We start from the raw sequence: 57,671 nt of genomic DNA, 5'->3' as shown, positions 1-57,671 counted from the left end.
CCACGTATGAATACAACGTTGATGTAACACGTCGTACAGTACAAATGGCGCATGCGTGCGGTGTTTCTGTAGAAGGTGAAATCGGTTGTTTAGGTAGCCTTGAAACTGGTATGGCGGGTGAAGAAGATGGTGTGGGCGCTGAAGGTGTTCTCGATCATTCTCAACTTTTAACTTCAGTTGAAGAAGCACGTCAGTTTGTTGCAGATACCAATGTCGATGCACTTGCTATTGCAGTTGGTACTTCACATGGTGCGTACAAATTTACGCGTCCACCTACAGGCGATATTTTGGCAATTGACCGTATTAAAGAAATTCATGCGGCTCTTCCAAATACGCATCTTGTAATGCACGGTTCAAGCTCTGTACCACAAGAATGGTTAGCGATCATCAACCAGTATGGCGGCGACATCAAAGAAACTTACGGTGTTCCTGTTGAGCAATTGGTTGAAGCAATCAAACATGGTGTGCGTAAAATCAATATCGATACAGACTTACGTTTAGCATCGACAGGTGCAATGCGCCGTATGATGGCAGAACAACCAAGCGAATTCGATCCTCGTAAATTCTTCGCAAAAACTGTTGATGCAATGAAACAAATTTGTATCGATCGTTATGAAGCATTTGGTACTGCGGGCAATGCTGACAAGATTCGTCCAATTTCTTTAGAGAACATGGTTGAACGTTATAAATAATCGCTCCACAAATTATTTATAAATAAAAGCCCACATAATTTATGTGGGCTTTTTATATGACTGACGAATATATGGGGTAGATGTCTAATGGAGCTGATCCTTGCGGCAGCACTTTGCAGCGTTTTGGTATCAATACTACTGAAAGTTTCTAAGGCTAAAGGCTTGAATCCTATGCAGATGATTTGCTGGAATTATGCGATTGCGAGTCTTTTGTGTTTCTATTGGTTTAAACCAGATTTAAGCCATGTTTCTCTAAGTAATACACCATGGTGGCTTATTCTCAGCCTAGGCTTGTTATTACCGAGTGTGTTTTTATGTTTATCTAAGTCATTACAAACTGCGGGTATTGTCAAAACTGAAGTCGCACAACGTTTATCAGTCATCTTATCTTTAGGTGCTGCTTATTTCATTTTTAATGAGCAGTTTGGCATACTCAAACTTATCGGGATTGGTTTAGGTATTACAGCAGTCTTATGTATTATTTATTCACATCGTAGCAGCCATACTCAAGCTAGTGCTAGTTCATCAGGTATGTTCTATTTAGCAAGTGTATGGGTGGGTTATGCCTTGGTGGATATCTTGCTGAAATACACGACGGGTTTAGGAGTACAATTCTCGGTCGCTTTAACCTTAATGTTTATATGTGCCTTTATCTTTTCACTTTTATATGTCGTATTAACTACAAAGCAGATTGGTTCATCTACAAACATTTTTTGGGGATTATGTTTGGGCGTGCTTAATTTTTCCAATATCGCGCTATACGTTAAAGCACACATGTTACTTAAAGATAGCCCCGCAATTGTATTTGCAGGGATGAATATTTTGGTGGTGTTATTGGGTGTCTTGAGTGGGCTTATTTTCTTTAAGGAAAAACTTAAAACCAGTACCAGTCTAGGGTTGGGCTTGGGAATTATGAGTGTACTTTGTTTAGCCTATGCCATGATTGTTTGATAAATTTAACAGCCGACGTGATTGAGTAGAGAAGTAAGTCTTTTTCCTCCGCAACACCCATGAGTAAACCAGTATGATGACACTGTGGGCAGTGTGGTTTATGTAATGCAGATGGTGCATAAGCATGAAAATAGGTGAGTTGACAGTGTTTACATTCAAATTTAATTGGAAGCTGAATAAATAAAGACATCACTAACCTCGGCTTAGGTTGAACTCGTATCTTAATTAAGCAAGATTTATTCCTTTATAGAAAAGGGACAAATCAATTGTCCCTGATTATTACAAGCAAATTTTACAGCTTGGTGAAAACGTCTTCTTTCTTTAGGCGAGATTTTGGTAGCTTGGCGTTAAAGTCAGTTTCACTGCGATAACCTAGTGTTAATAGCACAGAGGGGATTAAGCCTTTTTCAGTAAGTTGTAATTCTTCAGTTAATAAATCCTCATCAAAACCCCCAATAGGGGTAGCATCAATATGCTCAATTCCTGCTGCGAGTAAAATTTGACCGAGCGCGATAAAAGTTTGATTTTCAGCCCAACGTTGAATATCACCTTTTTCATTACGGTAATAATCGACATAACCTGTACGACTATCCTTTTGACCTTGTTTTGCAGTAGCGTCTTTGAAGCGACCACTGACATCATCTTGCGCCAATAAATTTTCTAAATGTTCTTCAGTAATATCAGCTTTTGTGCAAAATAAAATGGTATGTGATGAATCTAATACTTTTGGTGCGTTGTAGGCATATTTACCCACTAAAGCTTTGGCGATGCGTTCTTTGGCTGCTTGGTTATCTGCAATAAAGAAATGCCAAGGTTGAATATTAATTGAAGAAGGTGTTAAACGTAAAATTTCGAGTAAGTGTTCAAATTGTTCTTGTGGAATTTTCTTGGAAGGGTCGTAAGCCTTAGTGGTATAACGAGTTTTTGAAATATTCAAAAGATCCATGAAAATCACTCCGAGGTCAAATCGATGCTGTTATTAGCGGAATATTCACATTAATCGTTTCATGTATCAGATTCAAGCATCGTTCATATATGTTCTATTAACGCTTGTTCAATTATGAGATAAGCGCAGAATTATGCATGATTAAGTGTTGAATACGATGATAAGATCGAAAATCAATATTGGTATTTTGCGCTGTAAATCGATTTACTTATCACCATCATGCCATTTAAACCTAGCTCATCATGATGCCTGACACCATTAACCATTTTAAGCAAAGATTAAAAAGCCAACAGCAAATCGGACTTTGGGTCGGTTTAGCCGATGCCTATGCAACCGAGATTGTTGCAAACTCAGGTTACGACTGGTTGCTGATAGATGGTGAACATGCTCCAAGTGATTTAAGAACCACATTATTACAACTGCAAAGTATGGCTGCCTATTCTTCACAAGCAGTGGTACGTCCACCCGTTGGCAGTGTGCAACTAATTAAGCAATTATTAGATATTGGGGCACAAACCTTATTAATTCCGATGGTGGAAACCGTTGAGCAGGCAGAGCTTATGGTAAAAGCCGTACGTTATCCACCAGAAGGAATTCGCGGCGTAGGGGCAGCATTGGCTCGAGCAACGCGTTGGAATAGTATTCCTGATTATTATGCACACGCACATGAACAAATTTGTTTGTTGATTCAAATTGAGTCAGTACAAGGCTTAAGTCATTTAGATGAAATTCTTAAAGTTGAAGGGATTGATGGTGTCTTTATTGGAGCAGTCGACTTATCTGCAACGATGGGTTATCAAGGTGATCCAAACCATCCAGAGGTGCAAAAAGCAGTCATTTCAGCAATACAGAAAATACGTGCAGCAGGAAAAGCCGCAGGGATTTTATCTACCACAGATGAAGTCACGCAGAAATACATCGAATTAGGAACAGAGTTTGTCGCGGTGGGCGTAGATACCAGTGTCTTGATGAATGGCTTAAGGGCATTGTTGGCGAAGTATAAAAAGGGCAGTGAGGAAAAGCGAGTAGACGGTGGCTATTAACCTTGAAGATGTATCGTAAAAATAGTGTTCAAGTAAGGCAGCGAAAAATAAGAGTTTTAAATACTTAGTAGTTAAACGTACTTAATTTTAATATTAAGTCCTGTTGTTGGGGATCAATAACCAGAATTTGTGCTGAATCTTCTTTCCAATCTCCTAGCACGATGCGCTTTTTACCCTCTTGCTCATGAATGGCAGCACGATGAGTATGACCATGAATTAAGATATCTACATTTGCCAAAGCCTGAGCAACCGCTTGCGGATTGACATCCATCACTTCATAGCTTTTAAACTGCTGAGCAGCATGACTTTTCTTTCGGAAGCCATTGGCTAGTTTGGTACGGAAACTGAGAGGGGTTTTTCGCAGGAAGCTAAGAACTAGAGGATTGCGAATGACCTTTTTAAAGCGTTGATAGCCGATGTCATCAGTACATAAGGCATCGCCATGTTCAAGGCGGAACTTCAGTTGGTTAATCTCTAAGACATGGCTGTCTGGTAACAAAATACCCTGAAACTGATCGAGAAATTTTTGACCTAAGGCGAAATCACGATTACCCACTTGGAAATAGACTTGATTACCTGCGGCATGAAAATGTTGTAAAGCCGTAACGATTTCATCTAACCATGGGGCGGTATAGTCATCACCAATCCAAGCATTGAACCAATCCCCTAAAATATAGAGCTGGGTTTGCTGGTGTTGATATTCTTTGAGCAAGGCGAAAAACCCTCGAACAAGTCGAGGGTAATCGGGTGACAAATGTAAATCTGATATAAACAGATAGGTCACACTTTTATCCTTTAAATAATCCCTCCTAACCTCCCTTTACTAAGGGAGGAAGTCCCTCTTTTTTAAAGAGGGATTTAGGGAGATTAATTACTCAGAAATGATTTTTGCAGATTCAATTACAACGTTTTCTAAAGGAACGTCAGCGTGGTAACCACGGTTACCTGTACGTACGCTTTTGATTGCGTCTACAATATCTAACCCTTCAGTAACTTTACCAAATACTGCATAGCCCCAACCTTGTGCTGTTTTACCAGTGTGGTTAAGGAAAGAGTTGTTTTTCACGTTAATGAAGAACTGAGCAGATGCAGAGTGAGGTGCTTGAGTACGTGCCATTGCAATCGTACCAGCATCATTGCTCAAACCATTGTCAGCTTCGTTCTCAATTGAGTCACGCGTTGCTTTTTCTTTGAAGTTTTCGTCCATGCCGCCACCTTGGATCATGAAACCATCAATCACACGGTGGAAAATTACGCCGTCATAGAAACCGTCACGAACATATTCTAAAAAGTTAGCAACTGTTTTAGGTGCTTTTTCAGCGTTAAGCTCTAGAACAATACGACCTTTATTGGTGTTTAATTCGACTTGAGGAAAACTCATTGTGTAATCTCCTTAACATGGACATAAAAGCCATGGGTTTTTGGTTGAGAGAAGCATAAGCAAACTGTAAACTACAAGGCAAGTAAAAACGTACATTTCTTTGTTAAAAATACTGAAATTGCGTTTAAAATATCCTGTTTTTTATTTTTAGAAGTGATCTATCTACTATGAAGCCAAATGATGTTGTTGCATCTCTGCCAAATAACCCGACACCAAGTAATCATGCCTCTGTCGATGCTGCGCAGCAAGAACAACAGCCTGGCTTGGATTTTGTACGTCAGGTCATTACTGACGATTTATCATCTGGGCGTACACAAACCGTTGTAACGCGTTTCCCGCCAGAGCCGAATGGTTATTTACATATTGGTCATGTAAAAGCGATTTGCCTAAACTTTGGTATCGCACAAGAATTTGATGGTTATTGTAATCTTCGTTTTGATGATACGAACCCTGATGCCGAAGAACAAGAATATGTTGATGGTATTGCCAACGATGTAAAATGGTTAGGTTTTGAATGGAAAGATGAACCACGTTATGCGTCGGGTTATTTTGATCAGTTATATGCATGGGCGGTGCAATTGATTGAACAAGGTGATGCTTATGTGGATTTGCAATCGCCAGAAGAAATTAAATTAAATCGTGGTAGCTTTGTTGAACCGGGTAAAAACTCGCCTTACCGTGATGCTACTGTTGCAGAGAACCTTGAGCGTTTTGAAAAAATGCGTAATGGTGAAACGAAAGAAGGTGAAGCGGTTTTACGTGCCAAAATTGACATGACATCTCCAAATGTTCATATGCGTGATCCAATTCTTTACCGTGTTTTGCATTCTGAGCACCATCAAACGGGTGACAAATGGAAAATGTATCCAATGTATGACTATGCTCATCCATTGTCTGATGCAATTGAAGGCATTACGCACTCTTTATGTACATTGGAATTCCAAGATCACCGTCCATTCTATGATTGGGTGATTGAGAAAGTTCATTCAGCAGCAGTTCCACGTCAGTACGAATCTAGCCGTTTAAACATTGATTACACCATTACTTCAAAACGTAAATTACGTAAATTGGTTGAAGGCGGTTATGTCAATGGATGGGACGATCCACGTATGCCAACAGTTGTCGGTATGCGCCGTCGTGGTTTCACAGCTGAAGGCTTGCGTGATTTCTGTAAGCGTGTAGGTGTGACTAAGACCGACGGTATTGTAGATGTTGCAATGCTTGAGTTCTGTATCCGTCAATCGCTTGAAAATGCGGCTGGTCGTGGTATGGCGGTGCTGAATCCACTAAAAGTCACTTTAACGAATTTACCTGAAGCTTTGGACTTGGTGCATGCACGTCATCCAAATGTAGATATGGGTGAGCGTGTTATCCCACTTACTTCAGAAATTTACATTGACCGTAAAGATTTTGAAGAAATTCCACCGAAAGGCTTTAAGCGTTTAGTGCCTGAGGGTGAAGTACGTTTACGTCATGCTTATGTGATCAAGTGTGACGAAGTGGTTAAGGATGAAAATGGTGAAGTAGTTGAACTGAAATGTTCAATTGATCCTGAAACTTTAGGGAAAAATCCTGAAGGTCGTAAAGTGAAAGGTGTGATTCACTGGGTATCTGCAAACAAAGGTGTTCCTGCTGAAGTGCGTATTTATGACCGTTTATTCACTGAATCTGCACCTGACGCAACCGATGATTTCTTGGCGAATCTAAACCCAGAATCATTACAAGTTGTACAAGCAGTCATTGAGCCTGCATTGGCACAAGCAGAGCCTGAACAACGTTTCCAATTTGAACGTGAAGGTTATTTTGTGGCAGATCGTTATGACCATACAGTTGAAAAGCCAGTGTTTAACCGTATCTTAGATTTAAAAGACAGTTTTAAACCAGGCAAATAAAACCTGATTTGAAATATAAAAGCCCCTGAACTGCGAGTTGAGGGGCTTTTTTAATGTCTATTGCTTTTTGAAATAGAGATTGAGAGTGGATTAAATTATGATGAATAGCTTGAAACTAGAAAATGGTACTTTTAAACATCAACTTAACGATTTTTATGTTCCTGATCTTTGAAGAATAAATAAGTTTGTCTCTGCATTTTTGCTTTATCACGCAGCTTCTTTTTAATGTAAAGCGCAAGTGCAAAACAAGTTGTAGTCAGGGTTAGCAGCATACTGTTCATATAACTCATAATTGAGCTGACATAACCAATCGTGGTTAATCTGTTCATCATTCGAACCACTTGAGGGCTGCTTTCTACCCCAGTAATTGCCCAAGTACAAAGATGTTCACAATTGTTCATAATCAGGTGATAGTGGTTTTCTTTCATACGTGAGCGCATACGGCGCACGACGTTGCGACCTGAATATTTAGGTTGTTGATATTGGACGACATCAATTTTTTTACCATGACAGAATTCTGCTAGAGTGGTAATTTCAATCGGTCTCTTTTTATAGAAGTGGGCAAAACCTGAATAATGGATAACACGTCCACGCCCAATATAAATCCCATGATGGGAGTAGGCGAAGTGTTTTACCACCAAATGTGCCCCAATAGGAAACGGTTTTTTCTGTTGATGCATTGCTACACTAAACGAATAAACTACGGCTGTATATTAGCATGTAGTTTACTTGGAATGATGGAGATAGGTGAATAGTTGAATATGAATGCTACAAAAAGCAATAAAATAAAAATAAGCGGCTAAAGAGTGTTTGATGGTATGTATACAAAATTCAGGCAAAGGATTCAGCTTGTGTTCATACTCCTATTCAGTTTGTTATCGGTACAATCTGAGGCACAAGTTAAAAGTTATACGCGTGAATATAATGATCTCAATTTTACAGTGGTCGAAGTGCATGATCTGGCAAAGCTACGTTTATTTTTAAATCAACAGGAGCGTAAAACTCCCATTAATTATTTCACCAATATACCAATGCAACTAGCACCATGTGAGGGCATGCTATTTGCAATGAATGCAGGTATGTTTCATTACACGTTCCATCCTGTAGGTTTATATATTGAAAATAAGAAAAAGCCATTTCCACTGAATCAGCATCGAGGTTGGGGAAATTTTTATTTAAAGCCGAACGGTGTTCTGGCATGGAACAGTAAACAGGCGATCATTTTAAGTAGTTCGCAATATACCAAGAAGAAATTCAACGCTGATTATGCGACGCAGTCTGGACCGATGTTGGTGCTAAATCGGCAAATTAACCCCATTTTTTTGCCGCAAGGCACATCTTTAAAACAACGCAATGCAGTAGGGCTAAAAAATCAACGCTTGTATTTTGTAATCACTCAGCAGCCTGTAAATTTTTATACTTTGGCCAGTTTTATGCAAAACGAGCTCAAGTTAGAACAGGCTTTATATTTAGATGGTTCAATTTCAGCGATTTATCTGGCTAAGAAGGATATCAATACTCAGAGTAGTCCGTTTGGGCCGATGCTGGCCTATATTGAAGATCAGGATTGTGATTAAAAAGATTAAGCAATAAAAAAGCATTGGTTAAACCAATGCTTTTTAATGACGAAATCGGCATCACTGTAATGGTGAACGGGTGATTTCGTTTAGCTCTTTGCGGCTATAACCTCGAGAGGCTAAAACGCGTTTAATGCCAATGATGACATCGTCATCTGTGGCTTGAGCAAGAGCCTTTAACAGTTGTTCATCTGTTTTGCATGAGCAATCATTTTCGACACACGCGATTTGATTTTTATGCTCATTCAACTGCTGCGGTGCAGCAAACAATTTTTGCCAAAAACTCATAGAGCCTTCATTCATGAATAACATAGAACGAAATATAGCCAATTTTATAAATAATGCAAGATGGTCTAAGTGATAAAAGCAGCAGTTGAACACGCAAAATTTCAATCATAATGGCAAGATTTAACGGTTTTATGACAGGTCTAAATATATGGTGAAATTAACTACTTTATTTCAAATAAAAATCCTCAAGTTATTGTTTTAAATGACTTGAGGATTTGATGTTTTAGTAAAATTAATTTTTACAATTTTTCTAGTAACACACCTGATTCTACATGATGTGTATAAGGGAATTGGTCAAACAAGGCAAATTGAGTCACTTTGTGGGTTTGAGTCAGTTGCTTCAAATTGTCATGTAAAGTGTCTGGGTTGCATGAAATATAGATAATTCGCTCAAAGCGCTGTAATAATTTGAGCGTTTCATCATCAATACCCGCACGTGGTGGATCCACAAACACCGTATCAAAATCATAACTGCTAATATCAATTTGTGCTTCTTGTAAGCGTCTAAATTCACGTTCGCCATTGTAGGCTTGGGTAAACTCTTCAGCAGAAAGTCGCGCTACTTGGATGTTATCAATGTTATTTTGTTCAATATTCCATTGGGCTGCATATACCGATGATTTTGCCAATTCAGTTGCTAAAACACGGTTAAAATGCGTTGAAAGCGGTAGGGTGAAGTTCCCATTACCACAATACAGTTCTAATAAGTCTTTTGTAGATTCTTTTGCTGCATTACACGCCCATTCTAACATCTTTTGGCAGACTTGAGCATTGGGTTGGGTAAAGCTGCTTTCGATTTGTTTGTACTGATATTTACGCTCGGAAACTTGTAGTTCCTCGACCACAAATTCATCAGAAAGCACAACCTTTTGACCACGACTACGACCAATAATTTTAATCTTAAGTTTTTCCGCAAGCTGTTTGGCTAGAGTTTGCCATTGTTCGTCAAGTGGGCAGCGATAAATCAGTGAAACAAGCATTTCACCTTTTAAAGTCGCTAAAAAATGAACTTCAAATAAACGTTTTGAAAGGGTATCGTGACTTTTTAGTTCTGCCAAAAGCACAGGCATCAGTTGATTAATGCTGGCATCAGCAATTGGGAATTCATCAATACGAATGACTTGTTTTTGTTGTTGTTCGTCGCGCTCAAACATCGCATAGAACATATCTTCATCTGTATGCCAAATACGAAATTCTGCACGCATACGAAAATGTTGTTCTGGAGATGCAAATACAGCAAGTGAAGGAGGATTGAATTCGGCAAATTGTGCAGAAATACGTTCAACTTTGGCATCAAGTTGTTGCTGATAAGATGAAGTCATATGCAGTCAAAAATTATAAAACGTAGAAAACAGGGATGGTAACAAAGTTTGCAGAAGAAGACTAAGCGAATTCGGCAACTTCGAATGAAAATCTAAAGAACTGGGGAACAGTTGGATGAATATAGAGAAAATATGCTTTTCTCAAATAAAAGAAACCAAGCCATTAGACCAGTAATGGCTTGGTAAGGGAAAGATACCCCTTTAACAGGATGCTTTAAACCTTAATTCAAGGTCATTAAGCTTGCATTACCACCCGCAGCAGCAGTGTTAATACTAATCGCACGTTCAATCACAAGACGTTCAACTGGAATGTTTTGTTCCGCAGGCTGTAAATGGTTAATCCCCACAATAGCACCTGAACGTTGAGCGATGGTTGCTTGTAACTCAAGTACTTGAGTTGTTGTGCCATGGTGTAGAACTGCATCAAAATCACCCGTTGCAATGCTTTGGATCACTTTGAATTGTTGTGCTACCGCTTTAGGCATAGAAGACAGATGTTTCAATGCAAATACATTGTCTGCAAGTACAGCAGCTTGGCTACCGACTGCAAAAATTGCATTTAATTGAACCAATTGGTCTTGTTCTTGTTCGGCAAGAGACAATACACAGTGACGTGCAACAATTGTATATTGGTTGCTTTCACCTGTAGGACCGTTTAGTTCATAGACTTGACCAGATGCAAGCGCAGGTACTTGAGGCAATTTCACTTGTGGGAATTGCTGTTTCACCCAAGCGCTAAACTGTTCATACACTTCATTTTTTGGAGCAGGCTGTAATACTTTGCCTACTGCAAAAGGTGTACTTAACTGTTTTGCACTGCATTCTTGCATTAAACGGTACAAGTAAAGTGGACCACCCGCTTTAGGACCAGTACCAGACAGGCCTTCACCACCGAAAGGTTGTACGCCAACAACAGCACCAACGATGTTGCGGTTGATATACAAGTTACCCACTTCAGAGTGACTAATGACAGTGTTGATGGTTTCATCAATACGTGTATGTAGACCCATGGTTAAGCCGTAGCCTTTCGCATTGATTTGATCCACTACAGACTTCACATTACCTTGTGGGTAACGGATCACGTGCAATACAGGACCAAACACTTCACGCTCAAGGTCATTTAAGTTTGGTAATTCAATCAACGTCGGTGGAATGAATGTACCTTGAGTCAAGCTTGTATCAGCAGCGTCGTTATGCATGAACTGGTGCACTGCATAGCCTTTACCACGCATTTTTTGAATGTGGTTTTGGATATTGGTTTGTGCTTCAGCGTCAATAACTGGACCGATGTCAGTTTTTAACAATGCAGGGTTACCTACATTGAGTTGTTGCATTGCACCTTTCAACATGCGAATCACGCTTTCAGCATTGTCTTCTTGTACGCAAAGGATACGTAATGCAGAACAACGTTGACCAGCACTGTCATAAGCCGAGTTCACAACATCGAGAATCACTTGTTCAGTTAAAGCAGATGAATCAACGATCATGGCATTTTGACCACCTGTTTCCGCAATTAACGGAATCGGTTGACCATTTGTACCTAAACGCTTCGCAACTGTTTTCTGAAGAATTTTCGCAACTTCAGTAGAACCTGTGAACATAATGCCTTGAATACGTGGGTCAGCACTGAGTTGTGCACCAACAGTTTCACCGCGACCAGGAATTAACTGTACAACCGCTTCTGGTACACCTGCTTCCCAAAGCATTTGAATGGCTAAAGCAGCAATAAGCGGCGTTTGTTCAGCTGGTTTTGCAATAACAGTGTTACCAGCAACAAGCGCAGCAGAAATTTGACCACTGAAGATTGCCAATGGGAAGTTCCATGGGCTAATACACAATACTGTGCCTAATGACTCAATTTGCGCATTTGTAGCCAAGTTTGTGCATTGTGCAGCGTAGTAACGTAAGAAATCTACCGCTTCACGTACTTCAGCAATCGCATTGGCATAAGTCTTACCACTTTCACGGCATAACAATACCATCAGCTCTTGGATACGGCTTTCCATAATGTCGGCAGCACGGTTTAAACATGCAGCACGTTCATTTTTTGGCGTATTGACCCAAGCAGCTTGTGCATTTGTAGCATTTGTCAGCGCAAGATTCACATGTTCAACAGAAGCTTCTTTTACGCTACCAACTTTGTCTGTATGGACAGCAGGGTTGATTACAGCAACTTCAGCAGACGCAGCAATTTCAGCTAAACTAGGACCCATTGATTGAGCAGCCCATTGCTGAGACATTAAGTTTTGAACTGTCGTGTCTAAACTCAATAATTCGCTGTCGTTGGCTAAGTCGACGCCTGAAGAGTTGTGACGCAATGCACCATATAAATTCTTTGGTAATGGAATAGCAGGATGTTTTAAGCCAACCGCTTGTTCTTGTTTCGCAGCAGTTAAGATTGCTTCGCGTGGATTTTCGATCAAGTCTTGAATCTTCAAGCTCTTATCGGCAATACGGTTTACGAAAGATGTGTTAGCACCATTTTCAAGTAAACGACGTACTAAGTAAGCCAATAACGTTTCATGCGTACCCACTGGTGCGTAAATACGGCAAGGAACGTCTAATTTCTTTTCAGATTTTGGACCAACGACTTGCTCGTATAAAGGTTCACCCATGCCGTGTAAGCATTGGAATTCGTATTGACCGACATAATATTGTTCAGGTTTTGCCAATTCATAAATAGTGGCAACAGTTTGAGCATTATGCGTCGCAAATTGTGGGTAAATTTGATCTGGTGCAGCCAATAATTTTCTCGCACATGCGATATACGACAAGTCTGTATGTACTTTACGCGTAAATACAGGGTAATCCGTCATACCTTCAATTTGCGCTTTCTTGATTTCGCTGTCCCAATAAGCACCTTTCACCAAACGGATCATCAGACGCTTGTTGCTACGCTTAGCAAGATCAACCACATAGTCTACAACGTAGAAGCAACGTTTTTGGTACGCTTGAATAACAAAGCCGATACCTTTCCAATCCGCCAGTTCTGGTTCGAAGCAAAGACGCTCTAATAGTTCAAGAGAAAGCTCTAAACGCTCAGACTCTTCAGCATCAATGTTTAAACCAATATTGTAGTTTTTCGCTAAACGAGCCAATTCCAAAACTTTGCTATAAAGTTCGTTATGTACACGTTCAGTCTGTGAACGTTGGTAACGCGGGTGTAAAGCAGAAAGCTTAATAGAAATACCCGGGCCGCTATAAACGTCTTTATCTGTTGATGCTTGACCAATTGCATGAATTGCGTTGGTGTAGTCATCGAAATAACGTTCTGCATCGTGATCTGTTAATGCAGCTTCACCTAGCATATCGTATGAATAACGGAAACCTTTATCTTCCAGACGTTCAGCGTTGCTTAATGCTTCTTTGATGGTTTCGCCAGTAACGAACTGTTCACCCATCATACGCATAGCAACGTCTACTGCTTTACGGATTACGCCACGACCACTACGTGCAATTAAGCCAGTCAGCATACTCGAAAGACTGGCTTGCTTCGGTGTTTCCATCAGCATACCTGTTAACATTAAGCCCCACGCAGCGGCATTAACGAACATTAGGTTGCTTTGACCAATGTGATCTTTCCAGTTACCTTGGTTAATTTTGTCACGGATGAGTAAATCACGTGTTGCAGTATCAGGAATACGTAATAACGCTTCAGCAAGACACATAAGCGCAATACCTTCTTGAGAAGATAAAGAAAACTCTTGTAATAATCCTTGTACGATACCTGCTTTACCCGCAGAGCTTTTACGCTCACGTAACGTGTGTGCAAGGTTAAAAGCTAAGTCCTGAATACGTGTATTCAATTCATCTGAAATTTTGCTATGCTCAAGTAGATTTTCAACACATTCAGATTCGGCACGGCGCCAAGCAGTGTTAATCTCTGTTTCATAAGCCGTCTTTTCTTTGAAAAGCGTAATATAGTCTTGACGAGATGTCGTTTCATCGTTTGGGGAGATGATCGTATTCATGCCAACTTCCTGTGATTGAAAAGATTGAGTTAAGCGAATTGCCGTATATAATTAATGATCACAGAAATAAACCCGAATAACTCACTATACTTTCCTTTATTTTTAGAGATTAATTCAGATGTCTAGCCAAATTTTATCGCTTGATCGAACGGATATTAAAATTTTAGATATTCTGCAAAATGATGGACGTATATCGAATATTAAATTGGCAGAAGAAGTGAACTTATCACCAACGGCAGTATTGGCGCGGGTGCAAAAGTTAACCAAAGATGGTTTTATCCTCGGATACGAAGCCAAGTTAAATGCAACGATGCTGAACTCAAATTTTGTGGTCTTTGTGGAAATTTTACTCGATAAAACTACACCAAATGTATTGGATGAGTTCTGCGAGGCTGTGATGCAGTATCCAGAAATTGTCGAATGTCACATGACCAGTGGTGGATTTGATTTTGTTGTAAAGATTCGCTGCGCCAGTATGGAAGAGTTCCGTAAAATTTCAGGGCAGGTGCTTTGGCAACTGCCAGGAATTAAAGAAACCAGAAGCTATCCTGTTATGGAAGTTATTAAAGAAAGCGCCAAGCTTAACCTGAAAATTAAAAAGAGTAGATAAAAATAAAGGGGCATTAAGCCCCTTTATTTTTAACTTGGTAAAGAATTATTTATTCTTCAACTCTGCCATTTCACTTTTGTAAAAGGCATCTGCTTTTTCAAAACGTTCAATAACTTCTTGCTCAGGTGCTTTGCCAAGAAGGCTAACAACGATAATGCTGATGAAAGATAGAATGAAGCCTGGAATAATTTCATACAAGCCAGTGTCACCCATTGTATTCTTCCATACGATTACGGTAATTGCACCGACAAGAATACCCACGATTGCACTGTTTAGCGTCATACGCTTCCAGAACAAAGATAAGATAATCAATGGACCAAATGCAGCACCAAAACCCGCCCAAGCATAAGCCACTAAACCTAAAACTTTACTGTCTGGGTTTTGAGCAAGAATAATTGCAAGGATGGAAATACCGACAACCATCAAACGACCAACCCAAACCAATTCATTTTGCGTTGCATTTTTACGGATGAATACTTTGTACAAATCTTCAGTTAACGTACTAGAGCAAACTAAAAGCTGACAGCTTAAAGTACTCATAACAGCAGAAAGAATTGCGGCAAGAATAATACCCGCCACCCATGGATTAAATAAAATTTTATTTAACTCCATGAAGATTGTTTCTGGGTTCTGAGAAACAACGGCTGCAAGTTCTGGATGTTGCTGGAAGTAAGCGATACCGATAAAGCCAGTACCTACTGCACCACCAAGACATAAAATCATCCAAGCCATACCAATACGACGTGCCGCTGGAATGGTTTTTACAGAATCGGCTGCCATAAAGCGTACCAGAATATGCGGTTGCCCAAAATAGCCTAAACCCCATGCCATTGAAGATAGAATGGCAACGGTACTCAAACCTTCAAGCATATTCCACGCTTGCGGGCGAGCAGCTTCAAGCAATACACCAAACTGTTGACTATGGTCGTCAATAGCAAGGTAAGCAATCATTGGCATTAACAATAATGCAAAAATCATTAAGCCTGCTTGGAAGGTATCCGTCCAACTTACTGCAAGGAACCCACCAATACATACATATGAAATTGTTGCGAGTGCACCAATCCAAAGGGCAGTAGAGTAGTCCCATCCAAATAAACTTTCGAATAAGCGTGCGCCAGCAACCATACCTGAAGCACAGTAAATAGCAAAGAAGATTAGAATTACCAATGCGGAAATAATACGTAATACACGTTTTTTGTCGCCGAAACGACCAGTGAAATAATCTGGTAAAGTGAGTGCATTATTTTGAAATTCAGTGTGAACACGTAAACGTCCTGCCACTAAAAGCCAGTTTAGCCATGCACCGATAATTAGACCAATAGCAATCCATGCTTCAGAAAGACCAGAGAGATAAATTGCTCCTGGCAAACCCATGAGTAACCAACCACTCATGTCCGATGCACCTGCAGAAAGTGCAGTTACAACGCTTCCAAGACTACGTCCACCCAAAATGTAGTCAGAGAAATCTGAAGTTGCCTTATAAGCATATAGGCCAATACCGACCATTGCGATAATGTAAAAAATAAAGGTGATTAATGTAGGGTTCACTTGACTCATATGCCCATCCTTTGTCTTCAAACCATCAATCCAAGATGATTTTTTGAGCTGCAATAGCGAGGAGGTGATTCAATCATAAAAGCAAAATTACTTACTGTTACATTTCTAGGGTGTTTATAGTCATTTTATGTAGCGAAATGTAATTTTAGTTACAAAACTAAAAATGACAAAAAATTATACTGAGCATATGTAAAATGGGCTTTTTAAAAGAATGAATGCTTTAAAAAGATGATTATTCACCATATTTGATGGTAATTTAATCTATAGAGATGCAATTTCCGCAAAAAAATGATTTTGTTTACATAAGATAACAATAAGCTTTAGCTCTATTTATAAGAAATATTAGTTAGATAGCTTTAATTGACTCTTGCTTTTGCAGCAAAGAAGTCATGAAATTTAAAAATTAAGATTTTTAGAGCAATTTAGATATTGCTATATTTTTCAAATAAATTTAGCAAGGTTAGATTTTATTCTTCTATATTCTACATTTGTATAATTATTCTATTAAATTTTTGTGATCACTTGGCTTCAATGTCACAAAGAAACAGGATGAAGAAAATTATTCATCTGGTTTTCGTTTATAGAAGTAAAAACCTAGTTTTAACACAATATTTGTATGGCACTTTTTTCGAGTTGCTGATGTAAATTTATAAAAGTGAATATCAAATGTCCTGTTGGACAAGAGACTCAGGTATTTGCACTATATAATAGTCATTCAAAATGTTGTCGGGGTGTGCTGAGATGCTAAATAAGCTGAAAGATGTATTTAAAAGTTCTAAAGTAAAAGAGGAAGAGGCTTATCTGCAAGAACATGCGATTCAGTTCAATCCACAACAGGGCTATATTGTAGACGAAATTGTTCTAAATCAGGAATTGTCTGAACGGCTAGAATACTTTTCTAACCGTCGTTTAAATAAGTTTGATGATTTACAAGCTCTTTATTACGCAGCTATGTTAATTAATGAAAAAATTGATTTGGAAATTACACAGCAGAAATTTGTCGCACGTTTAGGCAATACGGAAGAAAACCTGCTCCAATTTAAAAGCATTGTAAAAAAACTGAACGATTACTATCGTAATTTTATTCGAGATAAATAGTCATCGAATATGAGTGAGGATAATTTTCTACCTCAAGCATGCTTTTTCAATGTAATCATCACGCATGTTGTCATCGCTATGTTGGATTCAGTGACTATATAACTGCATAAAAATTTTATGTACTTTTAGCTGCATGATAAGATTGTAATTAAGTGACTTATCTCTAAAAAGCGATCTACATGTTCGAACAAGAAATTGCTCAACTCAATCTGTCTAAGTTGAAAGCAGGTGACAAACGCTGGATTGGACAATTACAAGGTTCAGCCGCTGCACTATTATTTAAAGAAATCTCAAAACAACATCAGCAACTTTTTATTCTTGTTGCACGGAATAGTCAGCACTTAGCACAGTTGGAAAGTGAGCTTGAATTTTATGGGCTAAAGCCAACTATTTTTCCAGATTGGGAAATCTTACCTTACGACCGTTTATCTCCTCATCAGGATATTGTTTCGGAACGTTTGGCCATTTTATCTAATATGCCACAACAAGGGGTATTATTGGTTTCCGCCTCGACCTTGGCACAGCGTGTTGCACCAACGTCTTGGGTGTTGGGGGAACATTTTGATATTCAGATTGGACAAAAATTTGATATTGAAAAGCAAAAACTGCGCTTGATTCAAGCAGGCTATAATCTGGTCGATACCGTATATGATCATGGTGAATTTGCTGTGCGCGGTAGTATTATGGATATTTTTGCATCTGGGCAAAATTCACCAATACGAATCGACCTTTTTGATGATGAAATCGAAAGTTTAAAATTTTTTGATCCTGAAACCCAACGTACCACGCAAAACTTAGAAAAATTTAGTGTACTCCCTGCAAAAGAATTTCCATTAAAAGAAGCGCGTTCTTTATTTAGAGACCGTTATGCTGAAAGTTTTCCAACAGCAAATCCGAAAAAGAATCCAATTTATCAAGATGTACTGGAAGGAATTGCTTCGCCAGGCATAGAGTTTTATTTACCGCTTTTTTTCGATAAGTCTTTGATGCAAAGTCAAAGTACGCTTATGGCGTATTTACCACGGAATGGCATTGTCATTACAGATAATGGCTTAGATGAGGGGATATCGAGCTTCTGGAAAGAAGTTTTACGCCGTTATGAGGACCGTCGTCATAATGTTGATCATCCGATCTTGCCACCAGAAGAGCTATTCCTTTCACCCAACGTTGTTTTAGAGCAATTAAATAAATTTGCTCGTGTTATTGCATCAACTGAAGCTATAGAAGAACGTGCAGGTGCAATCAATTTAGATACTGAAACTCCACCACGTTTAGCGGTTGACCCTAAGCAAGAAAAGCCTTTTGCTGCTGTAAAGCAATATTTAGATGCAGTTATTCATCCAGTATTACTCGTCGCAGAAAGCGCAGGTCGGCGCGAAACTTTAAAAGATGCCTTGCGACCTTTTTTAGGGGATATTCCAAGTGTCGAGAGTTTTGCTGATTTTCAGCAATCTTTACAAGCAATTGCAATTACCAACGCGCCACTTGATCGTGGTCTGGTTGTTCGAGGGCAGTTGAGTGTAATTTCAGAAAATCAACTCTATGAGCATCGTGTAGTACAGCGCCGACGTAAACGTCAGCAAGAAGTTTCAGAAGAGTTTTTAATTAAAAGTCTGACTGAACTGAGTATTGGTGCACCTGTAGTGCATATTGATTATGGGGTTGGGCGTTATGCAGGTTTAATCACACTAAGTATTGATGAGCAAGAGCATGAGTTTTTGCAACTTGATTATGCCGATGCAGCCAAAGTTTATGTTCCTGTAACGAATCTACATTTAATCAGTAGATATAGTGGTGGTGATCCTGATTTAGCCCCATTACATAAATTGGGTACAGATGCTTGGAATAAGGCAAAACGTAAAGCTTTAGAGCAAATTCATGATGTGGCAGCAGAACTGCTACATATACAGGCACGTCGTCAATCTAAACCAGGCATCAGTTTTGAATTAGATCAAAGCTTATATATGCAATTTGCGAGTGGATTCGCATACGAAGAAACTTTAGATCAAGCCAATGCCATTGAAGCAACGCTGCATGATATGCAATTGGCCAAACCCATGGATCGTTTGGTCTGTGGTGATGTTGGCTTTGGTAAAACTGAAGTTGCTATGCGTGCAGCATTTTTAGCAGTCCAAAATAATAAGCAAGTCGCTGTGTTGGTTCCAACCACCTTATTGGCTCAGCAGCACTTTGAGTCATTCAAAGACCGTTTTGCAGATTGGCCAATTCGTATAGAAGTATTATCCCGCTTTGGTTCCAGTAAAACTCATCTCAAAATTATTGAAGATTTGGCTGAGGGTAAAGTCGATATTGTGGTGGGTACCCACAAGATTCTGCAAGAGAATGTGCAATTTAAGAATCTCGGTCTAATGATTGTAGATGAAGAACATCGTTTTGGTGTACGTGATAAAGAAAGAATTAAAGCAATGCGCGCCGATGTGGATATGCTGACGCTTACAGCAACGCCAATTCCGCGGACTTTGAATATGGCATTTAGTGGTATGCGTGATTTATCAATTATTGCGACCCCACCTGCACGCCGCTTAGCTGTAAAAACTTTTGTACAGGAGCACACGTCAGAATCAGTGAAAGAAGCCATTCTGCGTGAACTGCTGCGCGGTGGACAAGTTTACTTTTTGCATAATGAAGTTGAAACCATCGAAAGAGCGGCGGAAAGTCTTCGTGAACTTGTGCCCGAAGCACGCGTTGCGGTAGCGCACGGGCAAATGCGAGAGCGTGAACTTGAACAAGTTATGCAGCAGTTTTACCATAAAGAATATAATGTCTTGGTCTGTTCAACCATTATTGAAACAGGGATTGATGTCCCAAATGCCAACACAATTTTAATTGAACGCGCCGATAAGTTGGGATTAGCACAGTTACATCAATTACGTGGACGTGTTGGACGTTCGCATCACCAAGCTTATGCCTATTTGTTGGTGCCTTCCATTAAAGGACTAAAAGGTGATGCAGAAAAAAGACTCGATGCCATTCAACGTGCTGCAACCTTGGGTGCGGGTTTCATGTTGGCGACGGAAGATCTTGAAATTCGTGGTGCGGGTGAATTGCTGGGAGAGCAGCAAAGTGGTTCTATGCAAGCAATTGGTTATAGCTTGTATATGGAAATGCTTGAAAAAGCGACCAAAGCCATTCAGAAGGGTAAAACACCAAACTTTGATGCACCGTTGTCATTAACGGCTGAGATCAATTTACATATGCCTGCATTAATTCCAGATGATTATTTGGGGGATGTGCATCAACGACTTCTCTTCTATAAGCGTATTAGTAATACAGATCATCAAGAAAAACTCGATAATATTCGTATGGAATTGATTGATCGTTTTGGTATTCCACCACAACCTGTCAAGCAATTGTTTGCTGTACATCAGTTGCGTCTGAAAGCCGAACACCTAGGTATTACTAAAATTGATATTAATACCAATGGTGGCTATATTGAGTTTTCACAAGATACACCAGTGCAGGCGATGAGTATCATCAGTATGATGCAAAAACATCCGACCTTCTTCAGAATGGAAGGTGGTCAGCGCCTAAAAATCATGGTGATGTTGGAAGATTTTCAAAAAAGAATCCAATTTATTAATGAGTTACTTGATAGTTTGATTAAAGAGTTAAATTAGTCTCTAGAGCGTGCTTCTTTGGCTTGACTTTCTAAAAGTAAGATTGGAGTGATAGCCAAAGAAGCAATTGATTTATTTGGAAAAATTATTAAAGTGTTAAATGTGATCAATATCATATAAAATAGTGATTTATTTGTAATGAAACACCTTTTATAGAATACTCAGCTCTAGTTTGATGTGATAGTATTAACCATCATTCTAATTTTCCATCATTTATAAAGATATGTTTAGTTTGCATCCACAACTTGCTCAAGATACGTTTTTTGTAGGCGATTTTCCGCTTTCTACATGTCGTTTAATGAATGATATGCAGTTTCCTTGGCTTATTCTTATTCCACGTGTACCTGGAGTAACTGAGCTGTATGAATTGAGTCAGTCAGATCAAGAGCAGTTCTTGCGTGAGTCAAGTTGGTTATCTAGTCAGCTTGCACGTGTATTCCGTGCTGATAAAATGAATGTTGCAGCATTAGGTAACATGGTTCCTCAGTTGCATTTCCATCATGTTGTTCGTTATCAAAATGACGTGGCTTGGCCTAAACCAGTTTGGGGCACACCAGCAGTTCCATATACCAATGAAGTTCTTGCGCACATGCGTCAAACATTAATGCTTGCTCTACGTGGTCAAGGCGATATGCCATTTGACTGGCGCATGGATTGATCCCAGAAAATCTTTGTTTATGGATGAATTGTGATTAGATTCGGGTTCTGGAGTAGGTAGTGCTATCATTAAGCAATTGGATAGATAGAGACCCTAAGCATTTTGAATATCTTCATCGTGTGATGGGATATGCAATGCTATCTCTACTTTTAGTTGTTTATCACTACACATCCCCAGAAACCAAATATCAAATTTATGTACCAATTCTGCTTGGAATTGTGGCATTAATTCTTCCTAAACTTTCGAATTGGTTAGACTTCAAGTTTGGTTATCATACCAAGCGCAATACACTATTTGCGATTGATGTGGTTGTCATTGCGATTATGTTGTCGGCAGTACATTTAAGTTTGGTGCTGACTTTTACAGCAATTTTTGCAATTTTATTTTCATCTATAAATACAAAAGTTTCTTTTTTCTCAGCCATGCTCACTTGTGTGTTTGGTGTAGCTGTTTTTTATTTTGGTAATATTTTTATTTTTGGGTTTGGTGAGTATTTCGAACATACATCGGCAGAACTGACGGTTCTTTCATTTTTATGTTTAATCACCTATTTTGGTGTCGGAATTATTTATCAAAGCCGTCGCATTCGCTATATCCATACCAAGCGTGAATATTATTATAATCAGATGAATCGCTACATGGAGTTCGCAAATCAACTCAGTCGTTATGCGCCGTTACAGCTTTGGCAATCGATCATGAAAGGAGAGTCGGAGGCCAAAATTGAATATAAGCGTAAAAAAATGACAGTTTTTTTTTCCGATATTCAGGGTTTTACTGAGCTATCCGAAACGCTAATTCCAGATGATCTTGCATATTTACTTAATGATTACTTAAGTCATATGACTGAAATTGCCAAGCAATATGAAGGCACTGTCGATAAATTCATGGGCGATGCCATTTTAATTTTCTTTGGTGATCCAAATACACAAGGTGTAGAACAAGATGCAAAAACCTGTGTAGAAATGGCAATGGTTATGCGTCAGCAAATGAAGTTGCTTCGTGAGCGTTGGATTAAAATGGGTTATCCGCCGTTGCATATTCGCATGGGAATCAGTACTGGTTATTGTCACGTAGGGAATTATGGTGCTGCACATCGTATGGCTTATACGATTGTGGGTCGGGATGCGAATTTGGCAGCTCGCTTACAGAGTGCCGCAGCAGTTGACGAAATTTTAATTTCTGATGATACCTATAACCTGATTAAAAATGATTATTTGTGTGCGCCTAAATCACCAATTTATTTGAAAGGGATTCAGGGTCCTGTGAGAACTTGGCAGGTGATGGAGAAGTATACTTCTCAAAAAACAGATTACCAGCGTTGGTTTGATTATGAATACAAAGGTTTTCATTTATTGTTAAACTTGGATGAAGTGCAAAACTTTGAGTATCCTGAATTGATCACTGTTTTGGATAAAATGATTAAGCGTATTCAAACTCAACAAAAATTAACCAATTCCAAAGGTATTGTGAAGCTAAAGCTTGAAGATGAAGTGATTCAACCTATTGAAAATACACATACTCATTAAATTGAGATGCTGTTGAATGAATATCATTTTTGTATAAAAAGTTGAATAATAAAAAACCACGCGAATGCGTGGTTTTTTACATAAGAAATGGATTAGTGATTTTCTGAAGCATGGTTGATGGTGTATTTAGGAATCTCAATTTCTAAATCTTCATCTACAATTTCAACTTGACATGACAGGCGCGAGTCAGGTTCTAAGCCCCAAGCACGGTCTAATAAGTCAGCTTCAACATCATTCATTTCTTCAAGACTATCAAAACCTTTGCGAACAATCACGTGGCAAGTTGTACATGCACATGACATGTCACAGGCATGTTCAATTCGGATATTGTTCTTGAGCAAGCTTTCACATAAGTTTGCATTTTGTTCAACTTCAAACTCAGCACCTTCTGGGCAGAATTGCGCATGTGGAAGTACTTTAATACGTGGCATAATCTTTACCTTAATTAGTTTGAGTTTGACCAGTCTTCGAGTTTAGTGCCTTTTAATGCAGCATCAATATGTTGATTCATACGTAATGCGGCAAAATTATCACTGTGTATTTTAAGCTGTTCAATAGCTTGTTCAATAGCCTTGATATCATCACTTTGTAGTTGAGTCTCTAGCTGGCTTTTAGCAGTATTCAGCAGATTTAGTTGTTCAGTACTTAGAAGATGAGTATCAACTTTCAAGGCCTGAATCAAAGCTTCAAGTTCGCGTTGTGCTTCTACTTTGGTTTCTTGAAGGTGGCGAAGATTTTTATCTTCTTCAGCATATTTAAAGCCATCAAGTAGTAGTCGTTCGGTGTCTGATTCAGATAAACCGTATGATGGCTTAATATCAATTTGTGCGTGTACACCAGAAGTAGTTTCTTTTGCAGCTACAGTGAGTAAACCATCAGCATCGACTTGGAAAGTCACTTCAATACGGGCTTGTCCTGCGGTCATTGGCGGAATGCCGTGCAATACAAAACGACCTAAGCTACGGCAATGTTCGACCAAATCACGTTCGCCTTGTACCACGTGAATCAACATGGCGGTTTGACCATCTTGATAGGTGGTGAATTCTTGACGACGTGCAACAGGAATTGCAGTATTACGAGAAATCAGACGTTCAACTAAGCCACCCATGGTTTCTAAGCCGAGTGAAAGCGGGGTAACGTCTAAGAGTAATGAGCCATCAGTTGAGTTGCCAATTAATTGGTTAGCTGTAATAGATGCGCCAATTGCGACCACTTCATCAGGGTTAATGGTGCATAGAGGTTCTTGATTGAATACACTCTGAACTGCTTTTTTAACAGCATAAGAGCGCGTAGAACCACCCACTAAAACCACGTTTTGAATGTCATTGAGTTCTAATTTAGCATCACGCATGACACGTTTACAAACGCTGATGGTTTTATCAAGTGCAACTTGGATAATCGATTCAAAAGTCGGGCGATCAAGTTGTAATGATTGATCAAGAAGTTTGAGTTCGACTTCATTTGCATCTGATAAGGATTCTTTTGCTTTACGTGCTGCCACAACAAAATGTGCATATTCAGCATCATTAAGAAGTTCGATGTTTAGTTGTTTTTTTGCCCATTTCACAATCAGACGATCAAGATCATCACCACCTAATGCGGTATGTCCACCTGTTGCTAAAACTTCGAATACGCCTTGCGAAAAACGAAGAATAGAAACATCAAATGTACCACCACCCAGATCGTAAATTACATAGTTACGATCAGTTGCTAAATTGGTTTCTTGATCTAAGCCATAAGCAACGGCTGCTGCTGTTGGCTCATTCAATAAGCGTAGAACATTTAAACCAGCCAGTTGAGCGGCATCACGCGTTGCTTGGCGTTGAGCTTCATCAAAATAAGCTGGAACAGTAATAACGGCACCATTGACTGGATTTTTGAGACTTTCTTCAGCACGGTCTTTCAGTTGTTTTAAAATTTCAGCAGAAATTTCAACAGGAGTTTTACGACCTTGTGCAGTTTCGAAAGCTGGCATTTGATGGTCTTCACCCACAAGTGTGTAGGGGTGTTGAAATTTGATGTCAGCTTTAGAGCGTCCCATAAACCGTTTAACGGAAACAATGGTATTTTTAGGATCTGTTGTAATAAACGGTTTTGCATCATCGCCATACTGGGCTTGATGTTGAGTGTAATGAACGATAGAAGGAAGTAACACTCGACCTTGTTCATCGTTAAGAACTTTGGCTTTTCCTGAAAGCACAGTTGCGACTAAAGAGTGGGTTGTGCCTAGGTCAATTCCAATCGCGATACGGTGTTCATGAGGTGCACTTGATTGCCCCGGTTCTGCAATTTGCAAGAGTGCCATGCGTTACATCCTTTGAGCAGCAAAATTTAAAAAATTAGAAATCATCATCGAGATCGAAACTATCATCATCCAAGAAACGATCTTCAGCCCTGTCTATGTCAAGCATGACTTTTTGAAAGAAACGTAATTTCCTGACGGTGTCACGTGCTTCGGACCAATCTTCATCTGTGTAATCGATTTTGAATTCTCGAACTAAACCATCAATCCATTGAAAAACTTCTTTTTTAAGCGAGCTGAGATCTTCCGTTGAAGATGCTTCATCAAGTTGCTCACGTATTTCTAACGCAGATTGAAGAAATTCAAAGTCACTAATCGATTGATCTAAATGATGATCTTGTTTTTTGAGCGCTAACAAATAACCAGCACGGCTATCCACATGAGATAAAACCTTGAATGCTTGATTGATTTCACTTGATTTTATCAAGGCTTGATCTTTATCTTCAGCTTTATCAGGGTGATATTGTTGCTGCAGTTTTAAAAATTCACTTTTTAAACTTGCTAAATCAATATCGAGCGCTACTGGGAGGTTAAACAACTCAAAATGATTCATGGAAGATGGATCCGCAATAATTTCATGTAAATAAATAGAATTAAAACAGTGTAAAGACACTGTTTTAAGAAAGAGGGTAATGGGAGGTTAAACAGTGAAAGATTCACCGCAACCACATTCACCTTTTTTATTCGGGTTGTTAAATTCGAAGCCTTCGTTCAGACCATTTTTAACATAGTCCATTTCCATACCATCGAGATAGACTAGGCTTTTCGGATCTACAAAGACTTTAACACCGAACTGTACAAACATTTCATCATGTGTATCAACTTCATCAACGAATTCGAGTACATATGCTAAGCCTGAACAGCCAGAAGTTTTCACACCAACGCGAATACCTTCACCCTTACCGCGATTCTTTAAGTAATTGCTGATATGAGTTGCAGCATTTTCAGTTAAATTGATCATGAAAACTCCATTATTCTTTCACTGATTTTGAAACAATTAAGCTTTGGCTTGCTTGTTGCGATAGTCTTCGACAGCAGCTTTAATTGCATCTTCTGCAAGTACAGAGCAGTGAACTTTTACTGGTGGAAGTGCAAGCTCAGTTGCAATATCAATGTTTTTGATGGCTTGAGCTTGGTCTAAGGTTTTACCTTTTAACCATTCAGTCACTAAAGAACTTGATGCAATTGCAGAACCGCAACCATAAGTTTTAAAGCGAGCTTCTTCAATTACACCTTCGTCGTTAACTTGGATTTGAAGACGCATAACGTCGCCACAAGCTGGCGCGCCAACCATACCAGTACCAACATTTTCAGCGTTTTTATCTAAAACACCAACATTACGGGGGTTTTCGTAATGATCAATTACTTTTTCACTATATGCCATGATGCTTCTCCAAACCTCGGGGTCAGCGTTAATATTAATATGGGGTTGAATTCGGTTTAATCAATGAGATCATGCGAGATGATCTCATTGAAAGAGTAGAATTAGTGTTCAGCCCATTCGACTGTAGAAAGATCGATACCTTCTTTATACATATCCCAAAGCGGAGACAGTTCACGTAACTTATCAACAGCAGCTCGGGTCACGCTTAACACATGATCAATATCTTCTTCTGTGGTGTATTTACCAAAGCTGAAGCGAATTGAACTGTGAGCCAACTCATCAGAAAGACCTAATGCACGAAGTACATAAGATGGTTCTAAAGTTGCAGATGTACATGCAGAACCCGAAGAAACCGCAGCATCTTTGAGTGACATCATTAATGATTCACCTTCAACAAAATTGAAGCTCACATTTAAATAGTTAGCAACGTTTTGAGTTGGGTGACCATTAAGGAATACTTGTTCAAGATCTTGTAAGCCATTCCAAAGTTTGTCACGCAACACACGTAAGCGAGTTTGTTCTGCAACCAAGTTTTTGCCTGCAAGTTCAAATGCTTCACCCATACCTACAATTTGGTGTGTTGGTAAAGTACCAGAACGCATACCACGCTCATGACCACCACCATGCATTTGTGCTTTTAGGCGTACACGAGGGCTACGACGAACAAACAATGCGCCGATGCCTTTAGGGCCATAAATTTTGTGTGCCGAGAAACTCATTAAATCTACTTTTAAGGTAGACAAATCAATTTCAACTTTACCCGCAGCTTGAGCAGCATCAACGTGGAAGAAAATCTTGTTAGCGCGAGTAATTTCACCAATAGCAGCAACATCAGTCACGCTGCCAATTTCATTGTTCACCATCATCAGTGAAACAAGGATGGTATCTGGACGAATCGCTTCTTGTACCATTTCAGGGGTAATTAAACCTGTTTGTGGTAATGGTTCAAGATAAGTAATTTCAAAACCTTCAGCTTCTAGTTCGCGGCAAGTGTCTAAAATTGCTTTGTGTTCGATTTTACTGGTGATGATATGCTTACCTTTAGAAGCATAAAATTGAGCTACACCTTTTAATGCTAGGTTGTCAGACTCAGTTGCACCAGAAGTCCAAACGATTTCGCGAGGATCTGCTTTGATTAAATTCGCAACTTGTTCACGTGCATATTCAACTTTTTCTTCAGCTTGCCAACCGTATGCATGAGAACGTGAAGCCGCATTACCAAAAGTACCATCGAAAGTTAAACATTCCATCATGCGTTCTGCAACTTGAGGGTCTACAGGGGTGGTTGCTGCGTAATCAAGATAAATCGGACGTTTCATTTCAAATACTACCTGTAACCGATAAAAGGGCTGAATCAAAAGATGCTGTGTTTTGACGAATAGCAACGGTTTGTACGTTGTCACGAGCTACAAGATCAGCAAGTGTGATTTTAGCGAGATAATCGGCAATGTGGTGAGAGAGTTCTTGCCATAAATCATGTGTTAAACACATTGCACCATTTTGACAGTTGCCTTTGTGGTCACAACGTGTTGCATCTACAGTTTCATTTACAGCTTCAATAATTTCTAACACAGTGATATCTTCAGCGCTGCGAGCTAGGTGATAACCACCATTCGCACCACGAACACTAGAAACTAATCCATGGCGTTTTAACTTGGCAAAAAGTTGTTCAAGATATGCAACGGAAATAGTTTGGCGAGCTGCAATTTCGGCTAGTGTGATCGTTTGTTCAGTAGGCTGCAAAGCTAGATCAAGTAGAGCAGTCACCGCGTAGCGACCGCGAGTTGTTAAGCGCATGATTCGATACACATGTTTAGACTAGATGTGTAGATTCTATGAATCCTGACTAAAATAGTCAAGTTTTTTTAAGACCAATTCTTTTCTTTTAATTAATAATAAAAATAGTGATTTATGGAAGCCAAATATTATACACAAATAAACTAATCAGGAGTACTGTGATTACAAAAAAAGCAATGTTAATGCGCTTTTGTTTTTGTTCTAAGCGACGTATGCGATTTTTATATTGTTTTACTTCAACTTGGAGCGAGTTGATTTTAGAACGTTGCTGATCAATCTTTTCTAAGAGTGGGGCAACCCGTTTATTTGACGATGTAATATTTTCTTCGTCAACAGGCTCTAAAAACCATTGTTTCCAGTCGGCTAGTACTTTAGGTGCACTGAAAAGTAGTACTAAATCGCGAAATTCATCTTTAAGTGTAATGTCACCATCTATACGCATGGTTTTAATGCTGCGTCTGTTGGCAAAGATAAATATCTTAATTAAATCCATTAGCGTAGTTCTAACATCTAGATCTACTGCTTTTTCAGGTGCCTTCGTGTCAAACAAAATACCATGTTCGTTAAATTGGACATAAAAGTCGAAATAAGGGACGTAGCTATTCATTTTAATTGCGATTTTTTGATCTACGAATTTTTTGGCTTGAAGTGCAACCACAGCATCACGCTTAACCACAAAAGTAAAAATCGTTTCTAAAACAATCATGGATGTTGTCAGCAACAAATGTGGTTGATTTTGTCTTTGTTGCGAATCGCTCATAAAACCTAATCCTTGCGGGTAAAAAAGTCCTATCTCATTGTATGTGTTTGAGGACTGAAATTAATTGCATATTAAACCTGCTTTGTAGAACAGTTTTGCGAATCGATCAAGTGTTAAGTTTGCTATGATGAGTCTATTTATATAAATACAGTGTTGAACAGGACATAAAATAGGCAGGAGTGGCTTGAATGAATAAAACGACAAAAAAAGACGAAGATGATTTTGGAATTCCTACGGAAACAGCGAATAAAATAGCCTTAAGGCAGCGCTCAAAGTCAGGTTTGGATTTTAGAAAATATACAAAACAAATTTGGTTGGCAGGTTTGGGGGCATTTTCACGTGCCGAAGAAGAAGGAAATAAATTATTTGACTCTTTGGTCAAAGTTGGAGAGGAACTTGAGTCAAAAACAACAGAAATTGCAGATCAGACAGTAGAAAAGGTTTCTGAGAAAGCCAAAGAGTCTGTTGTTGATACTAAAGATAAGGTGGAAAAATTAATTGATCACAGTGTGCATCATTCGCTAAATCGAATTGGTTTGGTTACAGTGAAAGATATTCAACATTTGGAAAATTTGATTTTACAACTACATAGCAAAGTAGATGCGTTAATTCTAGAAAATGAACAATTGAAAGCAAAAATTGAAAAAAAGTGACAGATTTAGAGAGTTTCCTATTTTTTCCAGTCTAATTTACGATTAAATTTATAGAAAAGCTTAAGAGGAGTATTGCGTTCTCCCCTAAAGCATTGCTATAAAGGCGTTATGGTAATTTAAACTATATCCTTGAACCTTAAATAAACGATATTAGAGGACTTCATCTTCATGAATAAATCAGAATTAATTGATGCAATTGCAGAAAAAGGGGGATTGTCTAAGACTGATGCAGGTAAAGCCTTAGACGCGACAATTGCTTCAATCACAGAAGCGCTTAAATCAGGTGATACAGTTACACTTGTGGGCTTCGGTACTTTTAATGTAAAAGAACGTGCTGCACGTACAGGTCGTAATCCACAAACTGGTGCGACTCTTGAAATTAAAGCCAGCAAAGTTCCTAGCTTTAAAGCAGGTAAAGGTTTAAAAGATTCTGTAGCTTAATCTTTTAATGATTTACCAAACGCGCCTCCTTGGCGCGTTTTTTATTAATAATGCTGATTTGATGGCTAAACGCATTCATTCATATCAGGTTTTCGGGTAAAATGCGGCACAAATAAAATATTGGAATACTTATGGAATCTTTTCGTAAAGTTATTAAGGGCTGGTTGGGCAAAGTTTTGCTCATTTTGTTTTTGACCCCTTTAGCACTTGTAGGTATTGAAGGATATTTTAGTAGTGGTAGTTCTAAGGACACTGCAAAAACAGTGAATGGGCAAGAAATCAGCAATAAAGAGCTGGAAAACGCGACGAAGTCGTATAGTCAGCAATACTTATCTTATGTAAATGGTGATGAAACTTTGTTGAATCAGTCTTTTATTAAAGATAAAGCTTTAGAGTCATTGATTGCTCGTAACTTATTATTACAACAAGCAGAAAAATTAGGCATTTCATTGAGCGATGCTCAAATTGAGCAAATGATTGCACAACAACCAAGCTTACAAGAAAATGGCAAGTTTTCTGAAGCGCTTTATGCGAATTATTTAAAATCAGTGGGTTTAACGAGCCAGGTATTGATTGAAAATTTACGCCAAGATCATGCATTGAAGATGATGACATCAATGGTGATGGATTATGCCTTGGTGAGTAAGGTTGATATTCAGCAAATTGCGAATTTACAAACTGAGCAACGTACGATTCATTTGGCAAGTATCAAACTTGATGATTATAAAAAAGGCATTCAAGTTAGCCAGCAAGAAGTTTCCGATTATTATAACAAGCATAAAAATGCATTTAGACAAGTTGCAAGTGTTGATGTTGATTTTGTGGTGCTCAGCCCAGCAAACTTACCTGCGGTAAATGCTCAAGCTACGGATGCAGAATTACAACAAGCTTATGCAAAATTTGTTGAATCACAGAAGTCTACAGTTAAGCCTTCAGTGAAGCATATTCTTATTACGGCTGATTCGCGCTCAGATGCTGATGCGAAGAAATTAGCTGATAGTGTGGCTGCACAAATTAAAGCGGGTATGAGTTTTGCTGATGCTGCTCAAAAGTATTCTGATGACACTGACTCAAAATCAAAAGGTGGGGTTCTTGCTGTCTATGATAAAGGTGTATTTGGAGATGCATTTGATAAAGCTGTTGCGTCACTAAAATCAGGTCAGGTTTCAGCGCCAGTGAAAACCCAATATGGTTATCACATTATTTCTGCTGAAGCGCCTGCAATGAAATTGCCATCTTTTGAAGCTGAAAAGCCGCGTTTAATTGCTGAAGTGCAAAAGGCGAAAACGGCGAATGCATTCTCTGATACTGTAAATAGCTTGAATGAAATGGTGGTGGGTAGCGATGCACTCGATACTGTAGCTCAAGAAGTTAAAGGTGTGCAGGTTCAATCAATTAAAGGTTTAACTTTAGGCATGCAGCATCCAGTTTTAAGTGAAGCAAATGTAAAAGCTAAACTCTTTAATGATGATGTAAAAAATGGTGATCGTAATGCTTCAAGTAACATCCAATTAGCGAATGGTGATGTTGTTTGGGTAAAAGTACGTGATTATCATGCAGCTGGTGAACAAACTTTAGCTGAAGCAAGCGCGCGCGTGAAAGCAAAATTGATTGAGTTGAAGGCTACGGCTGCGGCTAAAGCAAAAATTCAAAAAGCATTGGATGAGTTTAAAACTCAACCAGCTGCAACGGTTCTGGCTAAAAATCAATTAAGTTTTGAAGATGCAGGTGTGTTTACCCGCTCACAAGGTTTAAAACGTCAGATTGAACGTGCGGCATTTAGTGTTCCTGCACCTAAAGCTGGTATGTGGTCAGTAACAACTGCTTCTTTACCAAATGAGTTTGTTGTGGTTGCAATTTCTAATGTGAATAAGACTGCTGCAAATGCTTTAGCACCAGAGCAGTTGACTGAGTTGGCGAAGCTTTATCAACAACTTCGTGGTCAGCAAGAGCTTGATGACTACACTCAATATTTAAAAAGCCAAGCGAAGATTAAATAAAATACGGTAATAAAAAAACCAGCCTAGGCTGGTTTTTTTATGGCTATTAAATTATGAAATTATTCAGCGCGAAGAATAATCTCATAGCCCGTATATTTACGGATGTTAATCACACCTGTATCGAGCAGTAAATATTGTCCTTTAATCCCTTGCAGCTTGCCGCGAATGATTGGGGTTTTATCCAAATTGTGCGACTTAATCTTTTCAGGATAGTGTTCGACAGGATAAATAAACTCACGAGGCTGTTCATTTTCAAGCAATTCAACAGTTTCATTGAATTCAAGATTCTGGCTAAATTCATCTCGTATGGTTTGAATTTTAGGTGAAAATTCTTCAATCAATTGCTCACGTACTTCAAGTAAGTTGACAGGTTCAGCTTCACCTTTAAGAAGTTTGCGCCAGTCAGTTTTATCAGCAACTTGAGTTCCAAACATGATTTCGAGTTGACCAGATAAGCGACGAGAACCCACTTTCATAATTGGAATAGCCTGAGTAGCACCTTGGTCCAACCAACGTGTTGGCATTTGTCCAAGTCGAGTGATTCCTACTTTTAAAGCGCTAGAATTGGCCAAATATACAATATGGGGTTGAAAACAGACTTCATGCGCGAAACTATCTTCACGGCATGTACCTAGATGATAGTGGCAGGTTTCTGGTTTCATAATGCACATGTCGCAAGATGCTTTGGTTTTAAAACATTTAAAACAATGCCCTTGAGAATAAGACTTCGGTGTTTTGCTGTCGCAAGAAACACAGTAAATATTTCCAGTCCACTCCAACTCAATTTCTTGACCTAAACTGAATGGAAGCTTAATTTCTGCACGATCTAGAATAAATTTATATTCAACATTTGCCTTGCGAGTCTGTTGATCAGTTACACTAAGGTCCTTGAGACCTGCATGCATTTTATGACAAATGCCTTGTAGTTCCATGAAAAGCTCACTCAAATAATAAGGATGCAGTTATGGCTGAACAGAATGTCATCACTTCTATGCTAGACGATTTATCTCAGGAACAGCCTATTCAAACTGCATTGTGTATTGGTCAAAATTTAGAACAATATGACCAGAATCAATCAATTCGTTGGACTTATTTTAACGTAACTGAGTTTCTAAGTCTGCCTTTTACGCAACGTTATGATTTGGGTTTTGTTGTACTCGATAATCTAGAGATGAGCAGTTTATCAGATACGACCAAAGCACAATTTTTAGTCAGGTTGCGTGATTTAATGGCGAAAAAGTTGGTTGTGGTCACGAATGAGCAAGATCATAAATTAATGCGTTCACTTGGTTTTACCCAACTCATTGAAAAGTCAGCGCAGGGTCATAATCTGGCAATCTGGCAATTCAATATTCTAAACTACAAACATGTCCCAGATTGGTTTAACTCTAAATACTGGGCGAATCCTGAAAACTGGAATAAATTTCGTTGGTAATTTTTCAGTTCGGGAAACAATTGTAAAAATGGGCTTGTGCTTTTTAAGTTTGCACAAGCTCATTATTTATTTTGCCAATGAGAATTTTCATCTTTTATAATAAGCTGCTTTCCTTTTTTGACATTTGTCACACATCTTCCTTATATGATGCCTTTACTTACTGATTCCTTGCAAAATCAGCCTTTTTCTATTTTTCTAGAATATTTGCCGACCAAGCACACACAACCTGTCCCATCGTGCATAGCTGGCTATCCAGTGACCATGACGATTGCTGATCGTGTGCGTAGTGATGATGATCCAGAGCCATTAGTAATTGCTCAAAATTATGCGGCTGAGATCCCGAAAATTTTACATTTTTCTGGTAAAGGGCGAGACATAGCAGATTTTAATGAATTTATTCAAGCGATACAGGAACAAGGATATTCGAATGTATTGTTACTGACAGGTGATAAATTAAAGCATCATCAAAATGGTCAGGATATAAATTTTCCACGGACACGTTATTTGGAATCCGTGAATGCTGTGATGCAGGCCAAAAAGCTTGCGCCTCAAATAAAAGTTGGGGTGGCGCTGAATCCCTTTAAATATGCAAAAGCTGAGCATGATGCCCAATATTATAAATTGGATAAAAAAGTGCTGGCAGGGGCAGACTATGTTGTCACTCAGTTAGGCTTTGATTTGGATGCATTAAAGGAAGCGAAGCAATATTTAGAAAATCAGCATTCACAGGTGGATTTGTTTGCTTGTGTAATGCCATTAACAGCAGCGCGTGCAGAATTTATGGTCAAGCAAAAAGTTGCAGGCATTGTTTTGACTCCGCATCTTTTACAGTTGCTTAAACGGGAGCAGAGTGTAGATGCTGCCATTGCAGAACAGAATGTTTACGCACGTTGTGCTTTGCAGATTTTAATTTGCCGTTCTTGGGGATTTGCTGGAGTGCACTTATCCGCCTGTCATAAGCCCGAAGAGCAAAAAAAATTAGAACAGGCGCTTGAGCGTTTTCAGGATTTTAGTTTTGATCAGTGCATGCGGATATGGAATGAACTGCATCAATTGAAGTCGGGGGATGAACTTAAGTCTAAGCCTGATGTGTTTCAAAAAAAACCATCTACGGAACAGGTGCTCAAGTATAAAAGTATGCAATTTATGCATGACTCAATGTTTGACTCCAAGATTGCGCGGAACGTAGGAAGCAAATTTTTTAATCCTAAGCTTTGGTCTGGTCATTTTGCCAATAAATTACTTATAAAGTCTGAATACTTGTCCAAACATGGTGTCGTAGGCTGTGAAAGTTGTGGTCAGTGTCGCCTTGCAGATACTTTATATATCTGTCCTGAAACTTGTCCTAAAGGCTTAGCAAATGGGCCATGTGGAGGCACAACTTTAGATCGTTGTGAGTTTGGAGATCGAGAGTGTATTCATTCGATAAAAGCACGTTTAGCACAGCAAGTGAATCAAATTGATGTGCTTAAAAAGCGCATGATTGATACTGTTTCAATTGAGTCGCGAGGCACGAGTTCTTGGGTAAATTGGTTTAACCCTATATAAAAAACACGCCGAAGCGTGTTTTTTAAAGCGATCAGGATTAGAAGTTATATTCCATACCTGTTCCGATTACAGTGCGTTTGTCGTCATCACTTAACCAATCGCGTTTTTGTTGTGCTACGATGCCGTAGAAACGTGCTTGTTTGTTAATTTTGTAGTCTAAACCAATACCATACTGGTCAATCGTACGATCGTCGTGACCATCACGTGCAGTTTTTGCTGATTGGTATTGTCCTTTTACAGCAAAAGGTGTGTTGCCGATTTTGTAAGTAACTGCTGTAATCCAAGAGTCTTCTTCTAAGCCTTTGTAGTTTGCAGTAATTGCAGCACCAGTTGTCGCATCTGTTTTACCAGTGTTATAAGCAGTTAAGTCATCTTTAGGTTCAGCATGTTGCCATAAGCCACCTAGTACAAGACCTTTAAGACCAATAGTGCTGAAATCATAAGAACCTGTCACACGGTAAGCATCAGAGTAAATATCTTTTAAGCTGTAAGCATTGTATTTGCCTTGGATACCTGAGTTACCAGCAACTGCTAGTGCTAGACCTAAATCTTTATTTTCATAGTTGATTGAAGCTGAAACAGCATCACCAAAACCGTCACGTTTATCATTATTACCTGTTGAACCAGTTGTTACACTAGAAGAACTTTCACCTTGTTGGAACATTACATTGAATGATAAGCCAGCAAGTAATTTAGGGTCAGATTCAAAACCAACGACGTTGTTTGAACGTTCTTCACCATACATGGTGTTGGTGATATCTAAAATTGTGTGGTCATTGAAGATATCTTGATTATTGCCAGCAGCAGTTTTGAAGTAAGAGTCAAATTTACCTACTTTTAGCGCGCCGATACCATCAGTTTTTAAACCGATGAAGCGGTTACGCGCACTAAGGTCTGTATCAGAACCAGAACCATCAGTTGCGATTGCCCATTCTGCTAAATAGATTGCAGATAACTTTTCTGTTAATTTTTCTTCGCCTTTGATGCCGATGCGTGAAGCATTTGAGTTGATTTCAGTGACATCACTCTTACCATCAAAACTTTTGTTATCAACATTGTCGATCGATACATTCAGTTTACCGTACAATGTTGGCGCTGCCTGTGCTGCGTTTAAGCTTAAAGTTGTGACTGCTGCAGCAAGTAGCAATTTTTTCATTGAGATTTCTCCAAAACACGATTTTTATGGCAAGGGCCTACAAACTCTTATTTTCAGCTCGCTTCTGTACAATTCGTTACATAGCTCACCAACTTGCTATGCAGTATCTGTAAACTATGTGACAGCAAAGTGAAAAATAAATGACAGTTTGATGACGAGGTGTGATTGGATAACGCTCAGTTTTATTTTGCTTTTTTACTTAAGATAAAAAAATGGAGCCGAAAGGCTCCATTTGTTGCTTAGATAATCAAATTATGATTCTAACGCAGCTTTAATTTTTTCAGCTTGAGCTTTAATCTTTTCTTGATCGCCCATTTGTGCAGCATGTTTGCCTAACTGATGAACATTGGTCGGAATGAGGTGGAAATGGATGTGCGGAACAGTTTGTCCAGCAGCAGCTCCACTTAATTGCATTAAGATAATGCCATCTACGCCAAGCGCTTGTTCCATTGCACGTGCAATTTTTTGTGTGACCTGAATGGTGTAAGCAGCAGTTTCGGCTGGAAGATCGAGCAAGTTTACTGCTGGAGTTTTAGGAATGACTAGGGTGTGTCCTTCAGCTTGCGGCATGATATCCATAAAAGCAAGAACCTGATCATCTTCATACACTTTGATTGCAGGAAGCTCTCCACGTAGGATTCTTGCAAAAATATTTTGATCATCGTAAGCCATAATTATTCCTTTAACAGTCTCCATTTAAGGAGGTAATTTAGTTGTTATTTACAATTTAATTCTTTCTGACGAGCTTTGATTTCGTCAAGACGTTGCTGTTCTTTGTCTGAAAATTTCGGTTTGGTGGTATAGCAGTTGTCATTACCAAACTTTGCTTTTGCTTCAGGGTCTTTAAAACAGAAACCTTTAGATGCATAGATCACATCATGATCATTTTTGAGTTTTTGACACTCTTGCTCTGGCGTTGCAGCCAAAGTATTTGCACCAATAAGGGTAGATAGACCAGCAAGACAAGCAATAAGCAACTTACTCATAAGAGTTTCCTCATGGTTTGTAACAGTGTATGTTTAATACTTATTACAATATTGGGTTTAATTTGTCATCTTCAATGGCAATAAATTACTCTAACGTAATTCTGTTTAACATGATAGATAAAATTTATATGTATCAATAGTTTTGTAAAGTTAAATTGATAACAAAGGGCTAATTTTTTGTTGCAATTGTATCTAGTCGTTCTACGGCATGTTGCGTTATTTGTAAATTGATTGCGCTAAAATTCTTTAGTCATTTAGGGTCTGTAAAGTCACAATGAAATTCAAGTTATTATGCTCATTGGTAAATCGAGTCCAATTCAAAAATGACTTAAATATAGTGGGTTAATTAGTCAATTTTGTATTTAAAATTTTTATAACTGAGTAATATTAATAAATTAGAAGTAAAAGGTAACTATATTATTTTATTGACGAATTAGGTGCTTGGATGTATTCATAGTGAGATTCGTCACTATGATAAAACGCTTATTGTAAGATCAAGGGGTTAGATTACTTTCTTTGAATATGAGATTTCAATGAAGAAATAAAGTCAGAATGAAAAATTGGGTTCTCTGGAATGTCTAGTGAAATTTCAAAATTCATAGACATTCCAGAGAACCCAAAATACTTTACGATATGAAATAAAAATAAGTATAAGTTATTTATTTTAAATAGAAAAATCACTCTAACGTAATTTTGCTCCAAGATTCATATAATTTTACTGCACTAGAAAAATCACTTTCTGCAGGTGAAAGATCACTTGCTGCTTGTATGAGACTTTGTGTCAATGCAATTACAGGTGCTGAAAGTTTAGCATCACGGACTAAATCTAATGCTATTCCAGTATCCTTTGCCAATAATGGCAAAGCGAAGGTAAGAGGAAAGCTACGGTTTAAAACGCGTTGGGGTAAGACGGTCTCAGTCACTCCACTTTTACCACTGGATGCATTAATGCAATCCAGTGCTTCACCCAAATTTACACCATGTGCTTTTAACGTGGTAAAGCCTTCGGCAACAGAACAGAGATTAACCGCAAGAAGCATGTTATTCACAGCTTTCACAGCGAAACCAGCACCTGAGTTACCCACATGCTTAATGAGTTTTCCAATCGCTTGCAAGGCAGGGAGGGCTTTTTCGAATGCTTCAGCATCACCACCTACCATTATGGTTAGTGTGGCATTTTCAGCTCCAATGGTTTGACCACTTACAGGGGCATCTAAGAAAGTCACTTGTTTTGTCTGTAAAGCGTCTGCCAGATTTTTAGCGGACTCTGGTACACCACTTGTACAATCAATCCAAATACTGCCTGCTTTTAACTCTAATCCAGAAATAAGCGCTTCAACATCTTGGCTGGTTGGAAGGCAAGAAAAAATGATGTCTGCCTGAACTGCATCTTGTAAAGAAACAGCAAGGGTTCCATATTCAGTTGCATGTTGTTCGGCTTTGGAAAAATTACGATTCCAAACAAAAACGGTTTCAAAATGTTTAGGGAGATGAGCTGCCATGCGATAGCCCATAGCACCTAAACCGATAAAAGCAACTGAATGAATCATAATTTTTCCTTTATATCTTTGTCGATCTTTGTTCTAACCACGAAGTAAGTTTGGGCCAAAATTGTTCAGCGCTTGCCTTGTTTGACATTAAGCCCAAATGCCCTCCAGGGATAAGAGTAAACGTGACATCTTGACTGTTTGTCAATTCACATAATGGTTTTATTGAAGCTTCAGTAACGAGTTGATCGGTTTGACCTGCACCAATCAACAAGGATGAAGTGATTGAATTTAATTTGATTTGTTTATCTTCAAGTTGAATAACCCCGTGTTTGAGTTCATTCTTTAGCCAAATTTTAAAAATCATGTCTTGGTTAATACCACCAGGATAATCAATCATATTATTGAGAAACTGGCTAATGGTGGCATTTTCACTGATGGTTTCCAAATCATCCAAGTTGTTCAAAAGGGTTTTATAACTTGCATACCAACCTTTAGGGTCCAGAATTTTAAAACCAATTGAATTTAAGCGCCCTGATGTATGAGTAAATTTTTTTGGAATATTGGTAGAAAACAAGAGTTGATTGAGTGTTGTATTTTTTTGGACCAGCCGATACATATTTTGATTCACTTTGCCAATGAATCCAGAAGCATAACTATCAATAGGACTGCCTAAAACAATTAAGTTTTTTACAAAATTAGGCTGTCGCAAAGCGCTATAAAGTAAAACAAAAATGCCTGCCATACTCCAGCCATGCAGTGAAATTTGCTCAGATTGAGCATGACTGCGGATCTTGTTAATACAGTCAGGGAGTGCGTAGTCAACGATGGTAAGAAAATGAATATGTCGGTCACGAAAGCGAAACTGCTTCCATTCAACTAAATACACATCAAAACCTTGATTTTGAAAATGCTTTACTAAAGACCGATAAGGAAACAAATCATATATCGCCATATTAATGGCAAAAGGGGCAACAAAAACCAGCGGTTCTAGATAACGCTTTGAGACAGATGGATAGTAACGCACTTTAGCATAATCATTGTGTGCGACAATTTCATAAGGTGTACTTTCAGACAGAATAAGTGAATGTTGCTTAAAGACGCGTGTAGATAAGTTTTTAAGTTGGATTTTCTGACTGGCGATCCGTTGTTTTAGTTTTGTTGTCGCGGGCATATTTATTGACCTACTGGAAGATTTGCTCGAAGTCTAAACGATAATTTTATATTTTACCTTGACCTGAAATGCCGTAGACGCTCAAAATGTTGGCAATTATTCACAAAGGCAGTTCTGAGAACTGAATCGTAGAAATGAGCCAATACGACGACATCGAATATCAATTAGACACTTTAGCGATTCGTACCGGTCACACACGTACTTTTGAAGGTGAGCATAGTGAGCCAATTTTTCTAACATCTTCTTTCGTATGCGAAAATGCAGCAGATGCGGCAGCCAAATTTTCAGGACAAATTGAAGGTAATACTTATTCACGTTATACCAACCCTACTGTACAGGCATTTGAAAAACGTTTAGCTGTATTAGATGGTGCTGAACGTGCAGTGGCAACCAGTTCTGGTATGGCAGCAGTTCATGCTGTGACTTTGGCTTATTTAAAAGCGGGTGATCATGTCGTGTGTTCACGTGCTGTCTTTGGTTCGATCATTTCGCTGTTTGAAAAATATGTCATCAAATTTGGTGTCGATGTAACATTTGTAGACTTGGAAGATTTAGACGGTTGGAAACAAGCGATTCGTCCCAATACACGTCTTTTATTTATTGAAACACCATCAAACCCATTGGCTCAAGTGGGGGATATGCAGGCGATTGCTGATATTGCCCATGCACATGATGCTTTATTTGCAGTCGATAATACTTTCTGTACCCCAATTTTACAGCAACCAATTAAGTTTGGCGCAGACCTGATTATCTATTCATCAACGAAATATATTGATGGTCAAGGTCGTGCTTTAGGTGGTGCGGTTGTGGGTAAGGATAAATTGGTTGAAGAAATTAACGGTGTTATTCGTACACTCGGTAATTCTATGAGCCCGTTTAATGCGTGGATCTTCTTAAAAGGTTTAGAAACATTAAGTTTACGCATGAAAGCACATTGTACTAGTGCACAGAAATTAGCAGAATGGCTCGATGCGCACCCAAAAGTTGAAAAAGTGTATTACGCGGGTTTACCAAACCATGAAGGGCATGAACTGGCGAAGAAACAACAATCTGGTTTTGGTGGTGTGGTTTCTTTTGTCGTGAAAGGCGAGCGTGAAGGGGCTTGGACGGTTATCGACAACACTCGCTTCTTATCGATTACCAGTAACTTGGGAGATGTTAAATCAACGATTACCCATCCTGCGACTACATCGCACGGCAGAATGTCGGCTGAGGCTAAACAAGCAGCAGGTATTCGTGAAGGTTTAATTCGTGTTTCTGTTGGTTTAGAAGATATTGATGATATTATTCGTGATATCGCACGTGGTTTAGACTTAATCTAATTTTTAATTTTATGTTCGGAGATTTTTATGAACATTAATATGCTGATGCAACAAGCACAACGCATGCAAAAAGATATGGAAGTTAATCTTAAAAAAGCCAAAGAGGAGCTTGCACAGACTGAAGTTCATGCGGAAGCAGGCGGTGGTTTGGTTAAGGTGACTATGACTTGCCGTAATGTAGTGAAGCGCATCGAGATTAATCCTGAATTGTTGCAAGATGATCCAGATATGATTGAAGACTTGATTGCGGCTGCAATGAATGATGCTGCACGTCAGGCAGAAGTTATTTCTGAAGAGCGCTTAAAAGGTGCGAGTTCGGGTATGGGCTTGCCACCAGGCCTTGCGGGAATGTTCTAATCCCAAGTGGTTGCTTACCTCCCTTTTTAGGGAGGTATTTTTATATAGGAATAACCGTGTTTAGTGATCGATTTGAACAATTGGTTCAAGCTTTAAGAATTTTACCAAGTGTGGGGCCAAAGTCTGCACAGCGTATGGCGTTGCATCTGATTATGAAAAATCGGGAAGGTGCAGTGGGTTTAGCCCATGCTTTGACAGAAGCGACAAATCATATTCATGAGTGTTGTGTTTGCCATTCACTCACAGAAGAAGAAGTGTGTGATATTTGCCTATCAACAGAGCGTGATGACCAGCTATTGTGCGTGGTTGAGTCTCCAGCAGATGTCATGGCAATTGAGCAAAGTGGAAGTTTTCGCGGGAAATATCATGTTTTAGGTGGACATTTGTCACCACTGGATGGTATTGGACCAGACGAAATTGGTATACCGCATTTGGTGCATCGCCTAACAGATGGCAAAATCACAGAAGTGATTCTTGCAACCAATGCGACTGTTGAAGGTCAAGCAACCGCGCATTATCTGGTTGAAGCCTGTAAGCATCTGCCAGTACATATGACAAGAATTGCACAAGGTGTACCACAAGGCGGGGAGCTTGAGTATGTAGACAGCCACACCTTAAGTCAGGCTGTACATAACCGGATGCGCATGAAATAAGTGAATACTTGTTTCATGTTCACTTTAGAGAGATAGTCCTTTAAATTTTGAATATTATTTTAACGATTGGTATATTTTATAAAAATCAATGATATAAAAAAAATATCAATAAACAGGTAAATAGAGCTTATACACTAAAATTTAACTAATTCTTTAGCAGAAAATTAAAATTTTTATAGATAATTGTTATATATAAGGTAAGATACCTTTTTAGAGAATCTATTCCTAGACTCGGCAGTATGTTTCAGTTTATTCAGCACCAAACAGATTTAAATAACTTTTTGTCCATCATGGATCAAAATTCCATTTATGGGCTTGATACAGAGTTTATTAAAGTGGATACCTTATGGCCAAAGCTTGGGGTGTTCCAAATTAACGTTGCTGACCAAGTCTATTTGTTAGATGGAACAACTTTAGATTTAAGTGGGTTCTGGAAAAAAATATTTACTGCGCAGTTGAATGTGTTTCATGCTTGTGGTGAAGACATTGATTTGATTTATCATTACGCACAAGATAAGTCACTGAGTAATGTGTTTGATACCCAAATAGGGATGTCATTTTTAGGTCATGGCTTGCAAGTCAGTTATCAAAATGCACTGAAGCAAATGCTCAATGTAGATATTGATAAAGATCAGACCCGTTCAGATTGGTTGGCACGTCCACTGTCGCCTGAACAACTCAATTATGCTGCGAATGATGTGCTGTATATTATGGCATTGGCACAAAAAGTTAGATCTGAGTTGCAAGAAAAACACTTGTTAGATTTTGCTCAGGAAGACTGCCGAAATCTGACCTATGAAATTGGTCAAGAAACTCCACTGACTTTGCTCTATCAAGATATTGGAAATTATCGACATTCACGCCGTGAACTCATGCAATTACAGCAATTGGCAGTTTGGCGTGAGCAGATGGTTAAAGCACTAAATCAACCGCGTAGTTTTATTCTTAAGAATTCAAGCATGATTGATTTGGTTGAGAAGAATCCAAAAAATCATTTCCAATTGTGCAATATCAAAGATATTCGTCAAAATATTCTACGTGAGCACGGGAAAACTATTTTAGATTTATTGAAGTTTTTACCAGCTCAAGAAGAATGGCCATTACGTATGGCACGCCCAATCCGCCACTCGTCTAAAGAAATTGGTAATAAGGTCGATGCGGTCATTCAAAATGTGGTGAATGAAACAATGGTTCCGAAGGAAGTCTTACTGCGTAAAAAGTGGCTCAATGCTGTGTATCAGCATGTTGTGTCTGGGCGCGCTGAACAAGATTTACCAAATTATTTACTAGGATGGCGCTATGAGCTTTTGACCAAGCCGCTCATTCAAGTATTACATGCAGATCAGCAATATTTATCTACACAAATGAAAATTGCACAATAGCCACTCAAATTTGTTTAAAGAATTGACACTTAGACAAATTGACGACTGCTGCGTTAATAATCATTACTGAATCAGATTATTTTTTGTTGTATGCTTGGCGCTGTGTTTTCTAAGTTAAGTAATGTTCCAAGCATGCATTGTTCAATCTATAAATCGAGCAAAAAAGACGAGATGTATCTTTATGTTGCTCATCTTCCTTCTGAAAATGATGCAGAAGCATCTAATCCATTAGACGTTGTTCCAGAAGCCTTACGTATTGCTTTTGGTCGCGCGACGTTTGTTATGCATATCGAGTTGACCGAGACACGCAAGTTAGCACGTGTGAATGTATTACACGTGATAGATTCGATAGAAACTAATGGTTTCTTTATTCAAATGCCACCAGAAGGGTTAATTAACCCGAATGCAGTAGCGCCAGAAGGCTTACGTGGTGCTTAATTTTTTTCAGGAGTTGTACTATGAATAATTTTCTTTCAATTTTAGACACAATTCCTGAAGATACGATTGCAGTCAGTGTGTATTTGCTAGGCAGCATCATTATTTTATGGTGCTGGTATGCAATCGCGAAGCGCCTACCAAAACCGTTTGGTGGGATTAGTTGGGTGGTTGTTTTTGCTGTCATGTTGACACCAACGGTTTCTGAAGGAACAAATGCTTCGATTGCACCTGCATTTTTTGGTCTAATGTTTGGCATACTGACTAAAGAAAACCCGCTCATCTGGTTTAATTTATCTGCAATTTTATGTGTTCTTGGTTTAGGGTTGATCGTGGGCTATTGCTGGTCTAAATATAGTGATAAACGCGGAATTTCTGTAGTTAACAAGAAAAGTTCACCACTTTAAATAAAAAATAAGGTTATCTTATGTCTGTTGATGCTCAACAATTTACGGGTACAAGTCAGTACATCGCGACTGATAGTTTAAAGCTTGCAGTGAAGGCTGCACGTGCATTGCAAAAGCCATTATTGGTTAAAGGGGAACCAGGAACGGGTAAAACTTTATTGGCAGAGCAAGTGGCAGAAAGCTTGGGTTTAAAACTCATCACATGGCACATCAAGTCTACAACCAAAGCACAGCAAGGTTTGTATGAGTATGATGCGGTTTCACGCCTGCGTGATAGCCAGTTGGGAGATGACCGTGTCTACGACATTAAAAACTACATTAAACCCGGTAAATTGTGGGAAGCATTTACCAGTGAAGAACGCTGTGTGTTGTTGATTGATGAAATTGACAAGGCAGATATCGAGTTTCCAAACGATTTATTGCACGAACTCGATAAAATGTCTTTCTTTGTGTATGAAACAGGCGAAACCATTACCGCGACTCAACGTCCAATCGTCATCATTACTTCAAATAATGAAAAAGAATTACCAGATGCATTTTTGCGTCGCTGTTTCTTTCATTATATTGAGTTTCCTGATGAAGCAACCATGCGTGAAATTATTGATGTACATTTTCCGCAGGTTTCAACTGCTTTAGTGAATGAAGCACTTCAAGTTTTCTTTAAATTACGTCAGGTTCCAGGGCTAAAAAAACCGCCTTCAACCTCTGAATTGATTGATTGGTTAAGCCTGTTGATGGCAGATGATATGCCAGAAGATGTATTGCGTAACCATGATAAATCTAAAGCGATTCCACCGTTGTATGGTGCATTGATTAAAAACGAGCAAGATGTACAGTTGCTTGAGCGTTTAGCCTTTATGTCGCGTCGCTAAAGGAGAAACACGCATGTTTGTGCGCTTGTTTTATACCTTACGCAAATATGGTGTGCCTGTATCTACACGAGAACTCATTGATCTGAATGAGGCGGTCGCATCAGGCTTGGTATTTGCCGATCAAGAAGAGTTTTATCAGCTTGCCAAAACCATTATGGTGAAGGATGAGCGTTTCTTCGATAAATTTGATCGGGGCATGAAAGACTACTTTGATGGTATTTCTACTTTTAATTTGGATGAATTACTTAATCAAGTTCAGCAATTGCCCAAAGATTGGTTTGATCTAGAATTATTAGAAAAGCATCTCACACCAGAACAGCGTGAAGAGTTGAAAAAAGCGGGTTCCCTTGAAGAATTGATGAAAATGTTGGAAGAGCGATTACGCGAACAGCATAAAAAACATCAAGGTGGAAACAAGATGATTGGTACAGGAGGGACTTCTCCTTTTGGTGCTTACGGAGATCATCCTGAGGGTGTACGCATTGGTGGACCAGGGCGGAAGCGTTCCGCAGTAAAAGTTTGGGAACAGCGCAAATACCGTAATTTGGATGATGAGCAGATTTTGGGGACACGTCAAATGCAATTGGCATTACGCCGTTTGCGTAAGTTTGCTCGTCAAGGTGCTGCCGAAGAACTGGATATAGATGGCACTATTAAAGAAACTGCCAAACAGGGCATTTTGGATGTTCAATTGGTGCCTGAACGCCGTAACCGCGTTAAAGTCTTGATGTTGTTTGATGTGGGTGGCTCAATGGATTCTCATATTGCACAATGTGAGAAATTATTTAGTGCAGCAAAAACAGAATTTAAAACACTCGAGTATTTCTATTTTCATAATTGTTTGTATGACTATGTATGGAAAGATAATGTGCGTCGCTCCAATACACGCATGAACACATGGGATTTATTCAATACTTATGGTCGTGACTATCGTGTAATTGTGGTAGGTGATGCAAGTATGGCACCTTATGAGCTGAATTCAGTAGGTGGTTCTGTTGAATATATGAATGATGAATCGGGGCAGGTGTGGCTACATCGCTTACGTCAGCATTTTGATAAAACGGCATGGCTAAATCCTGAAGAAGAAAATTACTGGCATTACACGCAAACCATTGGTGCAATCAAACAGATTTTTGAACAGCATATGTATCCGATGACCTTAAAAGGGGTAGAGGATTTAACCAAATACTTAGCACGTTAAATATTTTATGTTTCTAAGCAAGTATTAAGTATTTGATAAATAATAAATGTGATAAAGGGGGAATAAGCGATGAATCATCAAATTAATGGGGTAGATTTACCCAATGCTGAAGGTTTTTTTGGACCTTATGGTGGTCAATTTATTCCTCCACATCTTAAAGAAGCAATGGATGAAATTAACGTGGCATATGAAGAAATTCGTCATACGCCAGAATTTCAAAATGAACTTGCAGATTTATTTGCAAATTATGTTGGTCGACCGAGTCCGTTATTTCACGCCAAGCGTTTGTCTGAGCAATTGGGTGGTGCGCAAATTTATTTAAAGCGCGAAGATCTGAACCATACTGGCGCACATAAAATTAACCATTGTCTTGGTGAGGCATTGCTTGCGAAGTACATGGGTAAAACCAAAGTCATTGCGGAAACAGGCGCGGGACAACATGGTGTGGCTTTAGCTACGGCTTGCGCTCTAGTTGGAATTCCTTGTGAAATTCATATGGGGCAATTGGATATTGAGAAAGAACATCCAAATGTTGTGAAAATGAAGATTCTTGGTGCAAAACTGGTTTCGGTTACGCGTGGTACAGCAACCTTAAAAGATGCTGTAGATAGTGCCTTTGAGGAATATCTAAACGATCCGAAAAACTATATTTATGCGATTGGTTCTGTCGTGGGGCCACATCCATTTCCAAAAATGGTACGTGATTTTCAAAGTATTATTGGTAAAGAAATTAAAGTACAAACTCAAGACCGTTTTGGAAAAAATCCTGATTATGTTGTTGCTTGTGTAGGTGGTGGTTCTAATGCAATCGGTGCGTTTACAGCATTTTTAAACGATACAGATGTAAAATTGGTGGGTGTTGAGCCTGCTGGTCATGGTTTGGATACAGCTATGCATTCAGCGACCTTAACATTGGGTAAACCAAGTCAAATCCATGGTATGGCATGTTATGTATTGGAAGATAATCAAGGTGAACCATTACCTGTGCATTCAATTGCTTCTGGTTTGGACTATCCGGGCGTGGGACCACAACATAGCTTCCTTAAAGATTTAGGGCGAGTTGAATATACAACAGCAACGGATCAAGAGTGTTTAGATGCGTTTATGACTTTGTCACGTGTTGAAGGAATTGTACCTGCACTAGAAAGCTCACACGCAGTCGCATGGGCATTACGTGAAGCACCCCAATTACCCAAAGATGTGAAAATCGTGGTGAATTTATCTGGTCGTGGTGATAAAGATTCTGATTATGTTGCAGACAAACTTGGTCTAAATTAAAGCTTAAATTTTAAAAGGTCAGCATATGCTGACCTTTTTTATATATTGACCTATATTTCATTATCCAGAAATATATTGTTGTAATTGCTCAATCAAGTTTTTCTGATCTGCCATTGCTGCTTTTACTAAGTCACCAATTGAAATTAAACCAATCAGTCGTTCGTTCTCAACCACAGGCAAGTGGCGTAGATGGCGATCAGTCATTAACTCCAAACAATCTTCTATACTGGTGTTGGTTGTTACGGTCAATACAGTTGCAGTCATAATTTCATTCACGCTGGTGGAAGAAGAAGTTCGTTCCAGTAAAGCGACTTTACGCGTGTAATCACGTTCAGAAACAATACCAACGACTCTTTCGTCTTGTGTAACGACTAAAGCGCCAATGCCTTTGTCCGCCATAAGTGTAATTGCTTCAAATACGGTAGAATCTGGACGAATTGTAAAAATTGACTGTTCGGATTTATCTTGAAGGACTTGTGCAACTTTAGTCATATTATTCATCTCTGATGTTGTTTATTGTTTGACTTTTAACTTAACTTGAAATATGCAAAATGCAAATACCTGAAGAGTCATAAATTGCATAAAATTAAAAAAATTAGGTGTCAAAGGGAACACCTAATTTAATTTGCTTTAAAGTTGGTCTTATGTGGGTTGAAACTGTAGATCAGCAAAGAAAAAATGGCGCATTTGCTGAGTGGTCAGTTTAAATTTTTGGCTAGAAGAATTACATAGTGCAGGAATGACTTTGAGCCGAGTTAAAGTTGGCAATAATGATTTTTGAAAATCAGCAGGTGTAATCCTGCGAGGGGTATAGCTTGGCCAATGTACTTCGGCATATTTATGTGCTTGAACGCTATTCATCCAGAACGGAAAAATAAAATCATCTTGGTCGGACATGATTGCCCAGCCTTGATTGTATAAACCCCATAACACACCGCAGTACATCATGGATTTAAGAATAGTAATTTTAAAGAATAAGTCTTTTGAGATTGGTTGTAATTGACTAATTTGTTTCATATTGGACAAACGTTGTGAAGTCATGAGTTATTGTAAAAAGGTTAGGTTAAATTTCAGTGTAAGCTTTGCGAAAAATCGTAAGTAAATATGTTTTTTGAAAAATAAAGCTCAAAAAAAAACGCCACCTAAGTGACGTTTCATTATGCTTGCATCGTGGCCATCTTTTGCCAGTACTGAGCTTTAAGAGAATCACGTTCTACACGAAAACCTTGATAATAAAGTTCAGCTAAAAACATTGCTGCTTTACCATGACCTGCACGGGCAGCGTCTTCCAACTGTAAAACTGCTTCTGAAAAGTTCATTTGCGATTGAATAGTGTTTACCGCGTTAGCATACACATGTTCTAATTCATGATGAGAAATTTGTTGAATCATAGATAACTCCTTATTGTAATTATGATTGCACAGCTAGACTTTTATAGTCTTCATACTAATTTAACTAAGTATTATTAAACTAATATTACATATTAGATGAAAAGTCAAATAACAGATGGGGGTTGCACAAATAAATTCAAGTTACATGATTAAACAATAGTCAAAAAGTTTTTTTATTATTATGGATCTACAGGATACTGTAATTAAAAGGAGAATAATATGACAAATACAATAGATGGTTTTACTTTTGATTTACCACTGAACGCGGAAAAAATTATTGAATTGGCTCACTATCATCGTCAACAATTAGATGAGGCCATTTTTCACAATGAAATTCATTTAGGGGAATATTGTTTGGCTCAGCGTAAGCGTGTGTATGATTTTACGCGAACACTGGAGCCACAACAGCGTGTTGAATTTTATAAAATGTACGATGGGGAACTGCGTAGAATTGCAGATGATGAGGACTTGCATCCTGCGGATGCAGAACATGGTGTAGGTGTATTTACCATTGTACTGGCATTAGCGTTTATTGCTTTTATCCTTTATTTTGCTGTAGTCCGTAATATTATAAGTGCTTAAGACAGAATTTGCCCATTTTTAGCCAGTTGAGGTTAAGACTGGGCAAATAAACTTGAGATTCTTTAGTAGCCAACCTACACTACCTACTCATTCGAGGTAGTGTATGCATAGCGCAAAGCAAAAAATTATTCATTTTTTTGATCAGTTTAAATTAGAGAATTTATATTATTTCTTGGTCGTATTAATTATTGGTGCGATTGTTTTTTTTGCTACTTTTGCCTTATTTAGACCTGTGACACCAGAGCAATATCATCAAATTAAACAGTTATCTCGGCAAGCATATTATCCTTCTACTCAAGATATGGCAGATCAACTTTTGTATAAGCATCAGGTGACCATAGGTCATTACTTGAAATTGATGCGGGCATATCATACAGAGAAGAATCAGGCAACGGAGCTTCCTCCTTTGGCGGATGATACTGTTCGCCCATTTTAGGAAGTGTCGTTTTGGGTGTAGCTAATTTCTTACTCGTGTTTAAGTTTTCTTGCAAGATGTGTTCTAAGGTAGATTTATCTAGGTTTTTGCTGAAAATTACAAGGGTGAGTCGATCTGGATGTAAATGCTTTCGGATCGCGTTTTGCACTTGAATAGCGGTTAACTCATTTAATTTTTCACTGTAGCGATTTAAGTAATCAGCAGGTAAATGATAAAACCCCATAGCACCTAACTGAGCATTAATCGTGGCGTTGCTACTATAGTGATTTGGAAAAGCTCGTATCATGCCTAATTTGGCTTGTTCAAGCTGTTGTTCATCAATTGAAGTATGGATGAAATAGACCAAGGCTTGATGTGCAATCTGAATGCTTTCTAACAAATTTTCCTGTTCTGTTGAATAGCCTAAGCTAAAGGGGCCTGCTGCTTGCATGAAATTAAAATTACTATATGCACCATAGGTAAGACCTCGTTTAACACGGAGTTCTTGATTCAAAATGGAATTAAATCCTCCTGTTCCAAATATGCGATTAGCTACTTGAAGTGCTAAATAATCTGGATCATCACGAGTCGTTCCGATTTCGCCCATGACAACATGTGCTTGGCTTGATGCATAAGGGATATGCCGAATATTAAAATCTTTACGCATAATTGGAGTAGGTAGTGGCTTTGCTTTGCTGCCTTCAGGTAATTGTTTCGCTATTTTTTCTGACAGCTTTAATGCGTCTTTCGGATTTAATTGTCCAGTAATTGCAATGTTCAAATTATTACGGACTAAAAATCGCTTACGAAACTCAATCAAATTTTCAGGCGTGATGCGTTTAATGCTGGCTTGAGTTCCTGTAACTGGTTCGGCATAAGGGTGTTTGCCATATAAAGTACGGTAAAACACAATATTTTTCATACGATCTGGATTTTCTTTTAATTGCTTTTGCCCTACAGCGGTATTACTGAGCATTAAATCAATACTTGGCGTCTTAAAAGTAGAGTGATTCAACACTTCAAGTATCATTGCCACTGCGGGTTGTAACTTTTCAGGATCGGATAAGGTTCTTAATTTAATGATAAACATATCTCGATATGCAGCCACGCTGAACTTAGCTCCAACACTTTCAAAAGTTGAAATAATTTCCTGTGCTGTGTAGTTGGTTGTTCCTTCATCCATAAGTTGTGCGGCCATATTGGATAAACCATAAAGATTAGTGCCAATTTCAGAGTCTCGTGCTGAACCTGCATTAAATGTCAGTTGAATGTCGATTATCGGTAAAGTTGGCGATTCCACAAACAGTGATCGAACATGAAAGCGATTATTCAGTTCGTGTACGAAGGGTGCGGTTTGATGTGGATTTTCCTGAATATTTTTTAGGCTTTGTAGCCGAGAAATTGAGCTGAACTCGTTTGTTGTTTCTGTATTTTGTATAACCTCTGCGAAACTGGCAGGTAAAAATAAAAAAGAAGTGATGATACATAAATGAAATTTCCACATTTGCTTCTCCATGGGTTATTTTTGTTGTTCAGGAAGAATGTGCATATTGCTTAGATTTTTTGGGTTGAAATAGATATTGGCTACGCGCCGGATATCTTCTGGGGTAACAGCTTCATAATGTTGTTGTAATTGCTCAACTAATTGATAACTCAAACCATTCACTTCCAATATTCCAATCATTCTGGCTTGTCCCGCAATATCATCTTGGCTGTAAATCAAATCAGCCATATATCTTGTCACTACACGATTTACTTCATCATCAGATACAGGGCTGTTTTTTAAATTTTCTATTTCAACCAATACAGCTTTTTCAATCTCCTCCAGTGAAACGCCTTCTACAGGTAAGGCAGTAATACTAAAAAGGCTATCACCACGATTATATGGATCATAAGAGGCACTGATTGAAGTTGCTAACTTTTGATTGCGTACTAAATTTTTTTGAAGACGAGAAGTTATACCGCTATCCAGTATATTTTTGATAATAACGAGTGCATAGACATCTTGTGGATTTTTTGCGGTAGCTAAAGAGTGAACATTCCAAGCCAAAAGGAGATTTGGAACTTGTACAGGAAGTTTAACCTCCATGTAGCGATAGCCAACATTTGTATATTCCTGAACTTCATTTCTTTGAGCTAATACTTTTGCTAGAATAGCAGAAAAGTATTGTTTTACTTGATGAAGTGTTTGCTGGGTATCTACATCACCAACAATAACTAAAATAGCATTATTCGGAGCATACCAGTCTTGATACCATTTTTTAAGAGAGTCTAATTGAAGGGTATTTAGATTCTTCATATAACCAATTACAGGTTGCCTGTAGTGACTGGTTGGGTAAGCAATCCATTTAAACCGCTCAGATGCGAGAGCACGAGGATTATCATCGGTTCTTTGGCGCCGTTCCTCCATAACAACTTTAATTTCAGTATCAAAATCTTGTTGTCTGAGCAGTAAATTACTCATCCGATCAGCTTCTAATTCCAATGCTAAAGCTAAAAAGTCTTTTTGGTAGAGTTGATAATAGTAGGTGTAGTTGGTAAAAGTTGCAGCATTCACACTCCCACCATACAGTCGACTTAAACGAGTAAATTCATCATTGGGTACTTTGATTGTGCCTTTAAACATCATATGTTCTAAGGCATGCGAAATACCCAAAAGATTCCCTGATTCATCACTGCTACCAACAGCATACCAAATTTGCGTCATGACCATAGGCGAGCGATGATCTTCGCGGATTATGACTTTAAGCCCATTGTCTAAAGTATATTTTGAGGTTGAGGGTGTTAGATAATTTTGAGGTTTTGCATAAACTGGACAAATGCAGATCAATATGGCTAAGAGTATAGCGGGTTGTTTTAGGCGTTTATTATTATTTTTGCCAAACACTTAGGAAGCTCACAAACCTTGGTATTTAAATTCATTCTTAAGAAAATCATTTGTAAATGCAAGGTAAGGGTGTAGCTTTTTGTAGCTGATTTACACGATACGGCAAGATAAGGAAAATCCTTATCTTTTATGCTAAAATTATTAACTTTTAACGCGCTGCTTTTCAAAGGATTCGGCATGCAACAACAATCTACTGGGCAAAATAAATTTTTGATTGATGCTGATATTGGGGATGACGATGTAACTTTACCAAGTTTACCTGCGGTAAATGTGCCCATTATTGAGACTCCAAAAGCTGAAGAAACTCTTACTCCAGTTCAAAAAACTTCCGATGAGCAAACTGTCGAAAAGTCAACAGGCGGCTTTTTTAACCGAATGAAAGAAGGGTTAACCAAAACCCGTAAAAACTTTGCCGATGGTATGGTCAATATTTTGATCGGTGGCAAAGAAATTGATGATGAACTCCTTGAAGAAGTTGAAGAGCAGCTTTTAGTTGCAGATATTGGCGTAGATGCGACCAAAGCAATTATCGCTAATTTAACTGAGCGTACAGCGCGCGGCGATTTGATTTATTCGCATTCTTTATATAAAGCATTGCAAGAAGAATTGGTTAACTTGCTGGCTCCGCGAGTTAAACCCTTGCATATCGATCCAAACAAAAATCCATTTGTGATTTTGGTCGTGGGTGTAAATGGTGTAGGTAAAACGACCACTATTGGTAAATTGGCTAAGCGTTTGCAAGGTGAGGGTAAAAAAGTCATGCTTGCGGCTGGGGATACTTTCCGTGCAGCAGCAACCGAGCAATTGCAAATTTGGGGTGAGCGCAACAATATCGCCGTGGTTGCTCAAGGTCATGGGGCAGATAGTGCTTCTGTCATTTTCGATGCTTTTGAAAGTGCACGTGCGAAAGGTGTAGATGTTCTGATTGCCGATACCGCAGGACGTTTGCATAACAAAAGTCATTTGATGCAAGAATTGACGAAAGTTAAGCGTGTTATGCAAAAAATTGATGCCACAGCACCTCACGAAATTATGTTGGTGGTAGATGCAGGTACAGGTCAAAATGCAATTAACCAAGTAGAATTGTTTGATGAGGCTGTTGGTCTTACAGGTATTACGATCACTAAATTAGATGGAACAGCAAAAGGTGGTGTTCTGTTTAATATTGCAAGTCGCACTCATGTTCCAATTCGCTTTATTGGTGTTGGTGAGAAAATTGATGATTTACGACCGTTCTCGGCAAAATCATTTGTAGCTGCTTTATTTGAAACAGAAAAATAAAAAGCAGTCTATTTCACATAAACTCCGCAAAGTGCGGAGTTTATCTTTTTTAGGGTATTTAGTTGATTTAAAAGAGAACAGTCTTTCTAAAGTAAATGGTTATTTCCCAGAAATTTGGCGTTAGAATAAAATCCTTAAAAAAAATATGTGTATTTGGGTTTTACGGGGTAATCAATGGCACTATTAGATAAACTTAGCCAAGTGCTAACAACTGAAATTACAACGGACTTAATTTTTAATAGAAAAAATGAAACTGATTCAAAGGAATCGGATTATCTTCAACAATTACAACAACGCCAATCCATACAGAAATTAGGTAAGAACCTAGCATATGATCAAGCATATTTAAGCGAGTTGATTCATGCCGCTGTTTTAAGTTGCCCATCGGCAGTGAACATGAAAACCACACGTATTGTTATTCTATTTTCCAAAGCACATACGGAATTTTGGCATTTGGTTCAAGAGATTCAAAAAACACAAATACCTGAACACTTATTTCCAGCAATTGCAATAAAGATTCAGAAATGCAACGCGGCTTATGGAACAGTTTTATTTTTTGAGGATCAAACAGCCATCGAAAACTTGCAAAAGAATTCACCTTTAAATTCAGCAGAATTACCATTGTGGTCAGAACAGAGTTTAGGAATGGCGCAATATGCAGTTTGGATGGCTTTAGCAGAAATAGGAATAGGAGCGAACTTTAATTATTACAGTCCGTCAATTGATTACAAAGTCGCTCAATACTTTAAAATAAGTACAAAATGGAAATTGCAAACCCAACTGGTATTTGGTTCTGTCGAACAAGATGCTGAGTATGTTGATGCTACCAAGAAAGAAGCAGAATTTTTGGTTTTTAAGTAAAAGAATAAACAATATTGTTTGATCTTTAATAGAGTAAATCTTGTAATATATTGAACGTTCTAAATATAAAACAGACTGTCACAATGATAGGTCTTTATATAATTTACAAAGGACTTAAGATATCCCTAAGTCAATTGAGATATAACTCTCTATTTAAACGAACAAATGAATGAGGAAAAAATAATGGCATTCTTGGATCATATGAAAAAACGCCGTACAATTTACGCAATTGGAAAGAATGTAAAGTTGGAGCAAGCTGAAGTTGAGCAGCTTATTAAAGATGCTGTACGTGAAAGCCCATCAGCTTTCAACTCTCAAACCTCACGCGTTGTTAGCTTGTTTGGTCAATCACACCATAAGTTCTGGGAAATTGTACGTGAAACCTTACGTAAAATGGTTCCAGCAGAAGCATTCGAAAATACAAGTAAAAAAATAGACAGTTTTTCTGCGGGTTACGCTACTGTTCTTTTTTATGAAGATCAAGATGTTGTGAAATCATTGCAAGAGCAATTTGCACTATATGCAGATAACTTCCCTGTATGGTCAGAGCATTCATCAGCAATTGCCCAACATGCGGTTTGGACAATATTAGCTGAACATAATATTGGTGCATCCTTACAGCACTATAATCCTGTGATCGATGCTGAAGTTGCAGCAACTTATGACATTCCAAGCCATTGGAAGCTACGAGCGCAATTGGTGTTGGGTTCAATCGAAGCACCGGCTGGTGAGAAAACATATTTAGACGATAACATTCGCTTTAAAACATTTAACTAAAAGCCTTTACCGCAGTCATCTACATTGATGATTGCGGTATCGTTAAATGATCAAAGCTCTATATTTAAGTATATACAAGATGTACATTCGGACGTTCCTCTCGACCAAATGCCAATATCATCTATTGTGTAAAGCATATAAAAATAAGTTAAAGAAATCGGTTGCATTTCAAAAATGACTTTGTCATAAAATTGTCATTTATAACTTGCATAGTGCAACTAAAATTTAACAATGAATCAAGAGAAGGCAAAATGGCTTTACGTTTAACATTTGCTACAGCGGCTTTAATGGTGAGTAGTTCGGTATTTTCTGCGGTTACAGTCACAGCTCCAGAAGCAATCAAGATTCTTGCGGTAAATGATCAAGAAGTGAATACAGGGTTATTCCGTTCAGAAAATAATGCCTATAAATTAGATGCGGGTAGTTCAGACATTAGCGTTCGCTACATTCAGTATTTTGAACATATGTCTGGTGAGCATGATATCGTTAAATCAGGTGTTGTTACTTTAAAAACCCCAAGCCTTCAAGACAATGAAACTTATCAACTAGCTTTAATCAATGCACCAAAAACATTTGAAGATGCAAAAAAATACGCACAGCAACCTACAATCGCGCTTTTAGATAAAAAGCAACAAATTTTGGTTCAGCAAACTGGTGCAAATACAGAACAAAAACCATGGTTAAGCCGTAGCATGTTTGGTGGGGCATTAGATTTAACACAAAAGAATTCTACGCCCGCCAATCAGCCGCCAGCTGTATATACACAGCCTTCGACACCACAAGTTGCGACAAATACCAAGTCAAATGCTATCACTGTAGATCAACAATTAATTGAACTATGGAAAAAAGCAAATAAAGTAGAACGACAAAAATTCATGGGTTGGGTGGCTGAACAAACAAACTAAGCTATTTCCAATATAAATGAACTCAGTATATGTATGTGTACTGAGTTTTTTTGTATAGCAATCTGTAAAAATGCGCTCTGATGCTAAATTTAGTGTTTTAAATGGTCGGTTTGATTAATTACTAATCGCTTGGTGGCGTATTCCGCGATTATTAGTTAAAAGTGCTTGCACTCATACCAAAACTCTATAGAATGCACCCCATACCGACGAGATAGACGGAAACGAACGAAGCGCGAAGCGCTGAGTTGTTGAGTTTATCGAAGTCCAGCTTCTAGCACTGACGAGGTGTTAGAAAGATCATTAAGAGATTATGAAGAACAACTTGTGTGGATTTTTACTGATTGATTGATCGAAATTATTTTCATTGATTGATGGTAGAAATTACTCGAAGT

The 57,671-nt window shown here is 38.5% G+C and carries 56 protein-coding genes (1 of these 56 running past the window's edge); 29 read left to right on the top strand and 27 right to left on the bottom strand.

What is annotated here, in order from left to right:
• Window positions 1-692: the 3' portion of a class II fructose-bisphosphate aldolase gene (gene fba / locus DCO44_RS08285; RefSeq protein WP_116760870.1), read on the top strand. Its footprint begins 346 nt before the window's first position; 692 of the gene's 1,038 nt are visible here — the last part of the coding sequence; its start codon lies off the left edge, out of view; the stop codon is at window positions 690-692.
• Between the two features lie 87 nt (window positions 693-779).
• Window positions 780-1,643: an EamA family transporter gene (locus DCO44_RS08280; RefSeq protein ID WP_116760868.1), complete on the top strand. Its 864-nt coding sequence runs from the start codon at window positions 780-782 to the stop codon at window positions 1,641-1,643.
• A gap of 292 nt (window positions 1,644-1,935) precedes the next feature.
• On the opposite strand, the gene nfsB is transcribed toward DCO44_RS08280, so the two are convergent.
• Window positions 1,936-2,589, bottom strand: coding sequence for an oxygen-insensitive NAD(P)H nitroreductase (nfsB, locus tag DCO44_RS08275; RefSeq protein WP_116760866.1), 654 nt, complete (start codon window positions 2,587-2,589; stop codon window positions 1,936-1,938).
• Between the two features lie 245 nt (window positions 2,590-2,834).
• Between nfsB and hpaI the strand changes: the two genes are divergently transcribed.
• Window positions 2,835-3,632, top strand: a complete 798-nt coding sequence (gene hpaI / locus DCO44_RS08270; protein WP_116760864.1) for a 4-hydroxy-2-oxoheptanedioate aldolase — start codon at window positions 2,835-2,837, stop codon at window positions 3,630-3,632.
• Window positions 3,633-3,696: 64 nt separating this feature from the next.
• Here the strand turns inward: hpaI and DCO44_RS08265 are convergent, their stop codons facing one another.
• Complete coding sequence (locus DCO44_RS08265) at window positions 3,697-4,416, bottom strand: UDP-2,3-diacylglucosamine diphosphatase (RefSeq protein WP_116760862.1); 720 nt, start codon at window positions 4,414-4,416, stop codon at window positions 3,697-3,699.
• 87 nt (window positions 4,417-4,503) lie between these two features.
• Complete coding sequence (locus DCO44_RS08260) at window positions 4,504-5,013, bottom strand: peptidylprolyl isomerase (protein WP_116760860.1); 510 nt, start codon at window positions 5,011-5,013, stop codon at window positions 4,504-4,506.
• 167 nt (window positions 5,014-5,180) lie between these two features.
• Here DCO44_RS08260 and DCO44_RS08255 point away from each other — a divergent pair, with 167 nt between their 5' ends.
• Entirely contained in the window at window positions 5,181-6,905 is a 1,725-nt protein-coding gene (locus tag DCO44_RS08255; protein WP_116760858.1) for a glutamine--tRNA ligase/YqeY domain fusion protein, read from the top strand.
• 143 nt (window positions 6,906-7,048) lie between these two features.
• On the opposite strand, the gene DCO44_RS08250 is transcribed toward DCO44_RS08255, so the two are convergent.
• Window positions 7,049-7,585 (bottom strand): lecithin retinol acyltransferase family protein, encoded by a 537-nt coding sequence (locus tag DCO44_RS08250; protein ID WP_116760856.1) that lies wholly within the window; start codon window positions 7,583-7,585, stop codon window positions 7,049-7,051.
• 171 nt (window positions 7,586-7,756) lie between these two features.
• On the opposite strand from DCO44_RS08250, the gene DCO44_RS08245 reads away from it, so the two are divergent.
• Window positions 7,757-8,482 (top strand): phosphodiester glycosidase family protein, encoded by a 726-nt coding sequence (locus tag DCO44_RS08245; protein WP_213066315.1) that lies wholly within the window; start codon window positions 7,757-7,759, stop codon window positions 8,480-8,482.
• Between the two features lie 60 nt (window positions 8,483-8,542).
• Here DCO44_RS08245 and DCO44_RS08240 read toward each other — a convergent pair whose 3' ends face one another.
• The 3 genes from DCO44_RS08240 to putA form a co-directional block, all read right to left on the bottom strand.
• Window positions 8,543-8,770, bottom strand: coding sequence for a hypothetical protein (locus tag DCO44_RS08240; protein ID WP_026441170.1), 228 nt, complete (start codon window positions 8,768-8,770; stop codon window positions 8,543-8,545).
• Between the two features lie 239 nt (window positions 8,771-9,009).
• Complete coding sequence (gene trmA / locus DCO44_RS08235) at window positions 9,010-10,092, bottom strand: tRNA (uridine(54)-C5)-methyltransferase TrmA (protein ID WP_116760852.1); 1,083 nt, start codon at window positions 10,090-10,092, stop codon at window positions 9,010-9,012.
• Window positions 10,093-10,313: 221 nt separating this feature from the next.
• Complete coding sequence (gene putA / locus DCO44_RS08230; protein WP_116760850.1) at window positions 10,314-14,063, bottom strand: trifunctional transcriptional regulator/proline dehydrogenase/L-glutamate gamma-semialdehyde dehydrogenase; 3,750 nt, start codon at window positions 14,061-14,063, stop codon at window positions 10,314-10,316.
• Window positions 14,064-14,181: 118 nt separating this feature from the next.
• Between putA and DCO44_RS08225 the strand changes: the two genes are divergently transcribed.
• The gene (locus tag DCO44_RS08225) at window positions 14,182-14,673 is read left to right on the top strand and encodes an Lrp/AsnC ligand binding domain-containing protein (RefSeq protein ID WP_116760848.1); all 492 of its coding nucleotides are present in this window, start codon (window positions 14,182-14,184) and stop codon (window positions 14,671-14,673) included.
• 45 nt (window positions 14,674-14,718) lie between these two features.
• On the opposite strand, the gene putP is transcribed toward DCO44_RS08225, so the two are convergent.
• Window positions 14,719-16,230 carry a sodium/proline symporter PutP gene (gene putP, locus DCO44_RS08220; RefSeq protein ID WP_116760846.1) on the bottom strand — a complete coding sequence of 504 codons (1,512 nt, stop codon included), beginning with the start codon at window positions 16,228-16,230 and terminating at the stop codon, window positions 14,719-14,721.
• A gap of 741 nt (window positions 16,231-16,971) precedes the next feature.
• Between putP and DCO44_RS08215 the strand changes: the two genes are divergently transcribed.
• From DCO44_RS08215 to DCO44_RS08200, 4 genes are all read left to right on the top strand, one after another.
• Window positions 16,972-17,328 (top strand): hypothetical protein, encoded by a 357-nt coding sequence (locus DCO44_RS08215; protein ID WP_116760844.1) that lies wholly within the window; start codon window positions 16,972-16,974, stop codon window positions 17,326-17,328.
• Between the two features lie 179 nt (window positions 17,329-17,507).
• Window positions 17,508-20,966 carry a transcription-repair coupling factor gene (gene mfd / locus DCO44_RS08210; protein WP_116760842.1) on the top strand — a complete coding sequence of 1,153 codons (3,459 nt, stop codon included), beginning with the start codon at window positions 17,508-17,510 and terminating at the stop codon, window positions 20,964-20,966.
• A gap of 223 nt (window positions 20,967-21,189) precedes the next feature.
• Window positions 21,190-21,624, top strand: a complete 435-nt coding sequence (locus tag DCO44_RS08205; RefSeq protein ID WP_116760840.1) for an HIT domain-containing protein — start codon at window positions 21,190-21,192, stop codon at window positions 21,622-21,624.
• 122 nt (window positions 21,625-21,746) lie between these two features.
• Window positions 21,747-23,150, top strand: coding sequence for an adenylate/guanylate cyclase domain-containing protein (locus DCO44_RS08200; protein ID WP_116760838.1), 1,404 nt, complete (start codon window positions 21,747-21,749; stop codon window positions 23,148-23,150).
• Window positions 23,151-23,242: 92 nt separating this feature from the next.
• Here DCO44_RS08200 and fdx read toward each other — a convergent pair whose 3' ends face one another.
• From fdx to DCO44_RS08160, 8 genes are all read right to left on the bottom strand, one after another.
• Entirely contained in the window at window positions 23,243-23,581 is a 339-nt protein-coding gene (gene fdx, locus DCO44_RS08195; protein WP_116760836.1) for an ISC system 2Fe-2S type ferredoxin, read from the bottom strand.
• Window positions 23,582-23,595: 14 nt separating this feature from the next.
• Window positions 23,596-25,455 (bottom strand): Fe-S protein assembly chaperone HscA, encoded by a 1,860-nt coding sequence (gene hscA / locus DCO44_RS08190; protein ID WP_116760834.1) that lies wholly within the window; start codon window positions 25,453-25,455, stop codon window positions 23,596-23,598.
• Window positions 25,456-25,489: 34 nt separating this feature from the next.
• The gene (gene hscB / locus DCO44_RS08185; RefSeq protein WP_116760832.1) at window positions 25,490-26,005 is read right to left on the bottom strand and encodes a Fe-S protein assembly co-chaperone HscB; all 516 of its coding nucleotides are present in this window, start codon (window positions 26,003-26,005) and stop codon (window positions 25,490-25,492) included.
• 87 nt (window positions 26,006-26,092) lie between these two features.
• A complete protein-coding gene (gene iscA / locus DCO44_RS08180; protein ID WP_116760830.1) occupies window positions 26,093-26,413 on the bottom strand; it encodes an iron-sulfur cluster assembly protein IscA in 321 nt (106 codons plus the stop codon).
• 36 nt (window positions 26,414-26,449) lie between these two features.
• Entirely contained in the window at window positions 26,450-26,836 is a 387-nt protein-coding gene (gene iscU / locus DCO44_RS08175) for a Fe-S cluster assembly scaffold IscU (protein WP_116760828.1), read from the bottom strand.
• Window positions 26,837-26,937: 101 nt separating this feature from the next.
• Window positions 26,938-28,155, bottom strand: a complete 1,218-nt coding sequence (locus tag DCO44_RS08170) for an IscS subfamily cysteine desulfurase (RefSeq protein WP_116760826.1) — start codon at window positions 28,153-28,155, stop codon at window positions 26,938-26,940.
• A 1-nt stretch (window position 28,156) separates the two neighbouring features.
• On the bottom strand, window positions 28,157-28,633 hold the full coding sequence (locus DCO44_RS08165; RefSeq protein ID WP_016166295.1) for an Rrf2 family transcriptional regulator: 477 nt from the start codon (window positions 28,631-28,633) through the stop codon (window positions 28,157-28,159).
• Window positions 28,634-28,745: 112 nt separating this feature from the next.
• Window positions 28,746-29,393 carry a hypothetical protein gene (locus DCO44_RS08160; RefSeq protein ID WP_116760824.1) on the bottom strand — a complete coding sequence of 216 codons (648 nt, stop codon included), beginning with the start codon at window positions 29,391-29,393 and terminating at the stop codon, window positions 28,746-28,748.
• A 188-nt stretch (window positions 29,394-29,581) separates the two neighbouring features.
• Between DCO44_RS08160 and DCO44_RS08155 the strand changes: the two genes are divergently transcribed.
• The 3 genes from DCO44_RS08155 (at window position 29,582) to DCO44_RS08145 (ending at window position 32,487) form a co-directional block, all read left to right on the top strand.
• Entirely contained in the window at window positions 29,582-30,046 is a 465-nt protein-coding gene (locus DCO44_RS08155) for a phasin family protein (protein WP_116760822.1), read from the top strand.
• A gap of 168 nt (window positions 30,047-30,214) precedes the next feature.
• Window positions 30,215-30,487 (top strand): HU family DNA-binding protein, encoded by a 273-nt coding sequence (locus DCO44_RS08150; protein ID WP_004697018.1) that lies wholly within the window; start codon window positions 30,215-30,217, stop codon window positions 30,485-30,487.
• 131 nt (window positions 30,488-30,618) lie between these two features.
• Window positions 30,619-32,487 (top strand): SurA N-terminal domain-containing protein, encoded by a 1,869-nt coding sequence (locus DCO44_RS08145; protein WP_116760820.1) that lies wholly within the window; start codon window positions 30,619-30,621, stop codon window positions 32,485-32,487.
• Window positions 32,488-32,546: 59 nt separating this feature from the next.
• Here DCO44_RS08145 and DCO44_RS08140 read toward each other — a convergent pair whose 3' ends face one another.
• Entirely contained in the window at window positions 32,547-33,419 is an 873-nt protein-coding gene (locus tag DCO44_RS08140; RefSeq protein ID WP_116760818.1) for a DUF2797 domain-containing protein, read from the bottom strand.
• Between the two features lie 32 nt (window positions 33,420-33,451).
• On the opposite strand from DCO44_RS08140, the gene DCO44_RS08135 reads away from it, so the two are divergent.
• On the top strand, window positions 33,452-33,922 hold the full coding sequence (locus DCO44_RS08135; RefSeq protein ID WP_116760816.1) for a DUF6231 family protein: 471 nt from the start codon (window positions 33,452-33,454) through the stop codon (window positions 33,920-33,922).
• Window positions 33,923-34,069: 147 nt separating this feature from the next.
• Complete coding sequence (locus tag DCO44_RS08130) at window positions 34,070-35,470, top strand: methylenetetrahydrofolate reductase C-terminal domain-containing protein (RefSeq protein ID WP_116760950.1); 1,401 nt, start codon at window positions 34,070-34,072, stop codon at window positions 35,468-35,470.
• Between the two features lie 37 nt (window positions 35,471-35,507).
• On the opposite strand, the gene DCO44_RS08125 is transcribed toward DCO44_RS08130, so the two are convergent.
• From DCO44_RS08125 to DCO44_RS08105, 5 genes are all read right to left on the bottom strand, one after another.
• On the bottom strand, window positions 35,508-36,626 hold the full coding sequence (locus DCO44_RS08125) for a porin (RefSeq protein WP_116760813.1): 1,119 nt from the start codon (window positions 36,624-36,626) through the stop codon (window positions 35,508-35,510).
• A 252-nt stretch (window positions 36,627-36,878) separates the two neighbouring features.
• Window positions 36,879-37,298 carry an HIT family protein gene (locus DCO44_RS08120; RefSeq protein WP_116760811.1) on the bottom strand — a complete coding sequence of 140 codons (420 nt, stop codon included), beginning with the start codon at window positions 37,296-37,298 and terminating at the stop codon, window positions 36,879-36,881.
• A gap of 44 nt (window positions 37,299-37,342) precedes the next feature.
• The gene (locus DCO44_RS08115; protein ID WP_016166286.1) at window positions 37,343-37,612 is read right to left on the bottom strand and encodes a YARHG domain-containing protein; all 270 of its coding nucleotides are present in this window, start codon (window positions 37,610-37,612) and stop codon (window positions 37,343-37,345) included.
• A 677-nt stretch (window positions 37,613-38,289) separates the two neighbouring features.
• Window positions 38,290-39,162, bottom strand: a complete 873-nt coding sequence (locus tag DCO44_RS08110; protein ID WP_116760809.1) for an NAD(P)-dependent oxidoreductase — start codon at window positions 39,160-39,162, stop codon at window positions 38,290-38,292.
• 10 nt (window positions 39,163-39,172) lie between these two features.
• On the bottom strand, window positions 39,173-40,273 hold the full coding sequence (locus DCO44_RS08105) for an alpha/beta fold hydrolase (RefSeq protein ID WP_116760807.1): 1,101 nt from the start codon (window positions 40,271-40,273) through the stop codon (window positions 39,173-39,175).
• Window positions 40,274-40,407: 134 nt separating this feature from the next.
• Here DCO44_RS08105 and DCO44_RS08100 point away from each other — a divergent pair, with 134 nt between their 5' ends.
• The 9 genes from DCO44_RS08100 to trpB all read left to right on the top strand — a co-directional run bounded on the left by DCO44_RS08100 (window position 40,408) and on the right by trpB (window position 48,180).
• On the top strand, window positions 40,408-41,595 hold the full coding sequence (locus tag DCO44_RS08100) for an O-succinylhomoserine sulfhydrylase (protein WP_116760805.1): 1,188 nt from the start codon (window positions 40,408-40,410) through the stop codon (window positions 41,593-41,595).
• Window positions 41,596-41,622: 27 nt separating this feature from the next.
• Window positions 41,623-41,952 carry a YbaB/EbfC family nucleoid-associated protein gene (locus DCO44_RS08095; RefSeq protein WP_116760803.1) on the top strand — a complete coding sequence of 110 codons (330 nt, stop codon included), beginning with the start codon at window positions 41,623-41,625 and terminating at the stop codon, window positions 41,950-41,952.
• Window positions 41,953-42,008: 56 nt separating this feature from the next.
• Complete coding sequence (gene recR / locus DCO44_RS08090) at window positions 42,009-42,605, top strand: recombination mediator RecR (RefSeq protein ID WP_116760801.1); 597 nt, start codon at window positions 42,009-42,011, stop codon at window positions 42,603-42,605.
• A gap of 239 nt (window positions 42,606-42,844) precedes the next feature.
• Window positions 42,845-43,987, top strand: coding sequence for a ribonuclease D (locus DCO44_RS08085; protein ID WP_116760799.1), 1,143 nt, complete (start codon window positions 42,845-42,847; stop codon window positions 43,985-43,987).
• A gap of 132 nt (window positions 43,988-44,119) precedes the next feature.
• Window positions 44,120-44,425 (top strand): YcgL domain-containing protein, encoded by a 306-nt coding sequence (locus tag DCO44_RS08080; protein WP_116760797.1) that lies wholly within the window; start codon window positions 44,120-44,122, stop codon window positions 44,423-44,425.
• 20 nt (window positions 44,426-44,445) lie between these two features.
• The gene (locus DCO44_RS08075) at window positions 44,446-44,829 is read left to right on the top strand and encodes a hypothetical protein (protein WP_116760795.1); all 384 of its coding nucleotides are present in this window, start codon (window positions 44,446-44,448) and stop codon (window positions 44,827-44,829) included.
• Window positions 44,830-44,849: 20 nt separating this feature from the next.
• A complete protein-coding gene (locus DCO44_RS08070) occupies window positions 44,850-45,701 on the top strand; it encodes an AAA family ATPase (protein WP_116760793.1) in 852 nt (283 codons plus the stop codon).
• A 13-nt stretch (window positions 45,702-45,714) separates the two neighbouring features.
• Window positions 45,715-46,902: a vWA domain-containing protein gene (locus tag DCO44_RS08065; protein ID WP_116760791.1), complete on the top strand. Its 1,188-nt coding sequence runs from the start codon at window positions 45,715-45,717 to the stop codon at window positions 46,900-46,902.
• Between the two features lie 69 nt (window positions 46,903-46,971).
• Window positions 46,972-48,180: a tryptophan synthase subunit beta gene (gene trpB, locus DCO44_RS08060; RefSeq protein ID WP_116760789.1), complete on the top strand. Its 1,209-nt coding sequence runs from the start codon at window positions 46,972-46,974 to the stop codon at window positions 48,178-48,180.
• Between the two features lie 60 nt (window positions 48,181-48,240).
• On the opposite strand, the gene DCO44_RS08055 is transcribed toward trpB, so the two are convergent.
• From DCO44_RS08055 to DCO44_RS08045, 3 genes are all read right to left on the bottom strand, one after another.
• Window positions 48,241-48,672, bottom strand: coding sequence for a CBS domain-containing protein (locus DCO44_RS08055; RefSeq protein ID WP_116760787.1), 432 nt, complete (start codon window positions 48,670-48,672; stop codon window positions 48,241-48,243).
• Between the two features lie 150 nt (window positions 48,673-48,822).
• The gene (locus DCO44_RS08050) at window positions 48,823-49,197 is read right to left on the bottom strand and encodes a DUF2750 domain-containing protein (protein ID WP_116760948.1); all 375 of its coding nucleotides are present in this window, start codon (window positions 49,195-49,197) and stop codon (window positions 48,823-48,825) included.
• 140 nt (window positions 49,198-49,337) lie between these two features.
• A complete protein-coding gene (locus DCO44_RS08045; RefSeq protein ID WP_016166270.1) occupies window positions 49,338-49,571 on the bottom strand; it encodes a hypothetical protein in 234 nt (77 codons plus the stop codon).
• A 219-nt stretch (window positions 49,572-49,790) separates the two neighbouring features.
• Between DCO44_RS08045 and DCO44_RS08040 the strand changes: the two genes are divergently transcribed.
• Window positions 49,791-50,153, top strand: a complete 363-nt coding sequence (locus tag DCO44_RS08040; RefSeq protein ID WP_116760785.1) for a hypothetical protein — start codon at window positions 49,791-49,793, stop codon at window positions 50,151-50,153.
• A 290-nt stretch (window positions 50,154-50,443) separates the two neighbouring features.
• Here DCO44_RS08040 and DCO44_RS08035 read toward each other — a convergent pair whose 3' ends face one another.
• A complete protein-coding gene (locus DCO44_RS08035) occupies window positions 50,444-52,072 on the bottom strand; it encodes a M16 family metallopeptidase (RefSeq protein WP_228157531.1) in 1,629 nt (542 codons plus the stop codon).
• A gap of 15 nt (window positions 52,073-52,087) precedes the next feature.
• Window positions 52,088-53,398 (bottom strand): M16 family metallopeptidase, encoded by a 1,311-nt coding sequence (locus DCO44_RS08030; protein ID WP_416224523.1) that lies wholly within the window; start codon window positions 53,396-53,398, stop codon window positions 52,088-52,090.
• Window positions 53,399-53,632: 234 nt separating this feature from the next.
• Between DCO44_RS08030 and ftsY the strand changes: the two genes are divergently transcribed.
• The 4 genes from ftsY to DCO44_RS08010 all read left to right on the top strand — a co-directional run bounded on the left by ftsY (window position 53,633) and on the right by DCO44_RS08010 (window position 57,279).
• Complete coding sequence (ftsY, locus tag DCO44_RS08025; protein WP_116760944.1) at window positions 53,633-54,736, top strand: signal recognition particle-docking protein FtsY; 1,104 nt, start codon at window positions 53,633-53,635, stop codon at window positions 54,734-54,736.
• Between the two features lie 174 nt (window positions 54,737-54,910).
• Complete coding sequence (locus DCO44_RS08020) at window positions 54,911-55,597, top strand: nitroreductase family protein (RefSeq protein ID WP_116760781.1); 687 nt, start codon at window positions 54,911-54,913, stop codon at window positions 55,595-55,597.
• 183 nt (window positions 55,598-55,780) lie between these two features.
• On the top strand, window positions 55,781-56,374 hold the full coding sequence (locus tag DCO44_RS08015) for a nitroreductase family protein (protein ID WP_116760779.1): 594 nt from the start codon (window positions 55,781-55,783) through the stop codon (window positions 56,372-56,374).
• A 251-nt stretch (window positions 56,375-56,625) separates the two neighbouring features.
• The gene (locus tag DCO44_RS08010) at window positions 56,626-57,279 is read left to right on the top strand and encodes a DUF2057 family protein (protein WP_116760777.1); all 654 of its coding nucleotides are present in this window, start codon (window positions 56,626-56,628) and stop codon (window positions 57,277-57,279) included.
• Window positions 57,280-57,671: the final 392 nt, after the last annotated feature.

The sequence above is a fragment of the Acinetobacter sp. AM genome (assembly GCF_003105055.1).
Classification (GTDB): domain Bacteria; phylum Pseudomonadota; class Gammaproteobacteria; order Pseudomonadales; family Moraxellaceae; genus Acinetobacter; species Acinetobacter tibetensis.
Note: the sequence above shows the minus strand (reverse complement) of the source record. Positions and strands in the feature narration are given on the sequence as shown.

Bases quoted from the DNA above. Each gene is read 5' to 3' on its own strand.
- DCO44_RS08280 (WP_116760868.1), top strand. From the start codon at position 780: ATGGAGCTGATCCTTGCGGCAGCACTTTGCAGCGTTTTGGTATCAATA.
- nfsB (WP_116760866.1), bottom strand. From the start codon at position 2,589: ATGGATCTTTTGAATATTTCAAAAACTCGTTATACCACTAAGGCTTAC.
- hpaI (WP_116760864.1), top strand. From the start codon at position 2,835: ATGCCTGACACCATTAACCATTTTAAGCAAAGATTAAAAAGCCAACAG.
- DCO44_RS08260 (WP_116760860.1), bottom strand. From the start codon at position 5,013: ATGAGTTTTCCTCAAGTCGAATTAAACACCAATAAAGGTCGTATTGTT.
- DCO44_RS08255 (WP_116760858.1), top strand. From the start codon at position 5,181: ATGAAGCCAAATGATGTTGTTGCATCTCTGCCAAATAACCCGACACCA.
- DCO44_RS08250 (WP_116760856.1), bottom strand. From the start codon at position 7,585: ATGCATCAACAGAAAAAACCGTTTCCTATTGGGGCACATTTGGTGGTA.
- DCO44_RS08240 (WP_026441170.1), bottom strand. From the start codon at position 8,770: ATGAGTTTTTGGCAAAAATTGTTTGCTGCACCGCAGCAGTTGAATGAG.
- trmA (WP_116760852.1), bottom strand. From the start codon at position 10,092: ATGACTTCATCTTATCAGCAACAACTTGATGCCAAAGTTGAACGTATT.
- putA (WP_116760850.1), bottom strand. From the start codon at position 14,063: ATGAATACGATCATCTCCCCAAACGATGAAACGACATCTCGTCAAGAC.
- DCO44_RS08225 (WP_116760848.1), top strand. From the start codon at position 14,182: ATGTCTAGCCAAATTTTATCGCTTGATCGAACGGATATTAAAATTTTA.
- putP (WP_116760846.1), bottom strand. From the start codon at position 16,230: ATGAGTCAAGTGAACCCTACATTAATCACCTTTATTTTTTACATTATC.
- DCO44_RS08215 (WP_116760844.1), top strand. From the start codon at position 16,972: ATGCTAAATAAGCTGAAAGATGTATTTAAAAGTTCTAAAGTAAAAGAG.
- mfd (WP_116760842.1), top strand. From the start codon at position 17,508: ATGTTCGAACAAGAAATTGCTCAACTCAATCTGTCTAAGTTGAAAGCA.
- DCO44_RS08205 (WP_116760840.1), top strand. From the start codon at position 21,190: ATGTTTAGTTTGCATCCACAACTTGCTCAAGATACGTTTTTTGTAGGC.
- DCO44_RS08200 (WP_116760838.1), top strand. From the start codon at position 21,747: ATGGGATATGCAATGCTATCTCTACTTTTAGTTGTTTATCACTACACA.
- fdx (WP_116760836.1), bottom strand. From the start codon at position 23,581: ATGCCACGTATTAAAGTACTTCCACATGCGCAATTCTGCCCAGAAGGT.
- hscA (WP_116760834.1), bottom strand. From the start codon at position 25,455: ATGGCACTCTTGCAAATTGCAGAACCGGGGCAATCAAGTGCACCTCAT.
- hscB (WP_116760832.1), bottom strand. From the start codon at position 26,005: ATGAATCATTTTGAGTTGTTTAACCTCCCAGTAGCGCTCGATATTGAT.
- iscA (WP_116760830.1), bottom strand. From the start codon at position 26,413: ATGATCAATTTAACTGAAAATGCTGCAACTCATATCAGCAATTACTTA.
- iscU (WP_116760828.1), bottom strand. From the start codon at position 26,836: ATGGCATATAGTGAAAAAGTAATTGATCATTACGAAAACCCCCGTAAT.
- DCO44_RS08170 (WP_116760826.1), bottom strand. From the start codon at position 28,155: ATGAAACGTCCGATTTATCTTGATTACGCAGCAACCACCCCTGTAGAC.
- DCO44_RS08165 (WP_016166295.1), bottom strand. From the start codon at position 28,633: ATGCGCTTAACAACTCGCGGTCGCTACGCGGTGACTGCTCTACTTGAT.
- DCO44_RS08160 (WP_116760824.1), bottom strand. From the start codon at position 29,393: ATGAGCGATTCGCAACAAAGACAAAATCAACCACATTTGTTGCTGACA.
- DCO44_RS08155 (WP_116760822.1), top strand. From the start codon at position 29,582: ATGAATAAAACGACAAAAAAAGACGAAGATGATTTTGGAATTCCTACG.
- DCO44_RS08150 (WP_004697018.1), top strand. From the start codon at position 30,215: ATGAATAAATCAGAATTAATTGATGCAATTGCAGAAAAAGGGGGATTG.
- DCO44_RS08145 (WP_116760820.1), top strand. From the start codon at position 30,619: ATGGAATCTTTTCGTAAAGTTATTAAGGGCTGGTTGGGCAAAGTTTTG.
- DCO44_RS08140 (WP_116760818.1), bottom strand. From the start codon at position 33,419: ATGGAACTACAAGGCATTTGTCATAAAATGCATGCAGGTCTCAAGGAC.
- DCO44_RS08135 (WP_116760816.1), top strand. From the start codon at position 33,452: ATGGCTGAACAGAATGTCATCACTTCTATGCTAGACGATTTATCTCAG.
- DCO44_RS08130 (WP_116760950.1), top strand. From the start codon at position 34,070: ATGCCTTTACTTACTGATTCCTTGCAAAATCAGCCTTTTTCTATTTTT.
- DCO44_RS08125 (WP_116760813.1), bottom strand. From the start codon at position 36,626: ATGAAAAAATTGCTACTTGCTGCAGCAGTCACAACTTTAAGCTTAAAC.
- DCO44_RS08120 (WP_116760811.1), bottom strand. From the start codon at position 37,298: ATGGCTTACGATGATCAAAATATTTTTGCAAGAATCCTACGTGGAGAG.
- DCO44_RS08115 (WP_016166286.1), bottom strand. From the start codon at position 37,612: ATGAGTAAGTTGCTTATTGCTTGTCTTGCTGGTCTATCTACCCTTATT.
- DCO44_RS08110 (WP_116760809.1), bottom strand. From the start codon at position 39,162: ATGATTCATTCAGTTGCTTTTATCGGTTTAGGTGCTATGGGCTATCGC.
- DCO44_RS08105 (WP_116760807.1), bottom strand. From the start codon at position 40,273: ATGCCCGCGACAACAAAACTAAAACAACGGATCGCCAGTCAGAAAATC.
- DCO44_RS08100 (WP_116760805.1), top strand. From the start codon at position 40,408: ATGAGCCAATACGACGACATCGAATATCAATTAGACACTTTAGCGATT.
- DCO44_RS08095 (WP_116760803.1), top strand. From the start codon at position 41,623: ATGAACATTAATATGCTGATGCAACAAGCACAACGCATGCAAAAAGAT.
- DCO44_RS08085 (WP_116760799.1), top strand. From the start codon at position 42,845: ATGTTTCAGTTTATTCAGCACCAAACAGATTTAAATAACTTTTTGTCC.
- DCO44_RS08080 (WP_116760797.1), top strand. From the start codon at position 44,120: ATGCATTGTTCAATCTATAAATCGAGCAAAAAAGACGAGATGTATCTT.
- DCO44_RS08075 (WP_116760795.1), top strand. From the start codon at position 44,446: ATGAATAATTTTCTTTCAATTTTAGACACAATTCCTGAAGATACGATT.
- DCO44_RS08070 (WP_116760793.1), top strand. From the start codon at position 44,850: ATGTCTGTTGATGCTCAACAATTTACGGGTACAAGTCAGTACATCGCG.
- DCO44_RS08065 (WP_116760791.1), top strand. From the start codon at position 45,715: ATGTTTGTGCGCTTGTTTTATACCTTACGCAAATATGGTGTGCCTGTA.
- trpB (WP_116760789.1), top strand. From the start codon at position 46,972: ATGAATCATCAAATTAATGGGGTAGATTTACCCAATGCTGAAGGTTTT.
- DCO44_RS08055 (WP_116760787.1), bottom strand. From the start codon at position 48,672: ATGACTAAAGTTGCACAAGTCCTTCAAGATAAATCCGAACAGTCAATT.
- DCO44_RS08050 (WP_116760948.1), bottom strand. From the start codon at position 49,197: ATGAAACAAATTAGTCAATTACAACCAATCTCAAAAGACTTATTCTTT.
- DCO44_RS08045 (WP_016166270.1), bottom strand. From the start codon at position 49,571: ATGATTCAACAAATTTCTCATCATGAATTAGAACATGTGTATGCTAAC.
- DCO44_RS08040 (WP_116760785.1), top strand. From the start codon at position 49,791: ATGACAAATACAATAGATGGTTTTACTTTTGATTTACCACTGAACGCG.
- DCO44_RS08035 (WP_228157531.1), bottom strand. From the start codon at position 52,072: ATGTGGAAATTTCATTTATGTATCATCACTTCTTTTTTATTTTTACCT.
- ftsY (WP_116760944.1), top strand. From the start codon at position 53,633: ATGCAACAACAATCTACTGGGCAAAATAAATTTTTGATTGATGCTGAT.
- DCO44_RS08020 (WP_116760781.1), top strand. From the start codon at position 54,911: ATGGCACTATTAGATAAACTTAGCCAAGTGCTAACAACTGAAATTACA.
- DCO44_RS08015 (WP_116760779.1), top strand. From the start codon at position 55,781: ATGGCATTCTTGGATCATATGAAAAAACGCCGTACAATTTACGCAATT.
- DCO44_RS08010 (WP_116760777.1), top strand. From the start codon at position 56,626: ATGGCTTTACGTTTAACATTTGCTACAGCGGCTTTAATGGTGAGTAGT.